This is a genomic window from Allobosea vaviloviae (genome assembly GCF_001298265.1).
GTDB lineage: Bacteria > Pseudomonadota > Alphaproteobacteria > Rhizobiales > Beijerinckiaceae > Allobosea > Allobosea vaviloviae_B.
On record NZ_LGSZ01000052.1, the window covers coordinates 56,967 to 114,117 of the forward strand.

General features: G+C 67.4%; 52 protein-coding genes (2 of these 52 only partly in view). 21 read left to right on the plus strand and 31 right to left on the minus strand.

Going from position 1 to position 57,151, the window contains the following annotated elements:
* Positions 1-142, plus strand: partial view of a hypothetical protein gene (locus AE618_RS19535; protein ID WP_248310950.1) — the 3' end only. 407 nt of this gene lie to the left of the window's left edge; 142 of the gene's 549 nt are visible here — the last part of the coding sequence; its start codon lies beyond the left edge, outside the window; the stop codon is at positions 140-142.
* A gap of 7 nt (positions 143-149) precedes the next feature.
* Here the strand turns inward: AE618_RS19535 and AE618_RS19540 are convergent, their stop codons facing one another.
* Positions 150-1,145 carry a serine hydrolase domain-containing protein gene (locus AE618_RS19540; protein ID WP_054210757.1) on the minus strand — a complete coding sequence of 332 codons (996 nt, stop codon included), beginning with the start codon at positions 1,143-1,145 and terminating at the stop codon, positions 150-152.
* Between the two features lie 300 nt (positions 1,146-1,445).
* On the opposite strand from AE618_RS19540, the gene AE618_RS19545 reads away from it, so the two are divergent.
* Positions 1,446-2,144 carry an MBL fold metallo-hydrolase gene (locus tag AE618_RS19545; protein WP_248310951.1) on the plus strand — a complete coding sequence of 233 codons (699 nt, stop codon included), beginning with the start codon at positions 1,446-1,448 and terminating at the stop codon, positions 2,142-2,144.
* Positions 2,145-2,165: 21 nt separating this feature from the next.
* On the opposite strand, the gene AE618_RS19550 is transcribed toward AE618_RS19545, so the two are convergent.
* Positions 2,166-3,176: an aldo/keto reductase gene (locus AE618_RS19550; protein ID WP_054210759.1), complete on the minus strand. Its 1,011-nt coding sequence runs from the start codon at positions 3,174-3,176 to the stop codon at positions 2,166-2,168.
* Between the two features lie 157 nt (positions 3,177-3,333).
* Between AE618_RS19550 and AE618_RS19555 the strand changes: the two genes are divergently transcribed.
* The 4 genes from AE618_RS19555 to mog all read left to right on the plus strand — a co-directional run bounded on the left by AE618_RS19555 (position 3,334) and on the right by mog (position 7,031).
* The gene (locus tag AE618_RS19555; protein ID WP_156330380.1) at positions 3,334-4,968 is read left to right on the plus strand and encodes a flagellar hook-length control protein FliK; all 1,635 of its coding nucleotides are present in this window, start codon (positions 3,334-3,336) and stop codon (positions 4,966-4,968) included.
* Positions 4,965-5,270, plus strand: coding sequence for an EscU/YscU/HrcU family type III secretion system export apparatus switch protein (locus AE618_RS19560; protein ID WP_054210761.1), 306 nt, complete (start codon positions 4,965-4,967; stop codon positions 5,268-5,270). The genes AE618_RS19555 and AE618_RS19560 overlap by 4 nt, the downstream gene beginning before the upstream one ends.
* On the plus strand, positions 5,267-6,412 hold the full coding sequence (locus AE618_RS19565; RefSeq protein WP_054210762.1) for a GNAT family N-acetyltransferase: 1,146 nt from the start codon (positions 5,267-5,269) through the stop codon (positions 6,410-6,412). Before AE618_RS19560 ends, AE618_RS19565 begins: the two co-directional genes overlap by 4 nt.
* Positions 6,413-6,485: 73 nt before the next feature.
* Entirely contained in the window at positions 6,486-7,031 is a 546-nt protein-coding gene (mog, locus tag AE618_RS19570) for a molybdopterin adenylyltransferase (protein ID WP_054210763.1), read from the plus strand.
* 3 nt (positions 7,032-7,034) lie between these two features.
* Here mog and AE618_RS19575 read toward each other — a convergent pair whose 3' ends face one another.
* From AE618_RS19575 to AE618_RS19640, 14 genes are all read right to left on the minus strand, one after another.
* Positions 7,035-7,676 carry a flavin reductase family protein gene (locus tag AE618_RS19575; RefSeq protein WP_054210764.1) on the minus strand — a complete coding sequence of 214 codons (642 nt, stop codon included), beginning with the start codon at positions 7,674-7,676 and terminating at the stop codon, positions 7,035-7,037.
* 3 nt (positions 7,677-7,679) lie between these two features.
* Positions 7,680-8,609, minus strand: a complete 930-nt coding sequence (locus AE618_RS19580; RefSeq protein ID WP_054210765.1) for an N-carbamoyl-D-amino-acid hydrolase — start codon at positions 8,607-8,609, stop codon at positions 7,680-7,682.
* 97 nt (positions 8,610-8,706) lie between these two features.
* The gene (locus AE618_RS19585) at positions 8,707-9,279 is read right to left on the minus strand and encodes a glutathione peroxidase (protein ID WP_054210766.1); all 573 of its coding nucleotides are present in this window, start codon (positions 9,277-9,279) and stop codon (positions 8,707-8,709) included.
* Between the two features lie 159 nt (positions 9,280-9,438).
* Complete coding sequence (locus tag AE618_RS19590) at positions 9,439-9,828, minus strand: response regulator (protein WP_054210767.1); 390 nt, start codon at positions 9,826-9,828, stop codon at positions 9,439-9,441.
* Between the two features lie 10 nt (positions 9,829-9,838).
* Positions 9,839-10,927, minus strand: a complete 1,089-nt coding sequence (gene cheB, locus AE618_RS19595; RefSeq protein WP_054210768.1) for a chemotaxis-specific protein-glutamate methyltransferase CheB — start codon at positions 10,925-10,927, stop codon at positions 9,839-9,841.
* Positions 10,927-11,520, minus strand: coding sequence for a hypothetical protein (locus AE618_RS19600; protein WP_054210769.1), 594 nt, complete (start codon positions 11,518-11,520; stop codon positions 10,927-10,929). The genes cheB and AE618_RS19600 overlap by 1 nt, the downstream gene beginning before the upstream one ends.
* Positions 11,517-12,383 carry a CheR family methyltransferase gene (locus AE618_RS19605; RefSeq protein ID WP_082365412.1) on the minus strand — a complete coding sequence of 289 codons (867 nt, stop codon included), beginning with the start codon at positions 12,381-12,383 and terminating at the stop codon, positions 11,517-11,519. Before AE618_RS19605 ends, AE618_RS19600 begins: the two co-directional genes overlap by 4 nt.
* Positions 12,384-12,388: 5 nt before the next feature.
* Positions 12,389-14,329, minus strand: a complete 1,941-nt coding sequence (locus AE618_RS19610) for a methyl-accepting chemotaxis protein (RefSeq protein WP_054210771.1) — start codon at positions 14,327-14,329, stop codon at positions 12,389-12,391.
* A gap of 75 nt (positions 14,330-14,404) precedes the next feature.
* Complete coding sequence (locus AE618_RS19615; RefSeq protein ID WP_054210772.1) at positions 14,405-14,914, minus strand: chemotaxis protein CheW; 510 nt, start codon at positions 14,912-14,914, stop codon at positions 14,405-14,407.
* Between the two features lie 2 nt (positions 14,915-14,916).
* Positions 14,917-17,265 carry a chemotaxis protein CheA gene (locus tag AE618_RS19620; protein WP_197280835.1) on the minus strand — a complete coding sequence of 783 codons (2,349 nt, stop codon included), beginning with the start codon at positions 17,263-17,265 and terminating at the stop codon, positions 14,917-14,919.
* Between the two features lie 21 nt (positions 17,266-17,286).
* Complete coding sequence (locus AE618_RS19625) at positions 17,287-17,646, minus strand: response regulator (RefSeq protein WP_054210774.1); 360 nt, start codon at positions 17,644-17,646, stop codon at positions 17,287-17,289.
* Between the two features lie 5 nt (positions 17,647-17,651).
* The gene (locus tag AE618_RS19630) at positions 17,652-17,933 is read right to left on the minus strand and encodes a hypothetical protein (RefSeq protein WP_156330382.1); all 282 of its coding nucleotides are present in this window, start codon (positions 17,931-17,933) and stop codon (positions 17,652-17,654) included.
* A 229-nt stretch (positions 17,934-18,162) separates the two neighbouring features.
* Positions 18,163-18,630, minus strand: coding sequence for a response regulator (locus tag AE618_RS19635; RefSeq protein WP_054210776.1), 468 nt, complete (start codon positions 18,628-18,630; stop codon positions 18,163-18,165).
* A 94-nt stretch (positions 18,631-18,724) separates the two neighbouring features.
* Positions 18,725-20,179 (minus strand): methyl-accepting chemotaxis protein, encoded by a 1,455-nt coding sequence (locus tag AE618_RS19640; protein ID WP_054210777.1) that lies wholly within the window; start codon positions 20,177-20,179, stop codon positions 18,725-18,727.
* Between the two features lie 274 nt (positions 20,180-20,453).
* On the opposite strand from AE618_RS19640, the gene AE618_RS19645 reads away from it, so the two are divergent.
* Entirely contained in the window at positions 20,454-21,200 is a 747-nt protein-coding gene (locus AE618_RS19645) for a superoxide dismutase (protein WP_054210778.1), read from the plus strand.
* 155 nt (positions 21,201-21,355) lie between these two features.
* Positions 21,356-22,348, plus strand: coding sequence for an iron exporter MbfA (gene mbfA / locus AE618_RS19650; RefSeq protein ID WP_054210779.1), 993 nt, complete (start codon positions 21,356-21,358; stop codon positions 22,346-22,348).
* A gap of 112 nt (positions 22,349-22,460) precedes the next feature.
* Here mbfA and AE618_RS19655 read toward each other — a convergent pair whose 3' ends face one another.
* The 4 genes from AE618_RS19655 to AE618_RS19670 are packed head-to-tail and all read right to left on the minus strand — an operon-like array spanning position 22,461 to position 26,381.
* Positions 22,461-23,855, minus strand: coding sequence for an AtzE family amidohydrolase (locus tag AE618_RS19655; protein WP_054210780.1), 1,395 nt, complete (start codon positions 23,853-23,855; stop codon positions 22,461-22,463).
* Positions 23,852-24,076 (minus strand): DUF4089 domain-containing protein, encoded by a 225-nt coding sequence (locus AE618_RS19660; protein ID WP_054210781.1) that lies wholly within the window; start codon positions 24,074-24,076, stop codon positions 23,852-23,854. The genes AE618_RS19655 and AE618_RS19660 overlap by 4 nt, the downstream gene beginning before the upstream one ends.
* Positions 24,073-25,674, minus strand: coding sequence for a regulator (locus AE618_RS19665; protein ID WP_156330383.1), 1,602 nt, complete (start codon positions 25,672-25,674; stop codon positions 24,073-24,075). Before AE618_RS19665 ends, AE618_RS19660 begins: the two co-directional genes overlap by 4 nt.
* A 20-nt stretch (positions 25,675-25,694) precedes the next feature.
* The gene (locus tag AE618_RS19670; RefSeq protein WP_054210891.1) at positions 25,695-26,381 is read right to left on the minus strand and encodes a cysteine hydrolase family protein; all 687 of its coding nucleotides are present in this window, start codon (positions 26,379-26,381) and stop codon (positions 25,695-25,697) included.
* 274 nt (positions 26,382-26,655) lie between these two features.
* Here AE618_RS19670 and atzF point away from each other — a divergent pair, with 274 nt between their 5' ends.
* Positions 26,656-28,452 carry an allophanate hydrolase gene (gene atzF / locus AE618_RS19675; protein WP_054210782.1) on the plus strand — a complete coding sequence of 599 codons (1,797 nt, stop codon included), beginning with the start codon at positions 26,656-26,658 and terminating at the stop codon, positions 28,450-28,452.
* A gap of 170 nt (positions 28,453-28,622) precedes the next feature.
* On the opposite strand, the gene AE618_RS19680 is transcribed toward atzF, so the two are convergent.
* The 6 genes from AE618_RS19680 to AE618_RS19705 form a co-directional block, all read right to left on the minus strand.
* Positions 28,623-29,303 carry a GntR family transcriptional regulator gene (locus AE618_RS19680; RefSeq protein ID WP_248310952.1) on the minus strand — a complete coding sequence of 227 codons (681 nt, stop codon included), beginning with the start codon at positions 29,301-29,303 and terminating at the stop codon, positions 28,623-28,625.
* A gap of 97 nt (positions 29,304-29,400) precedes the next feature.
* Entirely contained in the window at positions 29,401-29,781 is a 381-nt protein-coding gene (hpxZ, locus tag AE618_RS19685) for an oxalurate catabolism protein HpxZ (RefSeq protein WP_054210783.1), read from the minus strand.
* Between the two features lie 145 nt (positions 29,782-29,926).
* Positions 29,927-31,630, minus strand: coding sequence for a dipeptide ABC transporter ATP-binding protein (locus tag AE618_RS19690; RefSeq protein WP_054210784.1), 1,704 nt, complete (start codon positions 31,628-31,630; stop codon positions 29,927-29,929).
* A gap of 159 nt (positions 31,631-31,789) precedes the next feature.
* Positions 31,790-32,665, minus strand: a complete 876-nt coding sequence (locus AE618_RS19695; RefSeq protein ID WP_248310958.1) for an ABC transporter permease — start codon at positions 32,663-32,665, stop codon at positions 31,790-31,792.
* A gap of 31 nt (positions 32,666-32,696) precedes the next feature.
* Positions 32,697-33,710 carry an ABC transporter permease gene (locus tag AE618_RS19700; protein WP_054210785.1) on the minus strand — a complete coding sequence of 338 codons (1,014 nt, stop codon included), beginning with the start codon at positions 33,708-33,710 and terminating at the stop codon, positions 32,697-32,699.
* A gap of 121 nt (positions 33,711-33,831) precedes the next feature.
* A complete protein-coding gene (locus AE618_RS19705) occupies positions 33,832-35,418 on the minus strand; it encodes an ABC transporter substrate-binding protein (protein ID WP_054210786.1) in 1,587 nt (528 codons plus the stop codon).
* Positions 35,419-35,736: 318 nt separating this feature from the next.
* Here AE618_RS19705 and AE618_RS19710 point away from each other — a divergent pair, with 318 nt between their 5' ends.
* The 3 genes from AE618_RS19710 (at position 35,737) to AE618_RS19720 (ending at position 40,763) form a co-directional block, all read left to right on the plus strand.
* Positions 35,737-36,648, plus strand: coding sequence for a LysR family transcriptional regulator (locus AE618_RS19710; protein ID WP_054210894.1), 912 nt, complete (start codon positions 35,737-35,739; stop codon positions 36,646-36,648).
* A 90-nt stretch (positions 36,649-36,738) separates the two neighbouring features.
* The gene (locus AE618_RS19715; protein WP_156330384.1) at positions 36,739-38,790 is read left to right on the plus strand and encodes a hydantoinase/oxoprolinase family protein; all 2,052 of its coding nucleotides are present in this window, start codon (positions 36,739-36,741) and stop codon (positions 38,788-38,790) included.
* A 2-nt stretch (positions 38,791-38,792) separates the two neighbouring features.
* The gene (locus AE618_RS19720; RefSeq protein WP_054210788.1) at positions 38,793-40,763 is read left to right on the plus strand and encodes a hydantoinase B/oxoprolinase family protein; all 1,971 of its coding nucleotides are present in this window, start codon (positions 38,793-38,795) and stop codon (positions 40,761-40,763) included.
* A gap of 112 nt (positions 40,764-40,875) precedes the next feature.
* Here the strand turns inward: AE618_RS19720 and AE618_RS19725 are convergent, their stop codons facing one another.
* The 4 genes from AE618_RS19725 to AE618_RS19740 all read right to left on the minus strand — a co-directional run bounded on the left by AE618_RS19725 (position 40,876) and on the right by AE618_RS19740 (position 45,169).
* Positions 40,876-41,604: an MOSC domain-containing protein gene (locus tag AE618_RS19725; RefSeq protein WP_054210789.1), complete on the minus strand. Its 729-nt coding sequence runs from the start codon at positions 41,602-41,604 to the stop codon at positions 40,876-40,878.
* Positions 41,601-42,425, minus strand: a complete 825-nt coding sequence (locus tag AE618_RS19730) for an ABC transporter permease (protein ID WP_054210895.1) — start codon at positions 42,423-42,425, stop codon at positions 41,601-41,603. The genes AE618_RS19725 and AE618_RS19730 overlap by 4 nt, the downstream gene beginning before the upstream one ends.
* Positions 42,426-42,487: 62 nt before the next feature.
* Complete coding sequence (locus AE618_RS19735; protein ID WP_054210790.1) at positions 42,488-43,444, minus strand: ABC transporter permease; 957 nt, start codon at positions 43,442-43,444, stop codon at positions 42,488-42,490.
* Positions 43,445-43,477: 33 nt separating this feature from the next.
* The gene (locus AE618_RS19740) at positions 43,478-45,169 is read right to left on the minus strand and encodes a peptide ABC transporter substrate-binding protein (protein WP_248310953.1); all 1,692 of its coding nucleotides are present in this window, start codon (positions 45,167-45,169) and stop codon (positions 43,478-43,480) included.
* Positions 45,170-45,398: 229 nt separating this feature from the next.
* On the opposite strand from AE618_RS19740, the gene AE618_RS19745 reads away from it, so the two are divergent.
* The 5 genes from AE618_RS19745 (at position 45,399) to AE618_RS19765 (ending at position 51,835) form a co-directional block, all read left to right on the plus strand.
* Complete coding sequence (locus AE618_RS19745; protein WP_054210791.1) at positions 45,399-46,727, plus strand: NAD(P)/FAD-dependent oxidoreductase; 1,329 nt, start codon at positions 45,399-45,401, stop codon at positions 46,725-46,727.
* A gap of 72 nt (positions 46,728-46,799) precedes the next feature.
* Positions 46,800-48,143, plus strand: a complete 1,344-nt coding sequence (locus AE618_RS19750; RefSeq protein WP_054210792.1) for an amidase — start codon at positions 46,800-46,802, stop codon at positions 48,141-48,143.
* Between the two features lie 72 nt (positions 48,144-48,215).
* Complete coding sequence (locus AE618_RS19755; RefSeq protein WP_054210793.1) at positions 48,216-49,538, plus strand: NAD(P)/FAD-dependent oxidoreductase; 1,323 nt, start codon at positions 48,216-48,218, stop codon at positions 49,536-49,538.
* Positions 49,539-49,694: 156 nt separating this feature from the next.
* The gene (locus AE618_RS19760; protein WP_054210794.1) at positions 49,695-50,363 is read left to right on the plus strand and encodes a haloacid dehalogenase type II; all 669 of its coding nucleotides are present in this window, start codon (positions 49,695-49,697) and stop codon (positions 50,361-50,363) included.
* Positions 50,360-51,835 carry an aldehyde dehydrogenase family protein gene (locus tag AE618_RS19765; RefSeq protein ID WP_054210795.1) on the plus strand — a complete coding sequence of 492 codons (1,476 nt, stop codon included), beginning with the start codon at positions 50,360-50,362 and terminating at the stop codon, positions 51,833-51,835. The genes AE618_RS19760 and AE618_RS19765 overlap by 4 nt, the downstream gene beginning before the upstream one ends.
* Before the next feature lie 10 nt (positions 51,836-51,845).
* Here the strand turns inward: AE618_RS19765 and AE618_RS19770 are convergent, their stop codons facing one another.
* Positions 51,846-52,796: a LysR substrate-binding domain-containing protein gene (locus AE618_RS19770; protein WP_054210796.1), complete on the minus strand. Its 951-nt coding sequence runs from the start codon at positions 52,794-52,796 to the stop codon at positions 51,846-51,848.
* Positions 52,797-53,025: 229 nt separating this feature from the next.
* Here AE618_RS19770 and AE618_RS19775 point away from each other — a divergent pair, with 229 nt between their 5' ends.
* The 4 genes in view from AE618_RS19775 to AE618_RS19790 are tightly spaced (at most 50 nt apart) and all read left to right on the plus strand, a layout consistent with a single transcriptional unit that may run on beyond the window.
* Positions 53,026-54,111 (plus strand): ABC transporter ATP-binding protein, encoded by a 1,086-nt coding sequence (locus AE618_RS19775; protein ID WP_054210797.1) that lies wholly within the window; start codon positions 53,026-53,028, stop codon positions 54,109-54,111.
* 50 nt (positions 54,112-54,161) lie between these two features.
* On the plus strand, positions 54,162-54,863 hold the full coding sequence (locus tag AE618_RS19780) for an HAD-IA family hydrolase (RefSeq protein WP_054210798.1): 702 nt from the start codon (positions 54,162-54,164) through the stop codon (positions 54,861-54,863).
* A gap of 4 nt (positions 54,864-54,867) precedes the next feature.
* A complete protein-coding gene (locus AE618_RS19785; RefSeq protein WP_054210799.1) occupies positions 54,868-56,181 on the plus strand; it encodes an NAD(P)/FAD-dependent oxidoreductase in 1,314 nt (437 codons plus the stop codon).
* A gap of 37 nt (positions 56,182-56,218) precedes the next feature.
* A protein-coding gene (locus AE618_RS19790) for an ABC transporter substrate-binding protein (RefSeq protein ID WP_082365415.1) crosses the window boundary here: on the plus strand, positions 56,219-57,151 show its 5' portion. 132 nt of this gene lie beyond the right edge of the window; 933 of the gene's 1,065 nt are visible here — the first part of the coding sequence; the start codon lies at positions 56,219-56,221; the stop codon falls past the right edge of the window.

The following is a 57,151-nucleotide window of genomic DNA, read 5'->3' on the forward strand; positions in this document are numbered from 1 at the left end:
CCTCGTGATCATCGGCTGGGTGGTGATCTGGCGCCCGGCGGAAATGTTCCTCTACGACTGGCTGCCGCTGCTGCGGCGCAAGCGGCTTTACCAGCGTCTGGCGCAGGCCACGGTGACGGTGAGGATGGAGACCTGCGGCTGAAGCCCCCTCAGGCCGCCTCGACCAGCCCGGCCAGGAAGCGCACGAACCGCTTCGTCCGGCCGGGTCCGGCAAAGGGACGCCGGGCCATCTGCACGACGACGAGCCGGTGGGCGGGGACCACCGCGATGAACTGGCCGCCGAAGCCCGCCGCGAAACCGGCGCCGGGGCCAAACCGCGACATCGGCAGCGTCCACCAGAGATAGCCATAGCCGAGATCGCCCCGATCCGTCGTTGAATGCGCTTTCAGGGACTGGTCGATCCATGTGGCGGGGATGATCTGACGCCCGCTGGCAATGCCGCGATCGAGGATGAGTTGACCGAAACGGAGCGCGTCGCGCGCCGTCAGCTTGAAAGGATAGGCCTCATGGCTGGAGTGCGGGTCCCTGACGAGGCGGCCATCCCCGGGCTCGAAATCGACCATCCCGATGGGCCGCGCGATGCGATGGGCGAAGCTGGCGAAGATGTCCTCGCCGGTCTGCCGTCGATAGATGGTGCCCAGAGCGTTGAAGTCCCAGTTGTTGTAGAACCAGAACGTGCCGGGGGCATGGCTGCCGCGCGCCGGCCTCTTCTCGCGCATATCGGCGGTCTCGTGGGCGGACACATGATAGACCCCTGAGCGCGCTCCCAGCAGATCGCGCACCGTCGCCTGCTTTTCGACCTCGGTCAGGGCAGGCGGCAGATCGTCGATGCCGAGCTGCGCGAGCGTCGCCGACGGATCGATCCGCTTTTCGGCGATGGCGATCCCGTAAAGCGCGCCGAGCAGGCTTTTGCGCACCGAGGCCACGTCGACCTTGAGCCGGTCATTCCCCAGGCTCGCCAGCGTCTGGCCGTCGCGGGTGGCGATCAAGGCCGCCAGGGCCTCACCCCGAAAATGCTCGTCCGCCAGGCTGGCGGCGGCACCACCTCCTGCCGAGCCTTGCGCATGCCCGGCCGATGCCGCGCCGAGCCAGGGAAGAGCCGCCAGCGCAAACAGGTGGCGACGCGTAGGTTCAAACATGCTCATGGCCGAAATCCGGGGGCGCTTGCCGTGAGTGAAGATATTGCCGGGGATATGGCGAAGCGATCCACAGCTTCTTTATGACGCGCGTGCTTCACGAACGCGCCAGACCCGTGTCCCGGCCCTTTCCTCGGCCCGGCTTTTGCCTCAGCTTGAACGGGCTGGGCAGCACGGGAGCCGTCGATGACGAAGTCGAAGCCTCTGGTCAGGTTGACACTGGCATTGGCCGGACTGGCCGCGGCGGCGTGCTTGCAGCCCGCGTCTCCCGCTCTCGCCCAATCCGACGAGCCGGGATGCCGACCCGACATGGCTGCGCTGCGGCTGCCCATCCAGCGCGCCAATCTGGCAAAGGACGAGGTTCGCCTCACCTTTGCGGGCCATGCCACCTTCCTGATCGAGACGCCCGGCGGCGTGAAGGTCGCCACCGACTACAACGATTATGTCCGGCCGCAGGTGACACCCGACATCGCCACGATGAACAAGGCGCATTCCACCCATAATTCGCGCAATCCCGACCCTGCCATCAAGCAGGTTCTGCCGGGCTGGGACCCGACGGGCGCAGGCCCCGCAAAGCACGACGTGACGATGGGCGACCTGCGCGTGCGCAACGTGCCGACCAATATCCGCTCCTATTCCGGATCGACCGATTTCGACGGCAACTCGATCTTCGTCTTCGAGATCGGCGAACTTTGCATCGCCCATCTCGGCCATCTTCATCACCCGCTGGAGCCCGGCCATCTGCGCGCGCTCGGCCGCGTCGACGTCGTGCTGTTTCCGGTCGACGGCAGCTACACGCTCGACCAGGAGGGTATGCTCGACGTGCTGAAGTCGCTGCAGGCGCGGGTGATGATCCCCATGCATTTCTTCGGCGGCGGCACGCTGAACCGCTTCCTCGCCCGCTCGCAGGATCTTTGGCCCGTCGAGCGCCGCGAGCAGCCGGTCATCACCGTGACCAAGGCCGGCCTACCGGCGAAGCCGACCGTAATCGTACTACCGGGCAACTGAGGCGCGACAGGGCGGCGCTGTTCAGCCCGTGCGCGCCGGCCGACCTTCCACCGGATAGGCCGGGTCGCTGTAGCCCGGCGTCGAAGGGTGGCCCGCCGGGACCAGCGCATCCACCAGCGCCTCGTCCTCGGCCGTGAAGGCGACGTCGAGGGCTGCGAGATAGGCCTGCCACTGCTCCATCGTTCGGGGACCGGCGATCGCCGCCGTCAGCAGCCTGTTGTTGAGCACCCAGCCGACCGCGAACTGGATCGGCGTCAGGCCGCGCTCGGCGGCGTGGCGCTTGATCGTCTGGGCAATGACGAGGCTCTCCTCGCGCCATTCCGTCTGCATGATGCGCTTGTCGCCCCGCGCGGCCCGCGTGCCCTGCTGCGGCGCCTCACCCGGCTCGTATTTTCCCGTGAGCACGCCGCGCGCCAGCGGCGAATACGAAGCCACGCCCAGCCCGTAATAGCCGCAGGCCGGCAGATGCTCGACCTCCGGCATGCGGTTCATCGCATTGTAGTAGGGCTGGCTGACGACGGGGCGGTCGATGCCAAGCTCGTCGCAGAGCCGGCAGATTTCTGCCACCCGCCAGGAGCGATAGTTCGAGACGCCGAAATAGCGGATCTTGCCTTGGCTGACGAGCAGCCCGATGGCGCGCACCGTCTCGGCCAGAGGCGTCGTGTGATCCTCCTTGTGAAGGTAGTAGATGTCGATGAAGTCGGTGCCGAGCCGGACGAGGCTGTCGTCGCAGGCCTGGAGCACGCGCTTCCGCGAGAGCCCGCCCTGGTTGGGCCCGGGGCCGACGGGATTGGCAAGCTTGGTCGCCAGCACCCAGTCGTGCCGGTTGTCCGCGATGGCGCGCCCGGTGATCTCCTCCGAGCGTCCCTCGGTATAGACGTCCGCCGTATCGATGAAGTTGATCCCGGCCTCGCGGGCATGGTCGACGATGGCGCGCGAGGCGACCTCGTCGGTCGCGCCGCCGAACATCATCGTCCCCAAGCAAAGCGGAGATACCTTGAGGCCGGACCGGCCGAGCTGGCGATAGTCCATCGAAACACTCCCATTCCATCGGGCGGCCTGGCCAAGCCCGGCCAAGGCCAGCAGCCTGGCGGCCCTGCAGACCCTGCCCCAGCCCCGCCGGCTCCGCCAGCGGCCCGCGCGCAGCCGCACCTTGCAAGGCGCGCGCCCGAAAGGCTGCCGCAAGGAAATGCTTAACCTTTCGTGGCAGGATTCGGCATTGCCCTTCCGGTTGGAGCCGATGAACCTCGCCACGCTCGCCCAAAGCCAGGCCCTGGCCACGCTGTTGCAGGCGCTGGCGCCGGCAACAGAGCTTGTCCCCGGCAGGACGGTGGAAGCGCGCCTGATCGCGCTCGGAGGTGATGGCACCGCAACGGCACAGCTCGGCAGCGAGACGATCGCGCTTGTCCTGGCCGGCCCCGCCGGCAAGCAGGCCGCACTTCAGCCCGGCGCCACTCTTGTGCTGAAACTCGACGTCCCCGAACAGCCCGGCGCGGGCTTGCGAGCAACCTTGGTCGAGGTCCGCCCCCCTTCCCCGGCAAACGTGCCTGCCCAGCAAGGCCTGCCCGCGACGCCAGTCCCTGCCTCCACATCGACTCCGCTGCCCGGCCCGCCGGTTCAGGCGACCGCAGCGGCCCCCTCCCCAACCCTGCCAGCCCAGCAGCAGCCCGCCACCTCTGCCCCTGCGCCAGCCTCACTTCCGTCCCAGACCCTGGCCGGCACTGCGGCACAAACGACGTCCGCGACGCAGCCGGTCACGCTGCGCATCGAGACGGCCTCCGCGCCCGGACCGAGCGTGGTGCAGCAGGCTGGTCCACCGGCAGGCGTCCAGGCCGCATCGCCCCGGACGCTGGCCGGGCCCCTGCTGGGACCGGCACTGGCACGGCAGGATAGCCTCGCCCCGCTTCTCGCCAATCTGCGCGGCCTGGCCAACGGCTCGGTCTCGACCGTCCTGCCCAGGCCCTTGCTGACGCTGATCGACCAGGTGCTCTCCCAGTCGATCCCCGTCGATCGAAGGCCTGTCACGGGGCAGGTGCTGAAGACGGCGATCCAGAACTCCGGCCTTTTCCTCGAAGCCCAGCAGGCGGAAGGCCGGCCGGCGCCGCCGGGCGCTGACCTCAAGGCCAGGCTCCAGGCCCTGCGCACCAGCCTTGCGCCGCTGGTCGAAGCGCTCTCCCTGCCCAATGGCGCCAGGCCGGCCCTGGCAGGAAAACCGAGTCCCACGGCCGACCTGCCGCTGCCTGCTTCGGATCAGGCAGCACGGCCGGCTCCGCCTCGGCGCGATGGCGCGCTTGTGCCCCAGCCGATCGCCGAGCCGAGCCTGTCGGCCGGCGACAAGCCGCTCGCCGTCGTCGAGACGCTGCTGCAACAGACCGACGCCGCGCTCGATCGCATCAAGCTGTCGCAATACGCCTCTCTGCCACCGGAGGGACCGCGCACGGAGGCTCAGGCCGGCCAGCGCTGGCTGACCGAACTTCCGCTGGCCTTCCACAACGGCGCCGCGATGCTGCCGCTGCAGATCGAGAAGGAGCCGCCCCGTCGAGACGTCGATGGCGCAAGCGGGCCGCTCTGGCGCGTCCGCTTCGCGCTGGATGTCGAGCCGATAGGGCCTCTGCAGGGCCTCGTCACGCTCCAGGGTCGCAAGGTCGGGATCACGCTCTGGGCCGAGCGCGAGGAGACCAGCAAGCTGCTGCGCGGCGCCTCGCCCGGTCTGGAGGCCGCGCTGGTGGACGCCCGCTTCGAGAACGGCACCATCGACATCCACACCGGCCAGCCCCGCGTCGCCCAACCGACGGCCGGCCAGTTCCTCGACCGCATGTCATGACGACCGCTCCCGACCGCCCCTCGCCAAACAAGATCGCCGTCGCTCTCGAATATGACGGACAGGGCGCACCGCGTGTCACCGCCAAGGGCCGTGGCGAACTGGCCCAGCGCATCATCGAGACCGGCCGCGAGCATGACGTCGCGATCGAGGAGAACGCCGTGCTGGCGCAGGCGCTCTCGGCGGTCGAGCTCGACGACCAGATCCCGGAGGAACTCTACCGCGCCACGGCACAGGTGATCGCCTTCGTGCTCTCGCTGCGCGGCGAGATGCGCCGCCTGCGACCTGCCGGCCGCTCGTCTTGAACCAGCTCGGGGCGAACACCGGCATCATCGTCAGGCGCATCAGGCCCGCCGATTATGCAAGCTACGGCCCGGCCTTCGCCGACCTGGCCACGCGCGCGCTCGAACCCAATCCGCATATGTCGCCGGCCGCCGTCACAGCCTCCCGCGTCATCGTGCCGGAGGACGCGATCGTCATCCTCACCGCCTGGCTCAGCGAGGCGCTCGGCTCCGAGCGCCTCGCCGGCATCTGGGCGCTGCGCCGCCAGCGCGACTGGCGCACGGGCTTTGCCGCCGCTCTGACCTGCCCGATCCTGCCGCTCTACGAGGTCTCCTCGCTGCCCGTTCTCGACGCAGACCATGGCCAGGACGCCACGCAGGCCATGCTGCGCCATCTTCTGGCGGCCGGAGACCTGCCGCGCACGCTCACCTTGCCCGTGCTGCCGCTGGAGGGGCCGACCTTCCTGGCGCTGGAGGAAGCCTGCCGCGTCACCGGCAGTCGTCTGCGCATCTGCGAGCGCTGGCAGCGCCCGGTGATGCGACCGCAGCCCGGAGACGACTCCGAGCGCTATCTGCGGCGCACGCTGGGCCAGAGCTACAAAAAGCGCATGCAGCAGTTCCGCGCCATCGCCCGCCATGGCGAGGTCGGCTTCCAACGCCTGCGCGGCGAAGCGGCGCGGGTCGCGCTTCCGGATTTCCTCGCGCTCGAAGCAGCCGGCTGGAAGGGCCGGGCCGGCACGGCCATCGCCCGCCTGCCGCAGGCCTCGGCCTATTTCGACAGCCTGGTCACGCTGTCCGCCGCCGCCGACTCCTTGCAGATCGACACCTTGTTGCTCGACGGCCGCCCCCTCGCCATGGGCCTGCTGGTCGAGAGCGCCGGCACCCGCCACTTCCTCAAGATCGCCTATGATGAAAGCCAGGCGCGCCATTCGCCCGGCCGCGCCCTGACCATCGCCATGCTCCAGGCCGATTTCGCCGGAACGCCGCCGGACCTCTTCGACAGCGGCGCCGGGGACGGCGTCGATGCCGGCACCTATGTCTGGGGCGAGCGTCGCGCGATGGGTAACGCCATCATCGGACTCGGCAGCACCTCACCCAGCCTGCCTGAGGCCGCCGCACGGCTGCGTCAGGGCCTGCGCCTCGCCCGGACGCGGCTACGGCGCTGACGCCGGAAAAATCTGGCGTCGGCGCCGATGATCGGCCACATCTTCGCCAGCACGTCAGCACGAGGACCATCAGATGAGCACCCCGATCAGGATCGGCATCGTGACCGTGTCCGACCGCGCCTCGGCCGGCATCTATGAGGATGAGGGCGGCCCGGCCATCAAGGCTTATCTCGACAGGGCGCTGGCCTCGTCTTGGGCGGCCGTCGCGCGCGTCATTCCAGACGATCGCGCCCTGATCGCCAGGACGTTGACCGCGCTCGCCGACGACGAGGGCTGCTGCCTGATCGTCACCACCGGCGGAACCGGCCCGGCGCCGCGCGACGTGACGCCGGAGGCGACGGAGGACGTGATCGACAAGCCGATGCCTGGCTTCGGCGAACTGATGCGCCAGGTCAGCCTTCAGAAGGTGCCGACTGCGATCCTCTCGCGCCAGACCGCAGGCATCCGCGGCAAGTCCCTGATCGTCAACCTGCCCGGCCGCCCCCGCGCCATCGCCGAATGCCTCGACGCGGTGATGCCGGCGATCCCCTACTGCATCGACCTGATCGAGGGGCCGTATCTCGAGACTGACCCCGCAGTCATCGTCGCGTTCCGGCCGGGGCAGAAGGCGAAGGGGTGATCCTCAACCGCCGCGCGACGCCAGCCAGTCCTCATAGCTGCCGCGCTTCATGTCGAACCGGTCGCCCTGGCGGGAATAGCCCTCGCCGAACATCCGCCCCACCGGTTTGTAGTCGCTCATGCTGACCCGCAGGGTCGCCGGATCGACCAGCCCCTCGCGGGCATGCAGCCTCACCACCTCGCCGATCAGGAGTTCGCGCGTCGGCGAGAACGCCATCGTCAGCGTCTTGCGGCACTCCAGCGCGAAGGGCGCCTCCGCGATGCGTGGAACTGCGACCGTGACGCCCGGCAGCAGCGAAAGTCCCGCCGCCTCGATCTCGCTGATCTCCGGCGGGAAATCGATCGCGCAGATGTTCATCGCCTCGGCCAGCGCCTCATCGACGAGGTTGACGACGAATTCGCCGGCCGCCGCGATATTGCGGGTGGTGTCCTTGGGGTCGTTGCTCGGCTTGTGCTGAAGGCCGAGCACGACCAGCGCCGGGTCCTCCGAAAACACGTTGAAGAAGCTGAAGGGCGCTGCGTTGACCACGCCCTCCGCCGAGAGGGTCGTGACGAGCGCGATCGGACGCGGAGTCACGCTGGCGCAGAGCAGCTTGTAGCGCTCGCGCGGCGCGATCTCCGTGAAGGCGACGGTAAACGCGCTCACGGCTCAATCCGGCTCGACCACACCGACCTGGGCCGTGATCGCCCCGTAGTGCTCGATGCGGCGATGCCTGGCGAAGTCGAAGATCGTTTCCTTGCCGAAGCGCGTCGCGTCGAGATCGCAGGGCACGACGATGATGCCGTCGGCCTCGCCCTCGAGCTCGGCGACGATCTCGCCATCGGGATTGACCACGAGCGTGCCGCCCATCAGGTGGTTGCCGTCCTCGTCGCCGGCCTTGGCCACCGCCACGACCCAGCAGGAGTTCTGGTAGGCGCCGGCCTGCACCGACAGCCGGTGATGGAACAGGCGCTGCGCCAGCCCCTCGCCCGACCTGTGCCCGTTCACCGACGGCGTGTTGAAGCCGAGCACCACCATCTCGACGCCCTGCAGCCCCATCACGCGATAGGTCTCGGGCCAGCGCCGGTCGTTGCAGATGCACATGCCGATCAGCCCGCCCATGGTCCGCCAGACCGGAAAGCCGAGATCGCCGGGCTCGAAATAACGCTTCTCGAGGTGCTGATGCGCCCGGGTTTCGTCATAGTCGACATGGCCCGGCAGATGGATCTTGCGATACTTGCCGACGATCGCACCGGTCTTGTCGACGAGGATCGAGGAATTGAAATGCTGGCCCTCCGGCGTCAGCTCGGCATAGCCGAAGCTCATGCCCATGCCGCATTCCAAAGCCTTGTCGAAGAGCGGCTGCACCTGCGGGTTCGGCATCGCGGCCTCGAACCAGGGATCAGCCTCGGCGCGGTCCTCATGATACCAGCGCGGGAAGAAGGTCGTCAGCGCCAGCTCCGGATAGACGATGAAGTCGGCGCGCTTGGCCTTGGCCTCCTCCATCAGCGCGATCATCCGGGCCACCACCTCAGCGCGCGTCTCGGCCTTCTGAATCGGCCCGAGCTGGGCGGCGGCGACAGTCAGGATGCGGGACATGAAAACCTCGACAGGCGGTGGCAGGCTTCGGCCCACGACGGGCACCGGCTCCCAGCGGCTTAGCGAAAACGGTGCCAGCCGCCTATGCCGGTGGCGCTCAGCCCGCCTGCAATTCCTGCCCGATCGCCCGCACCAGCTGCGGGCCGAGCGGGTCGGCCATGGACGAGTACCCGCCCAGAAGCTCGCCGGAGCGGCCGATCAGGTATTTGTGGAAGTTCCACTTCGGCACCTCCCAGGGTCGCTGTGCCGCGGCCCAGCGATAGAAGGGATGCGCGTCGGGTCCCTTCACCACGGTCTTCTCCGCGAAGGCATAGGTTGCGCCATGGCTCTGACGCGCGGCTTCCGCGATCGCCGCGCCGTTCAGCGGCTCCTGTCCGCCGAAATCATTGCTGGGCACGGCGAGCAGCATCAGGCCACGGCCGGAATAGCGCTGCCAGAGCTGCTCCAGCGTCGCAAACTGCCCGGCAAAGCCGCAATTCGTCGCCGTGTTGACGATCAGGATGGGCTTTCCCCGATAGGCGGAGAGTGGGTACATCCCGCCCCCGGCCCGGGCGAAGGAGAAGCTCAACGCCGAGGGCGCCTCCTCCCGCGCGGCCGCACGCCCGGCCAGAACAGGCCCCGCGCAGGCGCCAGCCAGCATACCCAAGACCTCTCGACGCAGCACGGTCATGGCAAGATCCCTCGCTTCGATCGGACAGGCGCGCCTGTCCTGGAATGATATCCTGATCGCATCTACGACGGGCCGGCAAAAACGGATGCGCCCCGCGGCCTTTCGGCCCAGGGCGATCAACGTCGAACGAGAAGAGCGTTTTGCAGTTGCGGATGCCGCTCAGGAACTCAGCGACAGCACCTTCTTCACCCGCACTTCGAGGTCGCGCAGTTCGTAGGGCTTCACGACGTAATGATCGGCGCCGTTCGTCGTCGCCTCGTCCATCTTGTCGACCGAGCGCTCGGAGGTGGCCATGATGATCTTGATCTGGTTCAGCTCCGGCACGGAGCGAATGGCGCGCAGCAGGTCGATGCCGCTCATGCCATCCATGTTCCAGTCGAGCAGCAGCAGGTCGTAGCGCTTGCTCTGCATCTTCATCAGAGCCTCGCGGGCATTCTCCGCCTCGTCGATATCCTGAAACTCGATCTGCTTCAGGAAATACGTGGCGAGTCCGCGCATGCTCTTCTGGTCGTCGACCACGAGGATCCTGTACTCGCTTCTCGCTTTCATCTCATTCTCCTCACGCGGTTCGCAGATGCGGGCGCTCGCCGAGCAAATTGCTGACGGCAGCGCCGATCTGGTCGAGCGCGACAACCCGATCCGCAGCTCCGATTTCGAATGCCGCTTTAGGCATCCCGTTTACCACACAGGTTTCCCCACTTTGGATTAATGTCTCGGCGCCCGCTTTGCGCATGGCTAACAAACCCTCTGCACCGTCCCGGCCCATGCCCGTGAGCAGGATGCCGATCGAGGCAGCCCCGATGCTGCGGGCCACCGAATGGAACATGACATCGACCGACGGCGAGTGTCCGCTGACCAGCGGCCCCTCGCGCAGGACGCAGACGAATTCGCCCCGGCGCTCCTCGATCTCGAGATGGCGCGGCCCGCCCGGTGCCACCACCGCCATGCCCGGCTTCAGCCTGTCGCCATCGCTGGCCTCGCGCACGTCGAGGCCGGTGGCGGTCGCCAGCCGTGCCGCAAACTTGGCCGTGTAGCCCGGTGGCATGTGTTGCACGACGGCGATCGGCAGGCGCAGATGGGCAAGATCGCGCATCACGACCTGGACCGCGGGAACGCCGCCGGTCGAAGCCCCGATCGCGATGAACGATGCCTTGCCGCCCCCGCGGGCCGCTTCGCGCGGCACCGCGACGCGCACCGGCGTCGCCTCCCGCCGCGAGGCGAACATCCTGCGGCTGGCCGAAGCACGCTGCAGCGCACCCACCAGATGTTTCATGAAGCCTTCGAGCGTATGCCTCGTGCCGTCGGGCTTCTCGATGAAATCGATCGCGCCCAACTCGAGCGCCTGGATGGTGTTATCCGCGCCCGGCCCGCCGAACGCCGAGACGATCAGGACCGGCAAGGGATCCTGCTTCAGCACGCGTGCCAGGAGCTTCAGCCCATGGCGGCCGGGGAGTTCCAGATCGAGCGTCACCACATCGGGCCGCAACTCCTGGATCGTGTCCCACCCTTCCTCGGCGCTGCCGGCCACGCCGATCACCTTGAAGCCCGGGGCTCCGTCGATGATCTGCGTCATCAGTTTCTGCATCAGGATCGAATCGTCGACGACGAGGACCCGGACCGGCGTTGAAGACGAACTCTGCATGACCATCACCAGATTTCGACTTCGCCAGCCACCGGCTGGGTCTTGAGCCGGTTGAGATAGGCGACTTCCTGCTCGTGCTCGGTGCTCTTCTGGCTCGACTGGACATGCTGGACCCAGGCCCGCCCGGTGGAGGGCTGGTAGTGAATGCGCCGCGAGCGCGTCCCGCCGACATCCTTCGACACGGTCTGGATGCCCTCGCGCTTGAGGAAATCCGTCACGAAGGCGATGTTGCCGTCGCCGATCGCCAGCATGGTCGCTCCCGACAGCACGCGCGCACCGCCGAACACCTTCGCCTCGAAGTTGGAGCGCTTCGCCCCGCGCTTCAGCAGGCCGTTGATCAGGACCTCCATCGCCGTGTCGCCATAGCGCTCGCCGGCGCTCGAATCGGTGCCGCCATTGTTCTTGGGCAGCAGGAAGTGGTTGAGACCTCCCACGCCGGACTGGGAGTCCCGCAGGCAGACCGAGACGCAGGAGCCGAGCACCGTTGCGACGATCTCGTCCTTGGCGGAGGTGATCTCGTGCTCGCCTGGCGCGACGGTAATGATCGTCGCCTCGAAACGCGGATCGAAATAGCGACGGGAGGAACGCGCGACGCTCATGGCAGTCTCTCATAGATCGTGCGGCCGATCAGCCGCAGTTGAGGGTGAGGCTGGGGCAGTGATTCCGAGTGGCCGAGATAGAGGAACCCGCCCGGAGCGAGCAGCGTGACGAAGCGGTCGAGAATCGACGCCTTGGTCTGCGTGTCGAAATAGATGAAGACGTTGCGGCAGAAGATGACGTCGAACGGCCCGCTCATCGGCCATTTCTCGATCAGATTGAGCCGCTTGAAGGCGATCATGCGGCGCAGATCCTCGCTGATGCGGGCGTCGCTCCGTCCGGAATGCGGCTCCAGCTTGAGCAGCGGCTTGACGTCGGCCGGCAGGCGATCGAACTGGTCGCTCGGATATATGGCCGCCTCCGCCTTCATCAGGATGTCGGTGTCGATATCGGTGGCGAGGATCTTGAAGTCCACGTCGCTACGCGACCCGAGCACATCGCGCGAAACGGCGGCGATGCTGTAGGGCTCCTCGCCCGAGGAGGCCGCCGAACACCAGATCCGGACCCGGCCGCGCCGCCCGCTCCGCTCCTGCAGCAGGCGCGGCAGGACCTCCTTGCGCAGATGATCGAAATGATGGCGCTCGCGGAAGAACGAGGTGTGGTTCGTCGTCACCGCATTGATCAGCTCGGGAATCTCGTCGGCGGCCTGCGGCGTCTTCAGGAATGCGCAGTATTCGGCGACGGAGTTGAGCCCGAGCGCCTTGACGCGACGGGCCAGCCGGCCGCGCGTCATCGCTTCCTTGTGCTCGCGGATCACGATGCCGGCCTGCTCGTAGACGAGCTTGGCAATGAACCCCATGTCGTCGCGCGTCAGTGTGACGTCCGCGAGTTGTGGCGTGGCAAGGGCTGTACTGGATCTCGACATAGCCACTAGAACTCCGCCCAGTCATCGGCGCGACCGCCGCCGGCGACACGCCGACGGGGCTCCTGCCATGGTTTTGTCGCCGGCTCGGGCCGACGCGTCTCGTTGAGGGCCTGAGCCGGCCGCAGCGGAACCGCCGGCGAGGCCGCCTGACGCAGCTGGCGCACCGGCCCTGCCAAGGCGCGAGGCGATGCTTGCATCGGTGCGGCATGGGCATGCGAGGCGGCGTCGGCACGGAAGAACGCGACGAGGTTCCGCAGCGTCCCGATCTCGGTCATCAGTTCGGTTGCCGATGTCGCGCTCTGCTCGGCCAGCGCGGAATTCTGCTGTGTCGTCTCGTCCATATGGGCGACGGCGCGGCTCATGTCCCCGATGCCGTTCGCCTGTTCGGCGGCAGCCTGCGAAATCTCGACGACCGTGGCCGAGACCTTTCCCGCTGCCGTAACGATCCGCTCGAGCGCATCGCCGGTCGAGCGCACGAAACGCACGCCCTCGCCGACCTGTTCGTTGGAACTGACGATCAGCCCCTTGATGTCCTTGGCGGCCTGGCTCGAACGCTGCGCCAGCGCGCGCACCTCGGAGGCCACGACCGCAAAGCCCCTGCCCGCATCGCCCGCGCGGGCCGCTTCCACTGCCGCGTTCAGCGCCAGCAGATTGGTCTGGAAGGCGATGTCGTCGATGACCGAAACGATCTCCGAGATGCGCACAGAAGAGCTTTCTATCCGCTCGATCGCACCGACCGCCTGCGCGACGACCTGCCGACCGTCCTGGGCGACGCCCATCGCCTCGTTGGCGAGTTCGGTCGCCTCGCGCGAGCGGTTGGCGCTCTGCTTCACAGACGCTGCGAGCTGCTCGGTCGTCGCGGCCGTTTCCTCGAGATTGGCCGCTGTCTCCTCGGTTCGCCGGGCGAGATCCCCGGCGCCGGAATTGATCTCGGTCGCCGAGCGCGCGACGTTGCTGGCCGTGCCCTGGATCGTCGCGACGGTCTCGCCCAGATGCGCGAGCGCCGCGTTCAGGCTGGATTTGAGTTCGGCCAAGCGGCCGCGATAGGCGCCGGTCATGCGCTGTGTCAGGTCGCCCTCGGCAAGCCCGCCGACCACGGTCGCGAATTCGCCGACCGCGCTCTCGACCAGCGCGTTGATCTCGTTCATGCCGCCAGCGATGCGCTGTAGAGCGTCAGGCTTGCCGGCCAGTGGTACGCGCCGCGAGAAATCGCCTTCGACGGCGGCTGCGACCATCTCGGCAACCTCGGCGGCGGCCGCCAGTTCGTCGGTCAGTTCAAGCCATTCCACGGCCGTGCCCAGACAGCGCCCGTCGGCATGCATCACCGGCGACAGCGACAGTGACACCGTTCGTCGCCCGAGCGGGAAGCGGATGGCCTGCTGCTGGCCCGACTGCAGCCCAGCCTGGCCCTGGACGCTCGCCATGACCCGGCCAAGCATGTCCTTGGCGGAGGCGCCCGGGAAAGCGGCGCGAAAATCTTCCTGCGCCTCGCCGAAGAACCTGAGCAGCGACGCGTTGACATAGACGACCCGGCCGTCGCCATCGCAGACCATGACATTGGTGCGGCAGCCGTCTAGAGCCGCGCGGATGCGGGCCGCCTCGACATTGGTGTCGTTCATGGACTTCAACGCGCGCGCCAGCTCGCCGATCTCGTCGCCGCGGCCAAGGCCGGGAAGAACGGCGTCCTCACCGGATGCCAGGCGTCCCGCCGCATGGCCCATCGCGGCGATCGGCCGCTGGATGCCACGCGCGCAAAGCCAGGCTGCAAGTCCCACGCAACCGAGTCCGGCCAGGCCCAGGCCAAGCTGGGAGGTCCCATCCAGCCGGCCAAGGGCGGCATGGTAGGCAACGGTCCCTGCTGCCCCCCCGGCGGCAAGAGCCGTCGCGGCAAGCATGAGCGGCAGCTTGAACGAGAGTCGCGTGAAGGGACCGTAGAGGCTGCCCATTGATGGTATTCGTTTCTTTTTCTGGCCCGCGCTCTTCCCAACGCGACTCCTCGGGCCCTGATTGTGTCGAAACGCTCAGCTTGCGCGAGCAACCCGTGCCATCGGGGTCTCGGCGCCGCCATCGCGGATGACGGCCGCAAGGTCGAGCAGAGCCACGATATCGGTGTCGAGCAGCACGAGGCCCTCGATCAGGCCGTGTTCGTCGCGCTCGAGATCGGGCGCCGGGCGCACCGCACTGACCGGCACATCGACGATGTCGGAGACCGAGTCGACCAGCAGGCCGGCGACCTTGTCTTCGATGTCGACGACGACGATGACATGGGTCGCGGTGGCGTCCGTGGTGCCCAGCCCGATCGAGGTGCGCAGATCGTAAACCGCCAGGATCACGCCACGCAGGTTCAAGACTCCGCGGACATGCGGGGCGGCGTGCGGCAGCGGCGTCGTCGCCTGCCAGCCCTTGATCTCGCGCACCATGCCGACATCGATGCCGAAAGTCCGGTCACCCACCTTGAAGGTGACGATCCGGCGCGCCGCAGATTCCGGCTGCGCCGACGAGAAATGCTTTTCGCCGAGTTGCAGGGTCATGGTTATCCAGCCAGTTTCAGTTCGGTTGCGGGGATGCGCTCGCCGGAGGCGGCGAGGCGCAGCATGGAGTCGACGTCGAGGATCAGCGCGACGAGACCGTCGCCCAGGATCGTCGCGGCAGAGGCGCCGTTGACCGTGCCGTAATTGCCTTCGAGGCTCTTCACGACGACCTGCTGCTGCCCGACGATCTCGTCGACGGCGATGCCGACATTGTCGCCGCGTTCCGTCTCGGCGATGATGATGATGTTCTCGTTGGGGGTACCCGACGAACCCATGACAGCGCCGAGCCGATAGAGCGGCGTGATCTCGCCACGCCAGCGCAGCACTTCCTGGCCGAAAGTCAGGTGCTCGATCGGCGTCGAGGCGAGGTGCTGCGTCTCGATCACGCTGGCGATCGGGATGACGTAACGGTCGTCGCCGCAGCGGATGACCATGCCTTCGAGGACGGCGAGCGTCAGCGGCAGGGCGAGCGTGAACTTGCAGCCCCTGCCCGGCTCGGAGTCGACGCTGATGCGGCCGCCGAGCGATTCGACGTTGCGGCGCACGACGTCCATGCCGACGCCGCGTCCGGACACGTCGCTGATGACCTCTGCGGTCGAAAGACCCGCGGCGAAGATCAGCTGGTCAATTTCCTCGGGAGCAAGCTTTTCGTCGGCGCCGACCAGTCCGCGGGACTTCGCCTTGGCGAGCAGCCTGTCGCGGCCGATGCCGCGCCCGTCATCGGTGACGGAGATGACGATGCGCCCGGCACGATGCTCGGCGACAAGTTTGATCATGCCTTCCGGGCTCTTGCCGGCGGCGATGCGGTCCTCCGGCGTCTCCAGCCCGTGATCCATCGAGTTGCGGATCATATGGGTCAGCGGATCGGCCAGCTCCTCGATGATCGTCTTGTCGACCTCGGTGTTCTCGCCTTCGAGGACGAGGCGGACCTCCTTGCCGAGCGTCTGCGCCAGTTCCCGCACGAGACGCGGCATGCGCTGGAACACAGCCTTCACCGGCTGGGCACGGACCGCCATGACATGGTCCTGCAGCTCGCGCGTCTGACGCGACAGGGTCAGGATGCCCTCGGCCGTCTTCGCATAGACGTCGTAGGGCAGCGAGCGGACGCATTCGACCAGCATGGACTGGGTGATGACGATCTCGCCGACGAGGTTCATCAGCTTGTCGATGCGGTCGAGATCGACGCGGACGCTGACGGCCTGGCGCTGGCGCGCCGCGGCGGCGTCATTGGCCGGCGCGCGGGCTGCTGCCCTCGCAGGGACAGTAGCCTCCGGGGCAGCGGGAGCCGGAGCCACGCTCGCGATCGGCGAAGCTGGCTGGATATCCGGGGCGGAGGTCGCCGTCGGGGCCGGACCGAGCTTGGCCAGGATCGCCGAAAGGTCGGCTGCCACGGAGCCCGAGACTTCCGATGTGGAAGACGCGGCGGCCACCGGCACTGCGACAGGTGCCGCGACGGGCGCGTCGTCATTGGCCGCCTGGTCGGCGAGCACCTCGATCTCGAATTCCTCGGCCGCCAGCGTGAAGTCGAAGCGGCTGTAGATCTCTTCGATCGACAATTCGGTCCGCATCGTCACGACGAAGCGCATCCAGCAGTCGGAAACGTCGATCGCCTCCAGCGCGGGCACATGGCTCAGATCGCAGGCGATCGAGACGATGTCACCGGCCGGCAGCGAGGCGAACACGACCCTCGGTTCGATGACGCGGCGGAACAGGTCGTTCTCGGGCGAAATCTTGAGCACGATCGTGCGGCCGGGCTTGTCCGCAGCAGGGCTTTTGGAAGCGGTCTTGGCGGCTGGCTCGTCGTCCCAGCCCGTGTCGGCTGCCGGAGCGCCCATCCCGGTCTTGGCCTCGACCATCGCCAGCAGGTTGCCCAGGGCGGCGATGCCGGGAGGAGCATCGTTCTCCGCGACGGTGGGCGCGGCGGCAGCAGGAGCCGGCGCGGGAGGAGCTGCCGGGGCCGGCGCGGGCGCGGCGGCGCCAGCCGGTTTGCCGACCTGTTCGAGAGCCTCGAGAAGATCAGGGCGCGGACGGGCCGGTTCATCGTTGCGCGCGGCCGACACCAGATCGGCCACGGCATCTGAACAGCGCAGGAAGAGCGCGAACGGCGCATCCTCGACCGCGACGCGGCCGGACCTCAGATGGTCGAGCGAGGCTTCGAAGACATGTGCGAAGGCGACGAGCTCGGTGCAGCCGAAGGCGCCCGCGCCGCCCTTGATCGAATGGATGGCCCGGAAGGCGGCGTTGACGTCCTCGGGGTCAGTCGATCCTTCGTCCAGCGCCTGGAGGCGCTGTTCGAGCGCGCCCAGGAGTTCTTCGCACTCCTGGAAGAAGGTCTGTTTGAGTTCGGCCAACGGATCCATGGACGCTAAGCCTCAGTTCTGGTAGCGGGCGACGAGGCCGAGCAGGGTATTGGGCTCGAAAGGCTTGACCATCCAGGCGCTGGCGCCGGCACGCCGGCCTTCCGCCTTGATTTCCGCACCGTTCTCTGTCGTGAGCACGATGATCGGCGTGTTCTGCCCGGCCGGTCGAGCCCGGCAGGCCCTGGTGAACTCGATCCCGTCCATCAACGGCATGTTGAGGTCGGTGATCACGAGATCGGGCTTGAACTGGTCGAATTTCGCCAGACCGTCCTCGCCGTTCTCCGCCTCCGCGACCTCGTGGCCGGCATTGCGCAAGGTCAGGCTCAGCAGGCTGAGCAGTGTTTTGGTATCGTCGATGGCCAGAATGCGCATTCTTATCACTCCAGAACGAGAGCGCTGTGTGCGGGATCGAAACCGATCGCCAGCAGCGAATCGCGGCACTCTAAAGATGCCGCCTTGAGCGAGACCGACAGACCGCGCGCCTTGGCGCTGACGGCAGCGGAGTGCAGCAGTTGGATCCACAGGCTGGGCAGCGGCCCGGCCTCGGCACATTCGACGGCTATGCTCTCCTTCTGCTCCAGCGCCACGAGGAGCTGGTTACGGAAGGTTGCCGCTTCGGAGCGGCCGAGAAAGGCGGGGAGCGAGACGGTGATGACCATGAAGACACGACCCAGGATTGCGCCAATCAGCATCGCGTCAAACTGGTAAAAATTTCCCTAACCAAACGACGTTGCGTCAATGTTTTGGGCAAAGCCGTGGCGGGGGTACGCCGTGGAAAGCGGCAATCGCGTCCGAGAAGCCGAGCGGCACTCGCGATACGCATATCGGGGGGAGCCGAGGCTCCCCTTTCCAGCCTATGCAGAGCAGTGGGATGCGGCCGGGGGCCGGTCAGAACATGCTGTTGCTGATGGCGCGCGGAACCAGCGTAATGCTGCCGCTCGCCTCGCGGTATTTGCGGGGGATGTTGATGACGCCCGACAGGTGCAACCAGAGATTATTGGGCGAGATCGGCTTGGTGACGATCTCATGCGCCCCGAGCTTGGCGGCCTGCACCACCGAGCGCCGGTCGGGCCGCTCCATCATGACGAGAACCGGCGCCTTGGCGAAGGGCGAGGTCTTGAACGAGCGGATCGCAGCGAGACATTTCGTGCTGCCGTTGTCGGGCATGTCCCAGTCAAGGATGACGATGTTGGGCTGCTTCTGGATGAACATCGTCGCCGCCGAGGCCAGATCCGACGCCTCGAAGATTCGGTGCAGCTGCGCCTGATAGAGCATCGTGCGGACGATACGCCTGTAGTGCGGGCTGGGGTCGATCAGCAGCACCGAGAGATTGGGGAATGAGGGCGCTATATGCATGATGTAGGGCTCGACAACTCACACAACTCAACTCGACAACAGCAACAGGATGCCGGGGTCATCGTCCGCCCGGCCCCCCTGGACGGGACCTGTCCTAGACGTTGAGGCCGAAGCGGAAGCCGCCCCAATGCCGGCCCCTGACCATGATCGGCGCCGAGAGGTCCTCCATCACGAGATACTGGCCACCGCCCATGTCGCGGCGATAGGTCTGCAGCAGAAACGGCTTGCGATTGCGGGCTGTCGCGAGCCCGGTCCTGTCGTCGAAGATCCGCCTGTTGCGGCAATTGGCGTTGTTCCAGACCGGGTCGGGACCCTGTGGCTGGGAATATTTGCGATTATGCGTCGGCAGGAAGCCGTTGCGGTCCACTGCCGCGCAGAACACGATCCGGCGGTTGGACGTCAACAGCGCCTCCTGGATCGGCGGCAGCACACGGTCGCACAGGGCCACGAAGCGCGTCATGTATTGCACGGGATCGCTGCCTGCGATCGGCCGGTAAGCCTCGTCGAAGAGATCGGCCTGACTGATTTCACCGCGATCCAGTGCCTGTTCGAACAATGCGCCGATGGTGGCGGCTGTTTCCATCGCCGTGGCGATCAACTCCGATTGCGCGGTCCTGACCCCCGAGGCGGCGATCGCGCCGAGGATGCCCTCGCTGATCGAGACCAGCGCATCGGCGCGCTGGGCCGCCTTGTCGAGATCCTCGCTCGAGTGGTCGACACCGTCGACGAGCGCCCGCAGATCCTCGCTGACCTTGGCGAAGGCGATGGCGTTCTCCCGCGTCGGGTTCGAGATGGCATCGATGTCGCCAATCAGCCCGACGACCGAGCGGCCGAAACTGTCGAGTTCGCCCAGCTGGTGCGAGATATTCTGGCTCTCGTCGCTGGCGCGCCGCGCCGTCGAGACGTTCTCGTCGCTCTTGGCCGCCAGCAGATCGACCGACTTGACCAGGGAATCCAGCTGCTTGGCGCTCATCGCCGTCGCCTCGCGAGTCTGCTCGGCGAGATGCTTGACCGCTGCGGCGATCACGGCGAAGCCCCGCCCCGCCGCCCCGCTGCGCGCCGCCTCGACACCGGCATTGATCGACAGGAGCTGGATCTCGCGGGTGATCGCCTGGATGGCATCGCTCGAAGCTCTGACCATATGGGCGTCGGCGACCGCCTGCGACAGCGCCTGCGACATCGACTGGGCGCCCTGCGACAACGCCTCGATATCGGCCTGGGCCGCATTCAGGCCGAGCTTGACGGCTCCGGTGACGCGCTCGAGACCGCCGCGGACGACGGAGGCCGTCGTCTGCGCGCCCTCCGCGGCCTGCTGGATCGCCCGATTGGCGCGCGAGACCTGATCGACGGCCGTCACGACACGGTGAAGTCCGTCGGTCTGCCCCTCGAGCTGCCGGGTCACATCGCCGATGCGGCCGGAGATGTCGGTGATTTCCACCCCGAGCTTGCCGAAACGTTCGGCGATGTCGCGCACGGCGCGTTCGGCCGCAGCCTCGGTCGGCATGTCCTCATTGGCCGGCTCAGGGGCCTTCAGCGCGAGCGCATGCATGGTCGGCAGGTCCTTTTCGGGCCTCGATGATCCAGCCTGAGCTTAGCGAAACGCGGTAAATTGACTGTTAATGCAACTTTCAGGGGTATTGTTCGCCGTCGCAGGTTGACATCATCTGGCTGATACGGGCGCCCCGAGCCGATGACGAGACAAGACCGCGTCGGTCGTGGGGAACCGCCGCGCTCCGGAAACCGTATAGTATTGCATCCGCGGACGTCGCTCCCGCATAACGTTGGGGCAAGGTCGAAGCCGACACCGCTCTTGGAGGATCACCATGATCACGACGAATTCGCTCTCCCGCCGCTCGCTGCTCGGGATCGGCACCGCCGCCATCGCCGTCGCGGCCGCCCCGAAAGTCTGGGCGCAGGCCACGGCCCCTGCCGCCCCCAGCGGCCCATTCTCCCTGCCCAAGCGGGCCTATGAGGCTGCGGCGCTGGAACCGCATATCGATGCGACCACGATGGACATCCATTACAGCCGCCATCACGCCGCCTTCGTCACCGGTCTCAACAACGCCGCCAAGGACCATGGTGTGCTGGCGACCAAGCCGATCAACGAACTCCTCGGCGATATCACGGCCCTGCCCGAAGCCGTGCGCGTCGCGGTTCGCAATGCCGGCGGTGGCCACGCCAACCACAGTATGTTCTGGGAGATCATGGGCCCCGGCGCCGGCGGCGCCCCGACCGGCGACGTCGCGGCCGCGATCACCAAGGATCTCGGCGGCTTCGACAAGTTCAAGACGGATTTCGAGGCTGCCGGCCTGCGCGTCTTTGGCTCGGGCTGGGTCTTCGTCACCGTCGACAAGGCCGGCAAGCTCGCCTTGCTCAGCAAGCCCAACCAGGACAGCCCGCTGATGGACAAGCACATGGTCCTGATGGGCAACGACGTCTGGGAGCACGCCTATTACCTGAAGTACCAGAACCGCCGCGCCGACTACCTCAAGGGCTGGTGGAACGTGGTCAACTGGGCCAAGGTCAACGAGCGCTACGCCGCCGCCAAGGCCGGCAAGCTGACCGTCTGACACGCCCGCATTCGGTTTTCACTCATCATGCCCGGCCTCGAGCCGGGCATTTTCGTTTCGAGCGCCGCGATTGCATGGCGCCCCGATGGGCGACGCCATTGCGAAGACGCAACCGCCGGCTTAGTTTAGAAGAATTCTAAATGCGAGGCTCGACCATGCTCTCCCGCTTCTCCCTTCCCGGCTTCGGCGGCAAGCGCCGCTTCGACACGCTTTCCGAGAAGGAGATCCTTGCCCTCGCGATCTCGTCCGAGGAGGAAGACGGTCGGATCTATGCGATCTATGCGCAGAAACTGCGCGCCGCCTATCCCGCTTCGGCCGCGATCTTCGACGGCATGGCGCAGGAGGAGGATGGCCACCGCCAGCGCCTGCTGGCGCTCCACCGGCAACGCTTCGGCGATGTCGTCCTGCCGATCCGGCGCGAGCACGTCGCCGATTTCTACGCCCGCAAGCCGGTCTGGCTGGTCGAAAATCTCGGTCTCGATCAGATCCGCGCAGAGGCTGAGGACATGGAACGGCAGGCGCGCGATTTCTACGTCGCCGCCGCCGGCCGCTCGACCGATGTCGATACGCGCGAGCTCCTTGGCGCGCTCGCGGCCGCCGAAGCCGGGCACGAGGCGAAGGCGCAGTCCCTGACCGCCGAGCACCTCGATGGCCAGACGCGCGACGACGAGGATCTCGCCGCCAAGCGTCAGTTCGTCCTGACCTGGGTCCAGCCGGGCCTTGCCGGCTTGATGGACGGCTCGGTCTCGACGCTGGCGCCGATCTTCGCCACCGCCTTCGCGACACAGGACCCGCGCACGACCTTCCTGATCGGCCTCTCGGCCTCGGTCGGCGCCGGCATCTCGATGGGCTTCACCGAGGCCGCCCATGACGACGGCAAGCTGTCTGGCCGCGGCGCACCCTGGAAGCGCGGCCTGGCCTCGGGCGTGATGACGGCGCTCGGCGGGCTCGGCCACGCTTTGCCCTATCTCATCCCGCATTTTTGGACCGCCACGACGGTGGCGCTGATCGTCGTCTTCGTCGAACTCTGGGCCATCGTCTGGATTCAGAACCGCTACATGGAGACGCCGTTCCTGCGCGCCGCCTTCCAGATCGTGCTGGGCGGCGGGCTGGTGCTGGCGGCGGGGATATTGATCGGGGGGGCGTAGGCGGAAGGCGCACGTCATGCTCGGGCTTGACCCGAGCATCTCTCACGATGAGTGGCGCCCCTTTCTGCTGGAGATTCTCGGGTCCGAGCAAGCGCGGCCCGAGAATGACGAGCTAGCCGAGCACCGGCGCCCTCGCCTCGCACACACCGGCCTGCTGGAGCGCGAACGCCGCGCGCAGGCACAAATCCTCGCGCCAGGGTGCAGCGATGATCTGCACGCCAATCGGCAAACCCGTTCCGAACACCGGCACCGCCGCAACGGGCAGGCCGATGCAGGAGATGGGCTGGGTGAACAAGCCGAGATTGGGCCGCAGCGGCACGGTCTCGCCGCGCAGCTCCAGCGTCTTCTGGCCGACGAACGGCGCAGGGCACGGCGTCGCCGGCGCGATGATCAGGTCGACGCCCTCGAACACCCGCATCATCTCGTCATGGAACCAGCGCCGCGCCCGCTGCGCCTGGACATACCACGCAGCCGGCAGCATCGCCCCGGCGAGGAAACGGTCGCGCGTCTCGGGGTCGAAATCGTCGGCCCGCTGGCGCAGCCGCTCGAGATGGAAGGCCGCGCTCTCGCTGTTGGTGATCAGGAAGGCGGCAGCGCGGGCGATGCCGGCGCCTTCGAGATCGAGCGTCCGCGTCGCGCCGAGACCTTGCGCGACCGCCGCCACGGCCGCTTGCGCCTCAGGCATGCCATCGGTCGAAAAATAGCCGCCCGCCACGGCGATCCTCAGCCCGTCCGTCCCTTGCGATAGCGAGGGCAGCACCGGCTCCGCAGGCCTTTGCGTACAGGCAGGGTCATGGGCATCGCCTCCCTGCATCAGATCATAGGCCATCGCCAGATCGGTGACGTCGCGCGCGAAGGGGCCGAGATGGTCGAGCGAATCGCAGAACGGGAAGCTGCGCGTGCGTGGCAGCCGGCCATAGGTTGGCTTCAGCCCGAAGATGCCGCAGAGCGAACTCGGCACCCGGATCGAGCCGTTGGTGTCGGAGCCGAGCGACAGCGGCGCCAGCCCGGCCGCCGTCGCGGAGCCGGAGCCGGAGGACGAGCCGCCCGCCATTCGCGCGGAATCATGCGGGTTGCGGCAGGGGCCGTCATGGGCATTCTCGCCGGTGAAGTCATAGGCGTATTCGCCCATGTTCAGCCCGCCGAGCAGCACCGCCCCGGCCGCCGTTAGACGCTCGATCAGGACCGCATCGCGCGCGGCCGGAGCCCGCTCGCGATTGATCTTCGAGCCCGCCTTGGTCGGCAGGCCCGCGATGTCGAACAGGTTCTTAGCCGCGAAGGGCACGCCCGCGAGAGGCCCGAGCATCTTGCCCGCCGCGCGCGCCGTGTCGATGCCGCGCGCCTGCTCCAGCGCGCGCTGCGCCGTAACGTCGGTGAAGGCATTGACCACCGAATTGACGCGCGCGATGCGGGCAAGGAAGATCTCGGCCACAGTCTCCGCCGTGACCTCGCCATCCCTGACCTGCGCCGCGATCTTGTGGGCCGGCGCAAAGACGTCGATGCTCACGAGGCCTGCTCCACGGCGCCCGGCCGGAAGGCCGGTGCGAGTTCGAGCGAGGCCGGATCGAGCGGCGCGGCGAGAACGACCTTCGACATACTGTGCGCGATGGCGAGGAACTGGAGGACCATCGGCCGCTGCTCGTCGGTGATCGTCAGGCCAAGGCTCGGCGCCATCGCGTCGAGATGGCGGACGGCGTCGAAGTCGCCCACCGGGTTTATCTTGCTCATTCGGCCGGCTCCAGCTTGGCATGCGGCTCGGTCGTCATCGTCTTGATGGTGGTCTCTGCCGCCAGAGACGTTGCGCAATAATAGAGGAAGCCGGCGACCATCGCGTAGGCGAGGCTGATCGACGGCGTCACGCCGAGCCCCTTGCCGATGCCGATCGCCTCGCCATGCATCAGCCCGAAATAGGTTAGTACGGCACCGGCCGCGGCGAATGCCGCCGCTTGCATGAACTGCTTTTCGATGACGAAGACGGCGATGGCGCCGAGCACGAGCCCCGACAGGATCGCTCCGCCCCCCATCAGTTCGAGCCCGTGATAGAGCACGCCCATATTGGCCATCTTGTCGATGCCGACTGCCGCGGCATTGGTGCCGGCCGCCCCGAGCGCACCGTCGATCAGAACCTTGGCCCAGGCAGCGAGATGCGGCGTGATCGCCAGCACGATCGCCGGAGCATGGCTGGTCGGCGTGGTCTGGAAGGCCTGCGCCCCGATCAGCATACCGATATAGAGCAGGATCGGCGAAATCGCGACGATCGGGATCAGCGCCAGCAGCAGCGCGATGATGCCGAACCAGCAGAGCACGACCACGATCAGGCCAGTCGCCGCCGAATAGCCGATGCGCCCGCCCATCGCCTTCCAGCCGGGATGACCGATATAGACTGCGTTGATGAAGGGGTTGCCCATCAGGCAGCCGATCAGCGACACGACGCCGTCGGCGGTAAGCACCCGCGTCGTCGGATAATGGTCTCCGGCGGCCTCGGCGCTCTCGACATTGTCCATCGCCTCGACGAGGTCGTAGATGCCGAACGGGATAGCCGTGACCAGGATGATGCCGAGATAGGAAAAGCCCGAGAAGACGTGGTCGACCGCCGGCACAGGCAGCGAGAAGCCGAAGGTCGAGAAGGCCGCGCCGAGCTTGGCCAGCGACATCCCGCCGACATCGAGCCCGAGCAGCGTCGAACCCCATGCGATGACCATGCCGAAGCCGATCGCCACCAGCCCGGCCGGGATGCCCTTGGGATAGCGGATCCCGCCGAACCAGCTCACCAGGATGATCGCGAGGCAGGTCAAGCCGATCGCCGGGGTCAGGAAGATTTCCAGCGCCGGCCGCATCGAGATGAAGGCGATCGAGACGCCCGCCAGCGTGCCGAGCAGGGCGGCGCGCGGCGTGATCTTGCGGATGTACGGCGCGATGAAGCCGCCGAGCATCAGGATGAAACTCTGGAAGAACACCCAGACGAGGCCGGCCTCCCAGCCCTTGATCGGATCGCCGGTCATGCCAGCGATCGGCAGCATGATGACGAAGGTGACGACGAACATGTGCGGCACGCTGATGCCCGACGGCAGGGCGCAGACATCGTCGCGTCCGGTCGCCTTGGCGAGCTTCCAGGCCAGCCAGGCATAGTAGCCGGTCGAGAGCAGCATCATCAGCCCGAGCGCCGGCAGGATGCGCCCGAAGACGATGGCGGGCGGCATCTTCAGCACGAATTGCAGCAGCCCGGTCAGCACCAGCAGGTTGACCAGGATGTTCGTGCCGAAACCGAACAGGGCGTTCCAGTCGCCCGGCGTCCAGAGTTTCGGTGAGGTCGTCGTCGTCGCCATATCCCCCTCCTCTGCTGCGTTCAGGCTGCGCGCTGGTTTGCCGCGAGCGCCGCCAGCACCTCTTCCGTCGTCGAGACCCAGCCGAAGATCCCGCCCTGGGCCGCGATCATGCGTAAGCCCACCTCGTGGAACTCGGCGAAATAGGAGGCGCAGGCGTCGCCGAGCACGAGGCAGCGATAGCCCCGGTCGTTGGCCTCCCGCACCGTGGTGTGGACGCAGACCTCGGTCGTCACGCCCGTCACCATCAGCGTCTCGATGCCGCGGTTGCGCAGCATCAGGTCGAGATCGGTCTGGTAGAAGGCGCCCTTGCCGGGTTTGTCGATCACCGGCTCGTCGGGCAGGGGCGCGAGCGCCGGAATGATGTCGTGCCCGGCCTCGCCCCGGATCAGGATGCGACCCATCGGCCCGCACGCACCGATGCGCTTGTCGGCGGGGCCGCGCTCGACCTTGGCCGGCGGCGCGTCCGACAGGTCCGGACGGTGCCCCTCGCGGGTGTGGATCACCAGCATGCCGGCCGCGCGCGCGCCAGTCAGGATGGCACGGCAGGGCTCGACGGCAGCCACCAGCCGCGAGACGTCGTTGCCGAGCGCCGCGCCGAAGCCGCCGGGCTCGAGGAAGTCGCGCTGCATGTCGATGATCACCAGCGCCGTGCGGGCGAAATCGACGCTCAGCGGAGACGGATTGGCAGGAATCTCGAAGCGGCTCACGGCCTGGCGCCTCCGATCGCGGTCGAACGGAACGGGCTTTGCAAGGGCTGTGCCTGAGATCGAGTCGCGCGGCATTCGCGGAATCAGCCTCTCAGGAACCAGGCCCAGGACGTTGAGATCACGATGAAATCGTCTGGAACTGAAATCTCAGCCTCGAACCGCCGAGCGGCTAGATCCAGCGCTACAGGCCGATGCTCGATTGGCATTGCATAATCTTTGTATGCATGATGAAGAAATTTGCCCAATTCATGGGCTAGCTTAAGAGAGGGCCGTCGTGCCGACGCTGACCAGACTTCTCGCCGACCATCTGGACGGCACCGCGACGATCCCGCAGACCATCGCGGCGGCTTACGCCCGCCATCGTAGCCACGGCGACGACGCGATCTTCATCACGCTGCGGCCGGAAGCCGAGGTGCTGGCGGAGGCCGAAATCCTGCAGGCGGAAGGCCCGAAAGGCCGCCGGCTCTGGGGCATCCCCATCGCGGTGAAGGACAATATCGATGTCGCCGGCCTGGCCACGACGGCCGCCTGCCCGGCCTTCGCCTATCAGCCCGCGCAAGACGCCAGCGTCGTCGCCAGGCTGCGGGCGGCCGGCGCAATCATCATCGGCAAGACCAATCTCGACCAGTTCGCCACTGGGTTGAACGGCACGCGCTCGCCCTATGGCGTGCCGCTGAACACGCTGCGCGCCGACCTCGTGCCGGGCGGATCGAGTTCCGGCTCGGCCAGCGCGGTCGCCGCCGGCATCGTGCCGGTGTCGCTCGGCACCGATACGGCGGGCTCGGGCCGCGTGCCGGCCGGCTTGCAGAACCTCGTCGGCCTCAAGCCCAGCCTCGGGCTCGTCCCAACTGCCGGCGTCGTCCCCGCCTGTCGCACGCTCGACTGCGTCTCCGTGTTCGCGCTGACGGTCGAGGATGCCTGGGCGGTTCTCGACGTCGTCGCCGGCCCCGACGCCACGGACGCCTTCTCGCGCCCGGTTCCCCTCGGCCATCCCGGCGCCGTGCCGCCCACGATCCGCATCGCCGTGCCGCGTCCGGAAAACCTCGACGTCGCCGGGGATGCCGGTGCCGCGGCGAGCTTCGCGCTGGCTGTCGAGCGCGCCAGGGCGCTGGGTGCGCAGATCGTGCCGCTCGACATGACACCGCTCTACGAGACCGCGCGGCTGCTCTATGAAGGCCCCTGGGTGGCCGAGCGCTACCTCGCGATCCAGGATCTGCTCGCCCGCGATCCCGACGCGATCCTGCCTGTCATCCGCCAGGTCATCGCCGGCAAGCCGCTGCCCGACGCGGCCGCGACCTTCGCGGCGCGCTATCGCGTCGCCGAACTGGCGCTGGCTGCGAAGGCCGCCTTGAAGGGCATCGATGCGCTGATGGTGCCCACCGCACCGCGCCCGGTGACGCTGGCGGAGATGGCGGCAGACCCGATCGGCATGAACTCGCTGCTGGGCCGCTACACCAATTTCGTCAACCTGCTCGACATGTGCGCGCTCGCCATCCCCGTGAGCCTGGCGGCGGACGGCACGGCGGCCGGCATCACGCTGATCGCGCCGGCAGGCCACGACGCCGTGCTCGCCGGCCTCGGCGCGGCGCTACATGCCGCCGCCGGCCTGCCGCTCGGCGCAACCGACCTGCCCTATCCGACGCCCGGCACGTTGCCGGTCAGGGCGGCGCCTGATGCCATCGAGATCGCCGTCGTCGGCGCGCATCTCTCCGGCATGCCACTGAACGGCGAACTGACCCGCCTGGGCGCGACCTTCCTGCGCGCTACCACGACGACGCCGGATTACCGCCTCTTCGCCCTGCCCGGCGGCCCGCCCGCGCGTCCCGGCCTGATCCGGGTCGGAAGCGGCGGCGCGACGATCGAACTCGAAGTCTGGTCCCTGCCACCGGAGGGCTTCGGGCGCTTCGTCGCCGGCATCCCCGCCCCGCTCGGCATCGGCACGCTGACGCTGGCCGACGGCACCAAGGTCAAGGGCTTCCTCTGCGAGACGATTGCGACGGAAGGCGCGCGCGACGTCACGGAGTTCGGCGGCTGGCGGGCGTTTGTCGCCGCACAGGCGAAGACGGCTTGACCATCTGACGCGATGCCATTTTCGCCCCCCTCGGCGTCATCCCGGACAAGCGGCACAGCCGCGCAGATCCGAGATCCATGCTGGAGCGGGTCAGGAATGGATCCCGGGTCTCGGCTTCGCCTCGCCCGGGATGACGGCACGCCGAATTGGACCAGCCAGGGGCACTCCCCTCACCGCATCTCGGCATAGCTCCGGAACGCATCCCTGACGATGCCGATATGGGCGCGCATCGCCTCGGTAGCGCCCTGCTGGTCGCCCCGCAGGATTGCCTTAACGATCAGGTCATGCTCCTGATAGGAGCCGCCGAGCCGGCCCGTCGCACGAAACTGCGCCCGGCGGAAGGGCGCGACGCGGGTGCGGGTCATCAGGGTCAGCTCCGCCAGATAGCCGTTATGCGAGCCTGAGTAGATCGCGGCGTGGAAGGCCTCGTTCTTCTCGTGATAGCGGGTCGGATTGCCCTCATGAACCAGCAGCCTGAGGTCGTCGTGCAGGGCCTCGAGCCCGCGCCGGTCCGCCACCGTCATGTTGCGCGCGGCCATCCCGGCACAGAGAGCTTCCAATTCCGCCATCGCCTCGAACATGTCGTTCAGCTGGGCGGGCGTCGGCAGCGCGACGACCGCACCGCGATGCGGCCGCACGCTCACCAGCCCCGACGCCGAAAGCTGGCGGATCGCCTCGCGCACCGGGGTCCGCGACACGCCGAAGCGCGCGGCAAGCTCCTGCTCGTCGAGCGGCGTGCCGGGAGCGAGCACACCGGAGACGATCTCGTCGGCGATCTGCAAGCGCAGGGTCTCGGTTCGCGTCCGAGGCGCCGCGACTGGCTTCCTGGCAGTGGCGGCGTGGCGCTGCATGGGCTCAAGAGTCATCGGGCAGGAGATTTGTCGAGGCAGGAGATGTGCCGTCGCCTTGATAGCAGGCTGCGGCGGCAGGATCATCGGGTCCGCACGATCATTCCGCGATCGCACTGACATGGGCGGCGACAACCCGCCAGCCTTCCGGGAACTTCACCCAGGTCTGGCTCTGGCGGCCAACCTTGCCGGCCATGCTCTCGCGCCGAAACAGCGTGTTGGCGGTGGCAAACGCGTCGCCATAGGTGGTGATGACCGTGCGCTCGATCGTGCGCAGCAGCCCCACAGGCGAGCGCGCCGAGCGAAAGGCCGCGATCTCGCCGAAGCCGTAGAGGTTCTCGCCCATGCCGTAGCGGATCGTCTCGGGCGCGTCCTTGAACGAGGCATCCAGCATCGCGACGTCGTTTTCGTTGAGCGCCTTCTCATAGGCCATGAAGGCGGCCTCGACTTCGGCGATGACGGCGGGGTCGTTGATTGTCATGGGAGTTTCTCGACTTCGTTCTTCATTGAACCGCGGCGTCATTCTCGGGCGGAGCAAAGCGCAGACCCGAGAATCTCTGGCAGGAGATGCTCGGGTCAAGCCCGAGCATGACGCGCCAACCCATGCCCGCGAACGACATACACATTCACAGCGGCGGGTGCGGAATCGCCGTCAGCAGCTCCTTGGTATAGTCCGCCTGCGGGTTGCCGAGCACCTCCTCGGCCGTGCCCTGCTCGACGATCGCGCCCGTCTTCATCACGATCACCCGGTCGCAGAGCAGGCGCACCACGTTGAGATCATGCGAGACGAAGAGGTAGCTCATCCCGAGCCGGCCCTTCAGCTCCTCCAGCAGGTTGAGCACGACAGCCTGGACCGACACGTCGAGCGCCGCCGTCGGCTCGTCGAGGATGACGAGGTCCGGCTCGAGCGCGATGGCGCGGGCGATGCCGACGCGCGCCTTCTGCCCGCCCGAGAGCTGGTGCGGAAAGCGATCGATCAGCTCGACCGGCAGGCCGACCAGCCGCGCCAGCTCTTCACAGCGCGCCCGCAGCGCATCGCGGCCGCTGATCGTGCCCATCCGCATGATCGGGTCGGCGATGGCGCGCTCGGCGGTGAAGCGCGGATTGAGGCTGTCGGTCGGGTCCTGGAACACCATCTGGATGCGCCGGCGATGCGGCGAAGCCGCGAACTGCTTGGCGGGGATCGCTCCGATATCGGTGCCGTCGAAGATGATTCTGCCGCCTGTCGGATCGATCAGCCGGGTGATCATCATCGACGTCGTTGATTTTCCGCAGCCGGATTCGCCGACGAGCCCGAGCGTCTCGCCCTTCGCCACGGTGAAGCTGATGCCGTCGACCGCGCGGAAGGCCGGTTTCGGCTCCTCCGCCTTGCCCATCAGCTTGGCCAGGAAGGAACCTGTCTCGGGACGCGGATACTCCTTCACCAGGTTCTCGACCCGCATCAGCGGCTCGGCACCCGCGACCGGGGCCGGGCGCGGCGCGGCAGCCTGCGCGGGGGGCCCCTTGGCCGCATCCGGCAGGAGATCGGCGAGCGACATGCCGATGCGCGGCGTCGCCTGCATCAGCTTGCGGGTATAGGGGTGCTGCGGATTGCGGAAGATCTCTCCCGCCGGAGCCGTCTCGACGACGACGCCCTTCTCCATCACCACGACCTTGTCGCAATAGGCGGCAGCGAGCCCGAGATCATGGGTGATCAGGATGGTCGACATCCCGCGCTCGCGGGTCAGCTCGACGATCAAATCCATCACCGCCTTCTGGGTGGTGACGTCGAGACCCGTCGTCGGCTCGTCGGCGATCAGGAGCTGCGGCTGGCAGGCGAGCGCGAGCGCGATCACGACGCGCTGGCACATCCCGCCCGAGAGCTCGAACGGGTAGGCGTCGTAGCGCTCCTCCGGCCGGGCGATCTTGACTTTGGTCAGCGCCTCGATCGCCTTCTCGCGTGCGGTCGCCCGCGTCGCCTGGACATGCTCGAGCAGCACGTCCTCGATCTGCTTGCCGACCTTGCGGATCGGGTTCAGCGCCGCGCGCGGGTTCTGGAAGATCATCGAGATCTCGCGGCCGCGCAGATCGCGCATCTGCGATTCCGGGGCGTTGACGAGGTCCATGCCCGAGAAAGTGATCGAGCCCTCCGCGACCCTGCCGGCGCGGTCGAGGATCCGCACCACCGCATAGGAGGTGACGGACTTGCCGGAACCGGATTCGCCGACGATCGCGACCGTCTCGCCCTTGCCGACGCTGATGTCGATCGCCTTGACGGCCTTCACCGTGCCGCGACGCGTCGCGAACTCGACGGTGAGGTTCTTGATGTCGAGGAGCGGTGCGGGGATCATGCGATGCCTCCTCTGTCTTTCCGGGACCCGGCAAAGCCGGGAACCCGGAACCCACGACCGGGTGAGCGATTGCGGCGGCGGCACGGGCACTGCCCCTGCCCGTGGGTTCCGGGTTCTCGCTGCGCGAGCCCCGGCATGACAGCGGTGGTTCCGCTCATCTCAATTCCTCCGCTGCGGATCGACGAGATCGCGCACGCCGTCGCCGAGCAGGTTGAAGCAGAACACGGCGGTCATCAGCGCGAGCCCCGGAAAGAAGGCGATCCACCATTCGCCGGAGACGATAAAGCTCGCACCCTCTGCGACCATGATGCCCCATTCCGGTGTCGGCGGGCGCACCCCGAGCCCGATGAAGGACAGGCCGGCCGCATTGAGGATGGCGTAGCCCATGGTCAGCGACATCTGCACCGCCATGATCGGCATGATGTTGGGCACGATCTGCGTCAGCAGCAGCCGCCAGTCGGAATTGCCCGAAAGCCGCGCCGCCTGCACGAAGCCGGCCTCGCGCCGCACATTCGCCTCGGCGCGCGCGACGCGGGCATAGAGCGGGAAATTGATGATCGCGGTCGCGATGACGATGTTGGTCACGCTGTTGCCGAGCGCCGCCACGATGCCCATCGCCAGCACGAACAGCGGGAAGGCCATGATCGTGTCGGCGATGCGCCCGACCAGCTTGTCGACCCAGCCGCCGTAAAAACCGGCCATGACACCCGCCAGGCCGCCCATCGCGAAGACCAGCGCGACGGAGCAGACTGCGATCGCGAAATCGAGCCGCGTCGCCACGATGACCCGGCTGAAGATGTCGCGCCCGAGTTGGTCCGTGCCGAACCAGTGGGCCGCACTCGGACCTTGTAGAGCCGCGTTCGTGTCGCTCGCCAGCGGATCGTAGGGCACCAGCGAAGGACCGAGCACGGCTGCGATCACGATCAGCGCGAACAGCCCGAAGGCCAGTCCCGTCACCGGGTTCTCGGCAACGATGTGGCGGGCATGCGCCAGCAGGCTGGTCGAGGGCGGCGCCTCGAAGCGCAGCGCGGGCATGGGTTCGACCTTGGTCATGTCGTTCACGGCCTCAGCCCTCCAGCCTGACGCGGGGATCGATGACGCCGTAGAGCACGTCGATCATGAGGTTCAGCGCGACATACATCACCGCCATGGTCAGCACGAAACCTTGGATCGGCGCGTAGTCGGAGGCGATCAGCGCCTCGACCGCATAGGAACCGACGCCCGGCCAGGCGAAGACCTTCTCGACCAGCACATTCGCGCCGAGCAGGAAGGAGAACACCATGCCGAGCGTGGTCACCACGGGAAGCATCGCGTTGCGGAAGGCGTAGGTGCCGATGACCTTGCGGCTGGAAAGCCCGCTCGCCCGCGCGGTGCGCACGAAATCGGCGCCGAGCACGGCCAGCATCGAGGCCCGCGTCATGCGCGTGATCGGCGCCAGCGAGAAGATCGCCAGCGTCACCGCGGGCAGGATCAATTGCGCGAAAGCGGCGCGGAAGGTCTCCCCGTCACGGGCGATCAGGGCATCCACGAGGTAGAGCCCCGTGACCCGCGCCGGCTCCGAGGCGAAGACGTCGAGCCGCCCGAGCGGGGCCGGCGACCAGCCGAGCTTGAAATAGAAGACGTAGACGAGCAGCAGTCCGGTGAAGAACACCGGCAGCGAGACGCCGGCCGTCGCCACGACGCGGCAGAGATGGTCGATCCAGGACCCCTGCCTGACGGCTGCGAGCACGCCGAGCGGCAGCGCCACCGCCATGGCGAGGATCAGCCCCGCCAGCGTCAGTTCGGCCGAGGCCGGCAGGCGCGCGGCGAGATCGGCCGTCACCGGCTGACCGGTCGTCAGCGACTGGCCGAGATCGCCCTTCACCAGCGCGGTCACATAGGAGACGAACTGTACCGGCAGGGGCTGGTCGAGGCCGAGCTTGCTGCGGATCTCGATGATCGCCTGCGGCGAGGCGGCCGGGCCGGCGAAATAGGCCGCCGTATCGCCTGGCAGCACCCGCGTCAGCAGGAAGGTCACGATGATGACGCCGATCACCGAGGGGATCGTCGTCATCAGCCGCTGGCCGATCATCTTCAGCATGGCTGGTTCTCCTCCGTGGCGTCGGCCTCGCCGTCATTCTCGGGCGGAGCGGAGCGAAGACCCGAGAATCTCGGGCCGGAGATGCTCGGGTCTGCGCCCGAGCATGACGTTCCGTTCGGTCTCAACCCTTGGTCAGGTAGCGGAAGTCCGGCTCGCGGCAGGGCTGGAACTGATAGCCGCCGATCGACTTCTGCAGCGCGACGTCATGGGTCGGCTGGTTGATCGGCACCATCGGCACCTCGGCGTTGATCAGCTTGATGAAGTCGATGACGTTGGCGTCGTAGGAGGCCTTGTCGGGCGCGAAGCGCGCGGCATCGACGAGCTTGTCCAGCGCCGGGTTCTGATAGGCTGCGATGTTGAAGATCGAATTGTTGCCGTGCATCGTCCAGAACAGGTAGTAATCGGGATAGTCGAGCCAGCCGGCGAAGCGGTTGAGCACCATCGGATTGGTCTTCTTGGCGATCTCGGTGCGGAAATTGGCGCCCGGAACCTTGTTGATCTCGACCGTGATGCCGATCTGGGCCAGCGCCTCCTTCATCAGCACGGCCATGGGCTCGGCGACCGTCGCATTGCCGGCATCGAAGTAGAGCGTCGTCGAGAACGGACCACCGGCCGCGTCGACCAGCGCCTTCGCCTTGGCGACATCGGTGGTGTAGGGGAAAGGCTGCGGCCAGGCGACCTTGGGCGTGGTGCCGCCCGCCATCGAGACGCCGCGCCCGAACAGCGAAGCCTGCAGGATCTTGTCGTATGGCATCACCCAGGCCACGGCCTGGCGCAGGCGGACATCCTTGAACGGGCCGACCTGCGTGTTGAGATAGCAGCCCCAGACGCCATTGGGGATCGGCACGCCAACAACGTTGATCTTGCCGGCGTCGAGCAGGTCCTTGAAGTCCTTCGGCGGCAGCCCGTAGGAGACATCGGCATCCCCGCGCTCGATCAGCGCGCGACGGGTCGAGGGCGAGGCGATGTCGCGCGCGATGATGCGGCGCAGCTGCGGCAGTTTCCCGCAGGCCCAGGCGTCGTTGCGGACATAGATCGTCTCGACGCCGGGCTTCCAGCTCTCGACCTTGTAGGCGCCGGAACCGGCGATGTTGTTCTTCAGATACTCTTTCGCCCATTGGTCCCCGCCGCTATTGGCGATCGCCAACTCGGAATCGAACACGAAGGGAATGGTTACGGCCAGGTTGGGCAGGGTCATCTTGTCCTTGCGGACGAAGTCGATCCGGAAGGTCTTGTCGTCGACGGCGACGAACTGCTCGGGCTTCTCCAGTGAGCCGGCATTCATCTGGGTGGTCGCGAAGCCACCGATCGAGACGGCGCGGTCGAGCGACCACTTCACGTCCTTAGCGGTGACCGTGCGACCCGAATGGAACTTGGCATCGCGCAGTTTGAAGGTGGCGCTCATGCCGTCGGAGGCGACCTGGTAGCTCTCGGCGAGTTCGCCTTCGAGCTCGCCCATCGCGACCTGATGCCCGCCGCCGCCTGGGATCGGAACCGGCTTGAAGCGCAGCAGCCGGTCATAGCAATTGAGCGAGACGCCATTGACCGGCTGTGACGAACCAATTCCCTGCATGTCCAGGCTGTTGGGGCCGTATTCCTGCACGAGCAGCAATGTCTCGTTGCGACTTGGCGCCTGGGCCTGCGCGCTACCCTTCGCCACGAAGGGAGCGGCGAGGCCGGCGGCGATGGCAGTGCGGCGCGTAATCATCGGGGTCTGTCCTTGGTTGGCAGGCGGGTGAAGGAACGGAACATGCCCCTGCCCTAGCAGGGAGCGTGCCAATCCGGTTCGCCTGCAACTTCAATGGTTTTCGCCGCATCCCACCGAGCGACCCGCATCTGGACAGCCCGATTGTATGCAACGCTAGAAATATTGCCTATTTTTCAGGCATATGCGGCCACGCTTCACGAAGGGTCTTAACGCCTCGTTTAGAATGAGGCGCGCGGCCGAAGGCAGCCCTTGCATCCCTGCGAATCTGCCGGTGGAATCGGCGTCGCGCGCAGCGTCGCGGACGAAGGTGGACCGGCGATGCGCGCAAGGCAGATCGAAGTCTTCAGGATGGTGATGCGGCTCGGCACCCTGACCAGCGCGGCCGAGGCGTTGAACGTGTCCCAGCCCGCCCTGAGCCAGATCCTGCTCCACACCGAAGACGAGCTCGGCTTCAAGCTCTTCCTGCGCGTCAAGGGCCGGCTGATCCCCACGCCCGAGGCCGAGGATCTCTACCCCGAGGTCGAGCGGCTGTTCGGCGATCTCGAGGCCCTGCGCCGGCGGGCCGGCGATCTGCGCCATGGCAAGGCCGGCATCGTGCGCCTCGCCGCCTCGGCGCCACCATCGCTGTCGCTCGTGCCCGAGGCGTTGCGCCATTTCCGCGCCGCCCATCCCGACATGCGCATCCTCTCCCATGTCGTGCCGGCCGAGATCGTCATGAGCATGCTGGACGACGGCCAGGCCGGTCTCGGCATCGCGATGACGGATCAGGCCATTCCCGGCATCGAAGCCGAGATCATCGGCCGAACCCGAATCGTCTGCGTGCTGCCATCCGGCCATCGCCTCGCTGGGCAGGATAGGGTTCGCGCCGCCGACCTCGACGGCGAAACGCTGATCTCCTACCGCGCCACCTCCCTGCCCGGACAACTGTTGCGCGAAGCCCTGGCTCGCGAGGGCATCGCCTTCCAGCCCGAGATGGAGATCGACGTCTCGATCATCGCGCTTGCCTTCGTCCAGCAGAAACTCGGCGTCGCCGTGGTCGACGGCCTCCTGCCCTGGCACAGCTTTCCCGGGCTGGTGACACGGCCCTTCCTGCCCGAGGTCTCGCTGCCTTTGTGCCTGCTCACCAGCGCGCGCCGTCCGCTGTCGCGCAGCCACGACCTGCTGCGCGCCCATCTGCGCACCGCCTGCCGGCAACTCGGCCTCGACCAGCCGCATGGCTCACGACCATAAGCCCGACTTATGCGATCAGGGAGCCTTGCTCTTTGACGCCGGCCGCCGCCTGACATGACACTGCGCCGACCTCCCGCACACAGGCGAACCATGAGCTGGCGTATCGGCGTCGACATCGGCGGCACCTTCATCGACTTCTGCGCTCTCGAAACCGGGAGCAACCGCTTCGAGACCATCAAGGTGCTGACCACGCCCGACGAGCCGGGCAAGGAGCTGCTCGACGGGCTCGCACTGCTGCACGAGCGCCATGGCATCGCGCCGGAGGAGGTCGTCTCCTTCGTCCATGGCACGACGGTCGGGATCAACACGATCATCCAGCGCAAGGGCAGCCGGCTCGCCCTGATCACCACGGCCGGCTTCGAGGACGTCATCGAGCTGGCGCGGCTGCGCATGCCCGACATGTATTCGCTGTTCTGCGCAAGGCCGGAGCAGCTCATCCCGCGCGACCGCATCTACGGTGTCCGCCAGCGCCAGTTCGCCAGCGGCGAGGTCGCCGAGCCGCTCGACGAGGGCGGCCTGAAGGCGGTCATCGCCGCGATCCGCGCCAAGGGCGTCGACGGCGTCATCGTCTCCTTCCTGCACGCCTATCGCGACGGCGCCCATGAGGCGCAGGCGAAGGCACTGATCGCGGATCTGGCGCCGGAGCTTTTCGTCTTCACGACCAGCGAGGTCTGGCCGGTCATCCGCGAATACGAGCGCACCACCACCGCGATCCTGAACGGCTATGTCCATCCCCGTGTCGCTGGCTATCTGACCGCGCTGGAAAACGCCCTCGCCTCGCGTGGCGTACCGGCCGGCCCGATGCTGACCAAGTCGAACGGCGGCGTCATGAACCCGCAGACCGGCAAGCGCGCCTGCGTCAACATGCTGCTCTCGGGCACGGCCTCGGGCGTCATCGGCGCGGCTTGGCTCGCCGAGCAGGCCGGCAGCGGCAACATCCTGACGCTCGACATTGGCGGCACCAGCGCCGACCTCGCGCTGATCATCGACGGCGAGCCTCAATTCGGCACCGGCGAGGTCGTTGGCGACTTCCCGCTCTTCCTGCCCTCCGTCTCCGTGACCTCGATCGGCAGCGGCGGCGGCTCGATCGCCTGGGCCGATGATTTCGGCGTGCTCAAGGTCGGCCCCGAAAGCGCCGGCTCGACGCCGGGGCCCGCCTGCTACGGGCGCGGCGGAACCCGCGCCACCGTCACCGACGCAATGGCGGCGAGCGGTTTCCTCGGCCACAGCCCCCTCGCCTACAACCAGATCGGCATGGACCGCGCCCGCGCCGACGCGGTGATCGGGGAGCTCGCAGCGAAAATCGGCCAGACGCCGCAGGCGACCGCCGAGGCGATCATCGCGGTGGCGGTCTCCGAGATGTTCGTCGAGGTCAACAAACTCGTCGCGCGCTACGGCGTCGATCTGCGCGATTTCGCGCTGATGCCGTTCGGTGGCGCCGGCCCGATGCTCGGCTGCTTCCTGGCGCGTGAGCTCGGCATCCCCCGCGTGCTGGTGCCGCGCAGGCCAGGCGTCGTCAGCGCGCTCGGCGGGCTGATCGCCGATCTGAAGGGCGACTTCATCCAGACCGTTTTCGCCGCCGCCGTGCCGGAGTCGCTGCCCGTGCTGCGCGACGCGCTGGCCCGACTGAAGCGCGACGGGCTGTCCTGGATCAGGGACGACCAGACATTCGCCGGCCCCGTGGTCGAAACCCTGACAGCCGATATGCGTTATCACGGCCAGTCCTTCGAGATCGAGGTGCCGCTGTCTGAGGCCTGGCTGACGGAGGGCGACCTTGCTGCCGTCACCGAGGCCTTCCACCGCCAGCATCTGGCGATCTACGACTTCAATGATGTCGAGGCCGAGGTGCAGATCGTCAACCTGCGTCTCGTCGTCAGCGGCGCGACCCCGCGCCCCAACCTCGCCCCGGCAGCGCAGGCGCCGAGTGCGGAAGCGAAGCCGGAACGGATGATCGAGGTCTGGCTCGACGGCGCCAGGCACGAGGTCGCGCTCTATCACCGCGACGCGCTCCGCAACGGCCATCGCTTCGCAGGCCCAGCCGTCGTCGCCCAGCAGGACACGACCGTCTGCATCCCGGAAGGCTTCGAGGCGCAAGTCGACGCCTGGCTCAACCTGCATCTCATCCTGCGTTCGGAGGCCTGAGCATGGTCGACAAGGTCACTTTGCAGGTTCTCGCGAACCATTGCCGGGCGGCGGCCGAGAACATGGCCTACACGCTCTATCGCACCGCCCACTCGACCTTCGTCAAGGAGACCGAGGACTTCACGGTGATGGTGATGGACAGGACAGGCCGCGTCGTCGCCGTGCCGATGGACCTCGGCGCGACCTGGTATCCGGGCATGAACTACAACCGCGCCATCGACCTCGTCGACGAGTACCGGCCGGGCGACATCGCCTTCACCAACGACCCCTATAGCGGCTATCTCGCGACCCACGCCCCCGACACCCATCTCTGGAAGCCGATCTTCCACGAGGGCGAAATCGTCTGCTTCGTCGGTGGCCACGTCCACAACACCGACATGGGCGGCGCGGTGCCGGCCTCGCTTTCGCGCTCGCTCACCGAAATCCATCAAGAAGGCATCCGCTTTCCGCCGATGACGCTGATGCGCGACGGCGCCTTCGACGAGACGGTGCTGGCGATCATGATGATGAACGTCCGCAAGCCCGCCCTCAACATGGGCGACCTCAAGGCGCTGGCCGGCGCCCTCAACACCGGCGAGCGCAAGATCCTGGCGATGGTCAGGAAGTTCGGTGCCAAGGGCTTCATGGACGGCCTCGACGGGCTGATGGACTATGCCGAGCATCAGGCCCGCGAGATCCTGCGCGGGATGCCGGACGGCGAGTATGTCTTCTGCGATTATGCCGACGAGGACGCGGTCGACGGCAACCCCTGCCGGCTCAAGCTGACGCTGACGATCCGGGGCGATGAGGCGATCCTCGACTTCACCGGCTCGGACCCGCAGCTCGGCTCCTCCCTCAACGTGCCAACCGGCTCCGACCCGCGCCACACCCTGCTGCTCGTCGGCGTCTACTACGTGCTCTACACGCTGAACCCGCAGCTCCTGCTCAATTCCGGCCTGACCCGGCCGTTCACCTGCATCGCGCCCGAGGGCACGGTGCTGAATCCGGTCTTCCCGGCGGCGGTGGGCATGCGCAGCCTCACCTGTGCGCGGCTGCGCAGCCTGATCTTCGGCGCCTTCAGCCTCGCGGTTCCCGAGCGGATGCCGGCCGCGCCCGCGGGCTCCTCCTCGATCGTCAACGTCATGACCACCGATGAGCGCACCCATCGCAGCGTCATCGCGGCGATCAACCCGGTCGTCGGCGGCGGCGGCGGCATGCCGCATCGCGACGGCCCCAACGGCTCGGGCGCGGACGCCGCCTATCTCAAGAACACGCCCATCGAGATCACCGAGACGGAGGTGCCGATCCAGTTCGTCCGCTACGGCCTGTTGCCGGATTCAGGCGGCGCCGGACGCTGGCGCGGCGGCCTCGCCACCGTGATGGAGTTCAAGGTCTTCTCACCGAATTCGCGCATCACCGTGCGCAACCGCGACCGCTCGATCTTCCGGCCCTGGGGCACGCTTGGCGGACTCGCCGCCGAACCCGGCAACTTCATCATCAATCCCGGCCGCTCCGAAGAGCGCGTCATGGGCAATACCGATATCGCAATCGCCGAGCCCGGCGACGTCATCCACATCCATTCCCCCGGCGGTGGCGGCAGAGGCCCGGCCTTCGAGCGCGAACCCGAGCGCGTCAGGCTCGATGTCGAGCGCGGCTATGTCGGCGAGCAGGCAGCCAGGGAGCGCTACGGCGTGGTGTTGACCGGCGGCGTGGTCGACGCGGACGCGACGGCCGCCCTGCGCGGGACGATGCGCGCAAAAGCTCACGGTACGCATTTCCATTTCGGCCCGGAGCGCGACGCCTTCGAAGCCGTCTGGCATGCGCGCAACTATGAGGCGCTGACGCGCCTGCTGGCCGCACTGCCCTTGCATTGGCGCTTCTTCGTCAAGACCAAGGTCTTCGCCGCGATGCGCGAGACGCAGAATGGCGGTGAGGTGGGAACAGCCTTCGACGCCGTGCGACGCGGCTATCCGCAGGTGCCGGAGGTCGTCTGAAGCGCACCGTCATTGCGAGCGCAGCGAAGCAATCCAGGAGCCGTCGAGCGAGCCCTGCTGGATTGCTTCGCTGCGCTCGCAATGACGCGGCAAGGCCTCGCAAGCCTGGGCGTTACGACAGGCTCACGCGGTCCCCAGCCCGGATCTCGCCGGGCACCACCACATCGCAATAGATGCCGAAATTGCGCTCGTAGCGTTTCACCACCGTGCGCAGGATCTCGATGTCGAGCGGGATACCCTCCTGCTCGATCGTGATGAAGCCGCAGCGGCCGCAAGGCCTGCTGCCCCTGAGCACCACCTCGCCGATGCGGATCTCCCGTCCGATCCAGCCCTGCTCCGGCATAGCCTCGGCCTCGTCGGGCCAGTCCACGACGAGGTTGGGACGGAAGCGGCGCTCCTCGATGACGCTGCCGGGATGGTCGCGCTCGAGAGACCGCATGCCGGCCGTGGTGATCACGTGGATCGGCGCGTGCTCGTAACGCGGCCGGAATCCCTCTGCGCCGAACGGCCCGAAGGGCTTCAGCACGGGGTTGAATCCGAAGACGCCCGCAAGCTCCCGCAGCATCCGCGGATCGTCCGGCGCAGCCCATCGCGCACCATCGGACGAGACGGCGACGCCATCGCCGGTGAACCGCGCATGCCCTCGCGGCACCTCGATGAAGTGCTTCTCGCGGCCGGGCGAGGCGATCCGCCCCGTCGAGCCGTCGAGCAGCCCCCAGATGCGGTCGCCCTCCACACCGGCCGCGCCGAGCGGCGCCCGCTCCAGCCGCTCCCCGCCCATCGAACTGACCGGATAGCGCCAGAGCGACGAGACCGACCCCGCGAGACCCGTCCGCGTCACGGTTGGTCCATGCGCGGATCGAGTGCATCGCGCAGGCCGTCGCCGACGAAGTTGAAGCTCGTCACCGCCAGCGTGATCGCGGCGCCCGGGATGATCGCGAGCCAGGGCGCGCTGGTGAGATAGCTCTGCGCGTTCTCGAGCATGTTGCCCCAGCTCGGCGTCGGCGGCTGGATGCCGTAGCCGAGGAAGGAGATGTAGCTCTCGGCCAGGATCGCATGGGCGACGTTCAGCGTCGCGGCGACCACGATCGGCGCGATCGCATTGGGCAGCAATTCGCGCACCATGATGCGCAGATTGCTGGAGCCCATGGCCACCGCTGCCTGGGCGAATTCGCGCGTCCGCAGCGAGCGGATCTGCGCCTCGACGACGCGCGCGACCTCCATCCAGGAGGTCATCGCGATCAGCAGCACGATCGACGGCACCGACGGGGAGATCAGGGCCGAGATCGCCAGCAGCAGGAAGATCGAGGGGAAGCACAGCATCGCGTCGACGAAGCGCATCAACGCGGCCCCGATGAAGCCCTCGTAGAAGCCCGCCGCGAGCCCGACCATGATGCCGATGCCCATGGACAGCACCATCGCGCAGAAGCCGACGGCAAGCGAAATCCGGCCTGCCATCAGCAGCCGCGCCAGGACGTCGCGCCCGAGCGGGTCGGTGCCGAGCACATGGGGCCCGCCGAAAGGAGCCGCGAAGCGCTGGCGGATGTCGATGAAGGTATCGCTATAGGGCAAAAGCCACGGTCCGACGACACAGGCCAGCGTCATCAGCAAGATCGTGATCGCGCCGAAGACTGCGAGCTTGTGCCGGCGGAAGCGGCGCATGCCGCGCCCGTTCCAGAAGCCTTCGGGCCGTGCGGACAAGGCGTCGAGCGTTGGGTCCAGGCTCATCGGCCGCTCCTCGCAATACGGGGATCGGCGACGCCATAGAGCAGGTCCGCCAGCAGGCTGCCGAGCAGAACCATCACGGCCGTGAACATCAGGATGCCCATGACGACGGGATAGTCGCGATAGCTGATCGAATCCAAGAAGAGCCGGCCCATTCCTGGCCAGGTGAAGACGGTCTCGGTGACGAGCGCGCCCGAAAGCAGCGAGGGCACATGCAGCCCGGTGATGGTGATCATCGGCAACAGCGCGTTTCGCAGCACATGCGTCATCAGGATGCGACGCTCCGGCACGCCCTTGGCGCGCGCCGTGCGGACGAAGTCCTGGTTGATCACGTCGAGCATCGAGGAGCGCATGTAGCGGCTCCAGACCGCCGTGGAGACCAGCGCCAGCACGATGCACGGCCCGACCAGATGGTGCAGGCGGTTCAGGAAGGAACCGTCGCCGATCGTGAAGCGATTGCCCGAGGGCAGCCAGCCGAGCCCGACCGAGAAGACGTAGATCACCACGAGCCCGAACCAGAAGGTCGGGATCGAGAGCGCGATCATCGTGCCGATCGTCGCCATCGAATCGAAGATCGAATAGCGCTTCACCGCGCCGATGATGCCGATCCAGGCGCCGATCAGCATCGCCAGCAGCGTCGAGGTCAGCATCAGCTCCAGCGTCGGCCCGAGATGGCCGGCGATGATGTGCAGCACGGGCTGCTGGTCGCGATAGGACACGCCCCAATCGCCCGACAGCATGCGCCAGAGCCACTCGGCATATTGCACCGGCAGCGGCCGGTTCAGGCCGAGCTGTTCCGCTATGCGGTCCAGATCGGCCTGGGTCATGTCGCCACCGGCGGCGAATTGCGACATCGGTCCGCCGGGCGCCAGATGCAGGATCGCGAAGCCGATCATCGAGACGATGAGCAGCAGCAGCAGGGCCTGCATCAGGCGCTGCAGAAGAAAGGAACTCATGGCGCGTGCACCCTGGCGGAGCGCGTCAGCACGTCAGCGGGCCCAGTACCAGGAGCCCATGTTCCAAGTGTTCTGGCGGGCGTTGACGTTGGGCTCGAAGCCGATCAACCCCTCCTTGTAGCCCTCGATCGGAGCATACTGAAAGATCGGCAGGATCGGCAGCTCTTCACGGACGAGTTCCTGCAGCTTGAAGTAGATCGCCTTGCGCTTCTCCTGATCGAAGGTGGTCTGACCTTCCTTCATCAGCGCGTCAGCCTCGGCGTTCTGCCACTGCATCTGGTTAGCACCGTTGCCGGACTTGGCGGGAATGGCGTCCGAACCGAAGCGATGCGCCGGATCGGGATCGATCACGGTGCGGAAGGCGGTGCCGACGACCAGCGAGTCGAATTTCGAGCGGGTGTAGAAATCGCCCCAGATCACGGCCGCCGGCATGTTGTTGATCGTCATCTTGACGCCGACCTGCTGCCAGTCCTGCATCATCAATTGCTGGGCCTGCTCGCGCAGCGCCGCGCCCGTCGTGGTCGAGACGGCGAAGGTCAGCGGCACACCGTCCTTCATGCGCGTGCCAGAGCCCGAGCGCTTCCAGCCGGCGTCGTCGAGGATCTTGTTGGCCTTGGCGAGGTCATACTCCTGCTTGGGCAACTTGGGATTGTAGGCCCAGGATTCCTGCGGTGCGAAGGACTCGGTCGGCGTGTGGGTGCCGTAATAGATGATGTCGATGATCGCCTGCTTGTTGATCGAGGCGTAGAGCGCCTTGCGGACGGCCTTGTCCTTCAGCACCGGGTGCTCGAGGTTCGGCATCAGGATCTCGAGCGAGGCACTCGGGATCTTCATGACCTTGCGCCCCGGCAGCTTCACCGCTTCGGCATAGAAATTCGCGGGGATGCCCGTGCCGATGATCAGGTCGACCTGGCCGGTGCGGAACTGGGCGTAGAGCGCGGTCTGGTCGGGCACGTATTTGAGGACGGCGCGCTCCAGATAGGGGCCCTTGCCGTGGTATTTCTCGTTGGCGACGAGCTGGATGTTGTCGCCCGGCGTGCGCGTGCCCCATTTGAACGGGCCGGTGCCGACGGGAGCCGCGTTATAGGGCGCCGTGTTCGGATCGGCGGCCTTCTCCAGAAGGTGCTTGGGCACGATAAAGGTGTTGGAGAGCAGCGCGAGATAGGGCGCGTAGGCCTTCTCCATGCGCCATGAGATCTCCAGCGGTCCAGTGACCTTGATGTCCCTGACCAGCGCATGGCCGACGCGGGTGCGCGCCTTGAAGCCCGGCGCATTGATCAGCTCGAGCGTGTATTTCACGTCCTCGGCGGTGAAGGGCGTGCCGTCATGCCAGGTCACGCCCGCGCGCAGCTTGACCTTCCAGGCAAGGCCGCCATCGGAAATGCCGCCATTGGCCTCGCTGGGGATCTCGGCCGCGAGGTCCGGGACGAGCGAGCCGTCGGGCTGCGCCAGCCACATCGTGTTGAAGATCTGCATCCAGACCGTCTCGTCGACCTCGATGCCGGGCATCAGCGGGTTGAAGGCGGTCGGCTCCTGCGACAGGCCGACGACGACCTGGCCCGTAGGCTTGGACGGTGGCGGAGGAGCTGCCTTGGTCTGGGCGCGGGCCCCACTGAGCCCGGACGCCGCCAGAAGGCCGCCCGCACCGAGCGCGAGCAGGTCGCGGCGATGGATGGCGGGCATCAGGAAGGCGGCCGTCGACATGCCGTCGGAATGCTTGGTCATCGGAAACCCCTCTTTATGAGCGATGATCCCGCTCTGCGGCGGGTGATCGCGATCGACCGCTGATCGGCCTTCCCATCAGGCTATGCAGCCCCGGCAGTATCGGACACCGATCCTCCGCGGCAGCTGCATAGAATATGCCGATTCAGCCAGCGCCTTCGGCATAGGCTTCTGTCGAGATGCGATGGTATCGGGGTCCCGTTGCCTTCCCATGCCGAAGGATTGCACTCCCATGTCCCCGCCGGTCACCCGCGTCCACAGCGACGAGATGCTGCCCCACTCCGCCGATGTCGTCGTGATCGGCGGCGGCGTCGCGGGTATCACCGCCGCCTACCATCTCGCAAAGAAGGGTCACTCGGTCGCTGTCGTCGAGAAGGGCTATGTCGCGGGCGAGCAGTCGAGCCGGAACTGGGGCTGGTGTCGCCAGCAAAACCGGGATCTGCGCGAGCTGCCCCTTGCCCAGCGCGCTCTCGAAATGTGGAAAGGCCTGAACGAGGAGCTCGGGGCCGACACCGGCTTCCGGCACACCGGCCTCGTCTACCTCACGACCAAGCAATCCGATCTCGACGCCTGGTCCGGCTGGATCGACAAGGCACGCGAGATGCAGATGCACAGCCGCGTGCTCTCCGCCGCCGAGGCCAAGGAGATGTCCCCGGGCTCGACCGAGAACTGGATCGGCGGAGTGCATTCCCCCAGCGACGGCAAGGCTGAACCCGCACTCGCGGTGCCTGCCTTCGCGGAAGCCGCCCGCAGGCTCGGCGTCACCATCCACCAGGACTGCGCCGCGCGCGGGCTCGAAACCTCGGCCGGGCGCATTTCCGCCGTCGTCACCGAGAAGGGCACGATCAGGACCAGCTCCGTCCTCGTCGCCGGCGGCGTCTGGACCTCGATGTTCTGCCGCCATCACGGCATCGACATGCCGCTCGCCGGGGTGCAGTCGACATCCTTCTTCACCGCCCCGGCGCCCGAGGTCACGACAGGCGGCATCTCGACTCCGGACGTGACCTTCCGTCGCCGCCTCGACGGCGGCTATACGATCGGCATCAGCGGCCGCGGCCTGCTCCGGCTCAGCCCGCAGGGCATCATGTACGCGAAGCCGTTCCTGCCGACTTTCAGGAAGCGCCACAAGCTTCTGACCATTCGCGCCGACAAGACCTTCTTCGCCGGCCCCGAGGCTCTGATGCGCTGGACGAACGACAGTGTCTCGCCCTTCGAGCGCATGCGCACCTTCGATCCGCCGCCGCAGGAGAAGCTGATCTCCTTCGCGATGAAGCGCATCGGCGAAATCTACCCCCAGCTCGCCAATGTGAAGATCGTCCAGAAATATGGCGGGCTGATCGACTTCACGCCCGACTGGGTGCCGGTCATCTCGGCGATCGACAAGCTGCCGGGCCTGCATGTCTCGGCCGGCTTCTCGGGCCACGGCTTCGGCGTCGGGCCTGCTGCGGGCAAGCTCGCGGCCGACATCATCGCGGGCGACGCCCCCATCGTCGACCCCCACCCCTTCCGCTACAGCCGCCTCGTCGATGGCACCGACCTCGGCGAACCCGGCATGATGTGACGAGCGCTCCATGGATTTCGTCAGCGTCCGCAGATAAGCCGGAGGCCTGAGCCCAACCGGAGAGAACAACCCATGCTGCGGACCGTGCAAGGCTGTGCCGAGGATCTCGCGAGCGGAGCCGTGACCTCACGCGCCCTGGTCGAGGAATGCCTCGCCGCGATCGCAAACCCGGCGGGCGAAGGCGCTCGCGCCTTCATCTCGGTTGCAACCGAGGCTGCGCGCGCGTCCGCCGACGCCCATGACGCCCTGCGCCGCGCCGGCCGCGCGCCCTCCGCCTATGCCGGCATCCCCTTCGCGGTGAAGGACCTCTACGACGTTGCCGGCGAGCGCAGCATGGCGGGCTCGCGCGCGCTGGCCGATGCCGCGCCTGCGACGGCTCACGCACCGACCATCGCCCGCATGCTGGCCGCCGGCTTCATCCCCCTCGGCCGCACCAACATGACCGAATTCGCCTATTCCGGCATCGGCGCCAACCCGCATTACGGCACGCCGCTCAGCCCCTGGGACCGCGCCTCGGCGCGGATTCCCGGCGGCTCCTCGTCGGGTTCGGGCGTGGCCGTCGCGGACGGGATGGCGGTCGTGGCACTGGGCAGCGACACTGGCGGCTCCTGCCGCATCCCCGCCGCCCTCTGCGGCATCGTCGGCTATAAGCCGACCGCCAGCCGCGTCCCGCTCGACGGCGTCGTGCCGCTCTCCGGCAGCCTCGATTCGCTGGGGCCGCTCGGCGCCAGCGTTGTCTGCTGCGCCATTGTCGACGCGGTGCTGGCGAGCGAGCCCCCATCGCCGCCCCGGCCGCGCCCGCTCGCCGGCCTGCGCCTCGCCATCCCCCGCGAGATCGTCCGCGACGGCATGGACGCCACCGTCGCAGCCGCTTTCGACAATGCGCTGGCCCGGTTGGCCTCGCTCGGGGCCGTGATCGTCGAGGTCGGCTTCGCGCCGCTGCTCGACATCGCCAAGGCGACGGCCAAGGGCCACTTCACAGCGCCTGAATCCTATGACTGGCACCGCGAGCTGCTCGCCGCGAAGGGAGCGCTCTACGATCCGCGCGTGCGAAGCCGGATCGAGACCGGCACCCAGATGGCCGCGCACGACTATGTCGCTCTGACCAAGGCGCGCGGCCGCATCTGCTCGGCGATGAATGGGCTGACCCGCGACTACGACGCACTGGTCATGCCGACCGTGCCGATCGTCGCACCGCGCATCGCCGAACTGGCCGAGGATGCCGAATATTTCCGGTTGAACGGGCTGATGTTGCGCAATCCCAGCCTCGGCAACTTCCTGGATCGCTGCGCGATCAGCCTGCCCGGCCACCGCCCCGGCGAGGCGCCGGTCGGCCTGACATTGATGGGCGAGACCGGCGGGGATCACGCGTTGTTCGCCCTTGCCGCCGGCATCGAGGCCGCTCTGGCTCCATGATGCGAAAATGATCCAAGGCAGGGCGTCGCAAGCCCGCTAGACGTCGGGGCTTCGCCCCTTCGGAGAACACGCATGAGCCCGACGATCAAGCGCATCGACAGCGATGCGCGCCTGCCGGCCCAGGCCGACGTCGTCGTCATCGGCGGCGGCATCGTCGGCGCTGCGGCCGCATATTTTCTGGCGAAGCGCGGCCGCTCGGTCGCGCTCGTCGAGAAGGGCGTGGTCGGCGGCGAGCAGTCCAGCCGCAACTGGGGCTGGTGCCGCCAGCAGAATCGCGACGCGCGCGAATTGCCGCTGGCAATCCGCGCGATGGAGATGTGGGACAGCCTCGCCGGGGAGATCGGCGAGGATCTGGGCTTTCGCCGCTGCGGCCTTGTCTATGCCAGCAACGATGCCGCGCAGGTCGCGCAATGGGAACGCTGGCGCGAAACCGCCAAACAGTTCGGCGTCGAGACGCGGCTGCTGACCGGCCCGGAAGCGTCCGCGATGACGGCAGGGACAGGCCGGCAATGGCTTGGCGGCGTCCATTCCGTCACCGACGGCAAGGCCGAGCCCGCCCTCGCGGCGCCGGTGCTGGCGCTGGGCGCCCGCAAGCATGGCGGCACGATCCATCAGGGCTGCGCCGCGCGCGGCCTCGACGTGACCAATGGCGCGGTGACCGGGGTCGTGACGGAGAAAGGCGTCATCCGCACCGGTTCGGTAATCCTCTCGGGCGGCGCCTGGGCCTCCGGTTTCCTGCGCCATCACGGCATCGTCTTCCCGCAGGCCAGCGTCCGGGTCACCAGCCTGCGTACGGAAATCGCACCCGACTGGCTCGACGCCTTCTATACGCCCGAGATCGCGCTGACGCGCCGGCTCGACGGCAGCTACACGATCGCGATCAGCGGCAAGGGCACGCTCGAACTGACCCCGCAGGGCCTCCGCTATGCCCGCCAGTTCATGCCGATGTTCGTCAAGCGGTTGAAGGCGGTCGAGCTCGGCATCGGCTCCTCCTTCTTCAAGGGCCCGGAAGCTCTGGGCGGCTGGAGCCTGGACAAGGAAACGCCGTTCGAGCGCATCCGCGTGCTGGACCCCGCGCCGAGCGGAAAGGCGATGGCGACGCTGCTGTCGCGTGCCCATGCCCTCGTGCCGGCCTTGCGCAACGTCGCCGTGCGCGAAAGCTGGGGCTCCTATATCGATTCCACCCCCGACGCCGTCCCGGTGATCTCGCCGACGGTCGGCCTGAAGGGCCTCGTGCTGGCCGCCGGGCTCAGCGGCCACGGCTTCGGGCTTGGCCCCGGCGCCGGCCATCTCGCCGCCGACCTCGCCACGGGCGGAACGCCGATCGTCGATCCCCGGCCGTTCCGCCATTCCCGCCTCCTCGACGGCTCCCAGGGCGAGGTCGGCGAGTTCTGACGCGCGGCACCGACGCGGCAATCCATGCCGCTGAAGCGGTCGCCAACGGCATAATCTTGGGCGTCGCGCCCGCAAATGCGCGCCCGTCGCCGCGCCGGGACGCTAGCCTTGTCTCATCGGCGGCGTCCTACCGCCCAGCAACGAAGCGAGCGGATCATGAGCACCTGGCGGCCTAAATTCATCACCTTCGACTGCTACGGCACGCTGATCGATTTCCAGATGGGTCCGGCCGCGCGCCGCGTCTATGGCGGGAGGCTCTCGCAGCCAGTGCTCGAGGGCTTCCTCGAAAGCTTCCGCGGCTATCGCCTCGACGAGGTCCTCGGCGCCTGGAAGCCCTTCGATGAGGTGATCGCGAATGCCGTCGCGCGGAGCTGCAAGCTCTGGAACATTCCCTATGATCCGGCCGACGCGGCAACGATCTATGCCGAGATTCCGAGCTGGATCCCGCATCCCGACGTGCCCGGCGGCCTTGCCAAGATCGGCGGCACGATCCCGCTCGTGATCCTCTCGAATTCGATGACAGACCTGATCCCGCATTCGGTCGTCAAACTTGGAGCGCCTTTCCACGCCGCCTATACGGCGCAGGAGGCGCAGGCCTACAAGCCGCTGCAGCAGGCGTTCGAATACATGTTCGACAGCCTCGGCTGCGCACCGGCCGATGTGATGCATTGCTCGTCGAGCCTGCGCTACGACCTGATGACCGCCTATGACATGAAGATCGGCCAGCGCGTCCTGGTGAATCGCGGCCATGAGCCCGGCGTCGGCGGCTACGGCTATACCGAGATCACCAGCATCGCGCAGCTGCCGGCTTTGGTCGGACTATGACGATAGCCGACTTCGCGCCGGAATCGATCGCCTTCTCCAGCGGCCATTACATCGGCGGCAAGGCAGTCGCGGCTGGCCAATGCATTCCGGTCGCCCGCCCGTCCGACCTCGTGGACTATGCTGACCTGCCGGTCGCAAACGCCGACACCGTCGATCATGCCGTCGCCGACGCGGCCCGTGCCGTCGCCAGCAGCGGCTGGGCCACCCGGCCGCCCCGCGAACGCGCCCGTTCCATGCGGCGCTGGGCGGAGTTGATCGAGGAGCGCGCGGTCGAGCTTGGCCGGCTCGAGGCCTTGGGCTCGACCCGGCCGATCGCGCAGGCCGTGACCGGCGACGTCGCGAGCGTCGCCGAGGGCATCCGCTTCTTCTCGGAATGGGCTGACAAGCTCGGCGGCGAGGTCGCCGCGACCCGGCACGACCATCTCGGGCTGATCGTGTCCGAGCCCTATGGCGTCGTCGGCGCGATCACGCCCTGGAACTTCCCGCTCAGCATGGCCTCGTGGAAGGTCGGGCCGGCGCTCGCCGCCGGCAACGCCATCGTGCTCAAGCCCTCAGAACTGACGCCCTTCTCCACCGTTCGGCTGGCCGAACTCGCCGTCGAGGCCGGTATCCCCGCCGGCATCTTCAACGTCGTGCAGGGCAACGGTCTGGTGACAGGCGACGCGCTCTCGCGCCATCCCGGCATCGCCAAGCTCTCCTTCACCGGCTCGACGCGCACCGGAATAGCCGTGATGAAGGCCGCCGCCGAAAGCGGCATCAAGCCGGTGACGCTGGAACTCGGCGGAAAAAGCCCGCAGCTCGTCTTCGCCGATGCCGACCTCGCCAAGGCGGCAGCCTGCATCGCCGGCTCGCTTCTGGCCAATGCCGGCCAGGCCTGTGTCGCAGGCTCGCGCCTCATCGTGCAGCGCACGGTCATGGACGAACTGATCGGCCTGCTGAAGGGCAGGCTCGCGACCGTGACGCCGGGCCCGACCTGGAAGGCCTCGACCGGCTACGCCCCGATCATTTCGGAAACGCAGGCGCGGCGCATCGACCGCATTCTCGCCGAGAGCAGCCAGCAAGGCGCAGAATGCCTGCTCGGCGGCGGCCGCATCGAAGGACATGGCGGCGCCTTCTACCAGCCGACGCTCCTCGCCAACGTCACCGCGCAGACGGCGGCCGTACGCGAGGAGGTCTTCGGCCCGGTGCTGACGATCCAGGCCTTCGATGACGAGAAGGAGGGGCTGGCACTGGCAGACCACCCCGAATACGGGCTCGCGGCCGGCGTCTACACCGCCGATCTCGGCCGAGGCCTGCGGGCGATGCGTGCGCTCAAAGCCGGCACGGTCTGGATCAACCGCTACAGCCGAACGCTCGATTTCATCCTGCCGACCGGCGGCTACAAGAGCTCCGGCATCGGCAAGGATCTCGGCCGCCAGGCAGTCGAGGCCAATCTGCGGCACAAGACGGTGCTGATCGATATCGGCGTCTGAGCGGGCTCGCTCAGGCCACCGCCGCCTTCAACCCCAGACCCGGATGCAAGCGGTCGATCGCCGCGATCTCGGCCCGCAGCTCCGCGATGATCCAGTCGCGGATCTCGCGCACGATCGGCCGCGCCGGCCGGTTGTGTGGCGTCATCAGCACGCAGATGCGCTCGCCCACCGTCAGCCGATCGGCGGCGGGAACCAGCGCACCCGACATCAGCGCGTGGGCAACGACGGTGATCCAGCCGAAGGCGATGCCCTGCCCCAGCAGTGCCGCCTGCACCACGACGGCGTAGTCCGAGAAGGTCAGAGCCTTGGCCGGCCCCGAACGCCCGGTCGCGAAGGGCGCATACTGGCTCGCCCAGTCGGACGGCGCATCGGTGAGCTGGATCACGGTGTTGCCCGATGCTGCCGGCTCGGTCGCGCCGGGCTCCAGCCGGTAGCCTGGACTGCAAACCGGCAGCATGACTTCACGGACGACCAGCGCCTCGCCCGGAACAGGCTCGTCTGCGGCCACGAAACGCATGCCGAGATCGACGTTCTCGACCACCCCGCGCAACGAACCGGCGATCATCTGGAAGCGCAGATCGACCTGCGGGAAGCGGCTCTGGAAACGATCCATGCGCGGCATCAGCCAATGCGTGGTGAAGGCGGAGGAGACCGAGATCGTCACCGTCTCCTTGCCGCCGCGCAGCTGTTCGACCTCGCGCAGGCCCGTTTCGATGCTACGGAAGCCGTCTGCGACGCGCCGGTAGAGAATTTCGCCCTCCGGCGTCAGCACGGCTCCCTTCCCGCCCCGCTCGAACAGACGCAGGCCGAGATGGCCCTCGAAGCGCGACAGCATGCGGCTCACCGCCGGCTGGGTCACGTTCAGCTCGCCCGCCGCGCGCGTGAAACTGCCGCTGCGCGCCGCCGCCTCGAAGACGAAGAGCGCATTGCTCGAAGACACCATGCGGCGGAGATCCGACATAACTTCAGGTTATGTTCATCCCAATTATTTGGCAATTGCCGTAGCCGGCGAAAATCCCGTTTGATGCCCCTGTCGAATGCAGCTTGCAGCGACGGACACACAGAGGTCCGCGCTGCCGGGCGGCGAGCCGGGAACGGCCTAGCCCATAAGAGCAACTTATGGTCAGGCCTACGATCGGTCTTTGCCCACGCGCTTGCGCAGTGTCGCTGTATCTCAACGGGAGCAGGCAATGGCGAAAAGTGGCGGCGAGCGCGTCGAGATCAGGTCGGCCAGCAAGATCTACGGATCGGTGCGGGCGCTCGACGATGTTTCGCTCGACATCGCCCCGCAGGAATTCGTCTCGCTGCTCGGCCCCTCCGGCTCGGGCAAGACCACACTGCTCGGCATCCTCGGCGGCTTCGTCCAGCCCTCGGCCGGCACCATCCTGTTCGGCGGCCGCGACGTCACCTTCACCCCGCCCCACAAGCGCGATATCGGCATCGTCTTCCAGAACTACGCGCTGTTTCCGCATATGAATGTCGGCGAGAACGTCGCCTTCCCCCTGCGGGCGCGGCGCCTGCCGAAATCGACCTATGCCGAGAAGGTTCGTGCCGCGCTGGCGATGGTCGACCTCGCCGGCTACGAAGAGCGCGGCATCGGCCAGCTCTCCGGCGGCCAGCGCCAGCGCGTGGCGCTCGCCCGCGCCATGATCTTCGAGCCGCGCCTGATCCTGATGGATGAGCCGCTCTCGGCACTCGACAAGCAACTGCGCGAGACCATGCAGATCGAATTGCGCCAGCTCCACAAGCGGCTCGGCGCCACGATCATCTATGTGACCCATGACCAGCGCGAGGCGCTGACGATGAGCGACCGCGTCGCCATCCTCAAGGACGGCAAGCTCGTCCAGATCGACAAGCCGTCCCGCCTGCACGACCACCCGGCCAACGCCTTCGTGGCGAGCTTCATCGGCGAGGCGACGCTGCTGCCGGTCGCGCGCGCCGGCAGCGACGGCGTGTCGCTCGCCGGCACGCTGATCCGCACCGCCCGACCCCTGCCGCCGACCGGCGAACTGGTGCTCGCCGTCCAGACCGAGAAGCTCTTGATCGAGGACGGCACCAGTTCGCCCGAGCGCAATCGCTTCTCGGCGCGCGTCACCGATACCGTTTTCCAGGGCGAGAGCCTGCGCGTCTTCTTGGCGCTGGACGACGGCACCGCGCTCAGCCTGCGCCAGCCCAGCCATTACGAGGCCGCCCGCCGCATCCCGCCGATCGGCGAGCGCGTCGAGATCAGCCTCCACCCGCAGGACACCATCATCGTGCCCCGGGCCAGCGGCTGACCGCTTCGACACCCGTTTCCGACCTGCTCAGCCACAAGAGAAATCGACCCATGGCTCTCAAAGACTTCAAGGTTCTCACATTCGATGTCGTCGGCACGCTGATCGACTTCGAAAGCGGCGTCCTGAACGCGGTGCGTCGCATCGGCGGCCCGGCCGCGGCCAAGTTGACCGACGACGAAATCTTCGCCCCCTATCTCAAGGGCCGCGAACTCAACTACGACCGCTCCAGCGAGGCGATGAAGCGGGTCTATCTGCACCTCGCGCCGGAACTCGGCCTGCTCGCCGACGAAGCCTCGGCCGATTCCTTCCAATACGCCATCCTGCAGCACCCGGCCTTCCCGGATTCGGTCGAGGCGCTGGCCAGGCTGCGCAAGCATTTCCGGCTGGTCGCGATGACCAATGCCGACCGTTCGACCTTCGCCTTCTATTCGCACACGCTCGGCAACCCCTTCCACGACAGCGTCACCGCCGACGAGGCGATTGCTCCGAAGCCCGATCCCCTGTTCTTCGCCTTCAACCGCGGCCGGCAGTCGGCACATGGCTTCAAGCAGGAGGAGATCCTGCATGTCGCCCAGAGCCAGTATCACGACATCGGCGTGGCGAAATCGCTCGGCTACACCACCTGCTGGATCGAGCGGCGGCAGGGTCAGAAGGGCTTCGGCGGGACGCCGGCCGTGGCCGAGCTGACCAAGCCGGATTACCACTTCCCGACCCTGAAGGCGCTCGCCGACGCGGTCGAGGCCGGAGTCTGAGTCCTTGAGCAGCGCCCCCGCCTGGCAGTCGCTGGAGGCAGCACCGTCGCTCTGGAGCGCGACGGCGGCACCTCTGCGCGAGCTGCCACCGCTGCGGGGCGACGCTCAAGCCGACGTCGTCATCATCGGCGCGGGCTATACCGGCCTGTCGGCGGCGCATCATCTTGCAGAGAGCGGCCTGTCCTCGATCGTGCTGGAGGCCAACCGCCCCGGCTGGGGCGCCAGCGGCCGCAATGGCGGCGTCATCACCGCCAAGTTCCGCATCTCCTTCCCGGCCATCGCCGCCGCCCATGGCAAGCCGATGGCGAAGCGCATGTACGAGATAGCGCTGGAGGCCACCGACATCGTCTCCGAGCTCGTCGCGACTTACGGCATCAAGGGCGCGAACCTGACCCGCTCGGGCCAGGTCAAGGCGGCCCACAACCACGAGACGCTGGCCTATGCGGTGAAGGAAGCCGACTGGCTTCGCGCCGAGCTGGGCGACACCACCATGTCGGTGCTCGACGCCGGCCAGGTCCGCGAGGAGACCGGCTCGGCCGGCTTCGTCGGCGGCGTGCTCAATGCGGGCTCGGGCGGCATCCACCCGCTGAACTATCTGCACGGCCTCGCCGAGGGCGTCGTCGGGCTGGGCGTGCCCATCCATGCCGGGACACCGGCGCTGCGTCTGCGTCGCGAGGGCGACGGAGTGCTGGTCGAGACGCCGGGCGGCACCGTGCGTGCGAAGCAGGCGGTCATCGCCACCAACAGCTATTCCGACCTGACCCCGGCGACGAAAGCCTATCAGAGCACGCTGATCCCCTTCCGCAGCGCCATCATCGCCACGGAAAAGCTCTCGCCCAATCTCGCGGCGAGCGTGATGCCGACGCGGCGGACCTACACCGAGACCAAGCGGATGATGCGCTGGTTCCGCATGGTCGACGACCGCATCGTCTTCGGCGGGCGTGGCGCCTTCGGCAAGACGGACTCGCCCGCCGCCTTCCGCGCCCTGCACAAGGCGATGGTCGGCATTTTCCCACAGGTTTCCGACGTGCCGCTGGCCTATCGCTGGTCCGGCCTCGTCGCGATGACGCTCGATTCCGTACCCCATGTCGGGCGCGTCGACGACCGCGTCATGCTTGCCATGGGCTACAATGGCGCTGGCGTCGCGATGTCGAGCCTCATGGGGCGCTATCTCGCCGCCTTCGCCCGGGGCGAGACGCCCGATGTCGGGCTGCTCAACGCCAGCCGCATGCGCCGCGTTCCGTTTTACCCGCTTCGAGAGCCGGCCGTCCGCATGGTCGCCGGCTGGTACCAGTTTCTAGACGCGATCGGACGGTAGTTTTCGAAGATCCGATCCAACAACAGGGGATAAGGACATGCAGGAAAGACGCCTGACCATTCGGACCGCGACAGCCGCCGCCGGCCTGTCGCTGGCTCTGCTGAGCCCGCTCTCCGCGCTTGCTGCCGAACAGATCATGTTCGTCTCGCAGGGCGGCGCCTATCAGAAGGCGCAGACCGTCGCGATCCTCGATCCCGCAGCCAAGAAGCTCGGCATCACCATCAACCAGGACAGCGTGCCCGACGCCTGGCCGATCATGCGCTCGCAGGTCGCCACGGGTAAGCCGACCTGGGACGTCGTCGATGTCGCCACCAATTTCTGTCTGCGCGGCGGCGAGCAGGGCATCGTCGAGAAGCTCGACTTCAGCAAGATGCCCAATGCCGCCGCGATGCCGGCGGAGTACCGCAGCGACTATTCCGTCGCCTACGAGTTCTATTCCAGCGTGCTCGGCTACAGCCTGAAGAAGTTTCCCGACGCCGCGACCGCGCCCAAGACCTGGGCCGATTTCTGGGACGTGAAGAAGTTCCCCGGCCGCCGTTCGCTGCGCAACAACCCGCTCGCCACCCTGGAAGCCGCCCTGATGGCCGACGGCGTGCCGGCCGACAAGCTCTACCCGCTCGACGTCGATCGCGCCTTCAAGAAGCTGGAAGAAATCAAGCCGCACATCACGGTCTGGTGGACCTCGGGCGCCCAGTCCGCCCAGCTCCTCAACGACGGCGAGGTCGACATGGTGATGGCCTGGAACGGCCGCATCTCGGCGCTGACGAAGGAAGGCGCCAAGGTCACCTACACCTACAACCAGGGCATCCTGCAGAGCACCTCGCTCTGCGTGCTCAAGGGCGCCCCGAACCTGCCGACCGCGATCAAGTTCCTGAACGAGGCCGTCGACCCGGTCCATCAGGCCAACCTGCCGCTGCATATCGACTACGGCCCGGCCAACCCCAAGGCCTACGACACCGGCGTCATCCCG

Bases quoted from the DNA above. Each gene is read 5' to 3' on its own strand.
- AE618_RS19550 (WP_054210759.1), bottom strand. From the start codon at position 3,176: ATGGACTATCGCCAGCTCGGCCGGTCCGGCCTCAAGGTATCTCCGCTT.
- AE618_RS19765 (WP_054210795.1), top strand. From the start codon at position 50,360: ATGACGATAGCCGACTTCGCGCCGGAATCGATCGCCTTCTCCAGCGGC.
- AE618_RS19720 (WP_054210788.1), top strand. From the start codon at position 38,793: ATGGTCGACAAGGTCACTTTGCAGGTTCTCGCGAACCATTGCCGGGCG.
- AE618_RS19610 (WP_054210771.1), bottom strand. From the start codon at position 14,329: ATGGGCAGCCTCTACGGTCCCTTCACGCGACTCTCGTTCAAGCTGCCG.
- AE618_RS19580 (WP_054210765.1), bottom strand. From the start codon at position 8,609: ATGTCCCGCATCCTGACTGTCGCCGCCGCCCAGCTCGGGCCGATTCAG.
- AE618_RS19605 (WP_082365412.1), bottom strand. From the start codon at position 12,383: ATGTCGAGATCCAGTACAGCCCTTGCCACGCCACAACTCGCGGACGTC.
- AE618_RS19630 (WP_156330382.1), bottom strand. From the start codon at position 17,933: ATGGTCATCACCGTCTCGCTCCCCGCCTTTCTCGGCCGCTCCGAAGCG.
- AE618_RS19560 (WP_054210761.1), top strand. From the start codon at position 4,965: ATGACGACCGCTCCCGACCGCCCCTCGCCAAACAAGATCGCCGTCGCT.
- cheB (WP_054210768.1), bottom strand. From the start codon at position 10,927: ATGGTCATGCAGAGTTCGTCTTCAACGCCGGTCCGGGTCCTCGTCGTC.
- AE618_RS19545 (WP_248310951.1), top strand. From the start codon at position 1,446: ATGGCTGCGCTGCGGCTGCCCATCCAGCGCGCCAATCTGGCAAAGGAC.
- AE618_RS19695 (WP_248310958.1), bottom strand. From the start codon at position 32,665: ATGCCCGCGCTGCGCTTCGAGGCGCCGCCCTCGACCAGCCTGCTGGCG.
- AE618_RS19640 (WP_054210777.1), bottom strand. From the start codon at position 20,179: ATGCATGCGCTCGCGCTGAAGGCCCCTGAGCCGGCCAATGAGGACATG.
- AE618_RS19615 (WP_054210772.1), bottom strand. From the start codon at position 14,914: ATGACCCTGCAACTCGGCGAAAAGCATTTCTCGTCGGCGCAGCCGGAA.
- AE618_RS19680 (WP_248310952.1), bottom strand. From the start codon at position 29,303: ATGCAGCGCCACGCCGCCACTGCCAGGAAGCCAGTCGCGGCGCCTCGG.
- AE618_RS19760 (WP_054210794.1), top strand. From the start codon at position 49,695: ATGAGCACCTGGCGGCCTAAATTCATCACCTTCGACTGCTACGGCACG.
- AE618_RS19755 (WP_054210793.1), top strand. From the start codon at position 48,216: ATGAGCCCGACGATCAAGCGCATCGACAGCGATGCGCGCCTGCCGGCC.
- mbfA (WP_054210779.1), top strand. From the start codon at position 21,356: ATGCTCTCCCGCTTCTCCCTTCCCGGCTTCGGCGGCAAGCGCCGCTTC.
- AE618_RS19730 (WP_054210895.1), bottom strand. From the start codon at position 42,425: ATGCGCCGCTTCCGCCGGCACAAGCTCGCAGTCTTCGGCGCGATCACG.
- AE618_RS19660 (WP_054210781.1), bottom strand. From the start codon at position 24,076: ATGAGCAAGATAAACCCGGTGGGCGACTTCGACGCCGTCCGCCATCTC.
- AE618_RS19690 (WP_054210784.1), bottom strand. From the start codon at position 31,630: ATGATCCCCGCACCGCTCCTCGACATCAAGAACCTCACCGTCGAGTTC.
- AE618_RS19705 (WP_054210786.1), bottom strand. From the start codon at position 35,418: ATGATTACGCGCCGCACTGCCATCGCCGCCGGCCTCGCCGCTCCCTTC.
- AE618_RS19600 (WP_054210769.1), bottom strand. From the start codon at position 11,520: ATGAGCGTCGCGCGTTCCTCCCGTCGCTATTTCGATCCGCGTTTCGAG.
- AE618_RS19585 (WP_054210766.1), bottom strand. From the start codon at position 9,279: ATGACCGTGCTGCGTCGAGAGGTCTTGGGTATGCTGGCTGGCGCCTGC.
- hpxZ (WP_054210783.1), bottom strand. From the start codon at position 29,781: ATGACAATCAACGACCCCGCCGTCATCGCCGAAGTCGAGGCCGCCTTC.
- mog (WP_054210763.1), top strand. From the start codon at position 6,486: ATGAGCACCCCGATCAGGATCGGCATCGTGACCGTGTCCGACCGCGCC.
- AE618_RS19645 (WP_054210778.1), top strand. From the start codon at position 20,454: ATGATCACGACGAATTCGCTCTCCCGCCGCTCGCTGCTCGGGATCGGC.
- AE618_RS19635 (WP_054210776.1), bottom strand. From the start codon at position 18,630: ATGCATATAGCGCCCTCATTCCCCAATCTCTCGGTGCTGCTGATCGAC.
- AE618_RS19625 (WP_054210774.1), bottom strand. From the start codon at position 17,646: ATGCGCATTCTGGCCATCGACGATACCAAAACACTGCTCAGCCTGCTG.
- AE618_RS19750 (WP_054210792.1), top strand. From the start codon at position 46,800: ATGCTGCGGACCGTGCAAGGCTGTGCCGAGGATCTCGCGAGCGGAGCC.
- AE618_RS19745 (WP_054210791.1), top strand. From the start codon at position 45,399: ATGTCCCCGCCGGTCACCCGCGTCCACAGCGACGAGATGCTGCCCCAC.
- AE618_RS19780 (WP_054210798.1), top strand. From the start codon at position 54,162: ATGGCTCTCAAAGACTTCAAGGTTCTCACATTCGATGTCGTCGGCACG.
- AE618_RS19700 (WP_054210785.1), bottom strand. From the start codon at position 33,710: ATGCTGAAGATGATCGGCCAGCGGCTGATGACGACGATCCCCTCGGTG.
- AE618_RS19715 (WP_156330384.1), top strand. From the start codon at position 36,739: ATGAGCTGGCGTATCGGCGTCGACATCGGCGGCACCTTCATCGACTTC.
- AE618_RS19775 (WP_054210797.1), top strand. From the start codon at position 53,026: ATGGCGAAAAGTGGCGGCGAGCGCGTCGAGATCAGGTCGGCCAGCAAG.
- AE618_RS19735 (WP_054210790.1), bottom strand. From the start codon at position 43,444: ATGAGTTCCTTTCTTCTGCAGCGCCTGATGCAGGCCCTGCTGCTGCTG.
- AE618_RS19770 (WP_054210796.1), bottom strand. From the start codon at position 52,796: ATGTCGGATCTCCGCCGCATGGTGTCTTCGAGCAATGCGCTCTTCGTC.
- AE618_RS19540 (WP_054210757.1), bottom strand. From the start codon at position 1,145: ATGAGCATGTTTGAACCTACGCGTCGCCACCTGTTTGCGCTGGCGGCT.
- AE618_RS19665 (WP_156330383.1), bottom strand. From the start codon at position 25,674: ATGGCGACGACGACGACCTCACCGAAACTCTGGACGCCGGGCGACTGG.
- AE618_RS19555 (WP_156330380.1), top strand. From the start codon at position 3,334: ATGCTTAACCTTTCGTGGCAGGATTCGGCATTGCCCTTCCGGTTGGAG.
- AE618_RS19740 (WP_248310953.1), bottom strand. From the start codon at position 45,169: ATGACCAAGCATTCCGACGGCATGTCGACGGCCGCCTTCCTGATGCCC.
- AE618_RS19590 (WP_054210767.1), bottom strand. From the start codon at position 9,828: ATGAAAGCGAGAAGCGAGTACAGGATCCTCGTGGTCGACGACCAGAAG.
- AE618_RS19710 (WP_054210894.1), top strand. From the start codon at position 35,737: ATGCGCGCAAGGCAGATCGAAGTCTTCAGGATGGTGATGCGGCTCGGC.